The organism is Salinimicrobium catena (genome assembly GCF_900102915.1).
In the GTDB taxonomy this organism is placed as follows: Bacteria; Bacteroidota; Bacteroidia; order Flavobacteriales; family Flavobacteriaceae; genus Salinimicrobium; species Salinimicrobium catena.
Genome location: NZ_FNGG01000011.1, coordinates 1 through 52,337 on the forward strand (window position 1 = coordinate 1; position 52,337 = coordinate 52,337).

A 52,337-nucleotide genomic window follows, 5' to 3' on the forward strand; every position below is an offset into this window, starting at 1 on the left:
GGCGGGTTTCACAGCATTTAAAACCTGGCGAAAATTCGCTTCCTATTGTGGAATTGCTCCTTTTCCTCATCAATCTGGTACAAGTATTAGGGGAAAAACAAAAGTTAGTCGCTTAGCTCAAAAGGAAGGCAAGACTTTATTGAGTTTATGCGCAACAACAGCAATCCAATACAATCCGGAGATAAAGACTTTTTATGAGAGAAGAGTGCAAATGGGAAAAAATAAAATGAGTACAATTAACATCATCAGGAACAAGTTATTAGCGCGAGCCTTTGCTGTCATTAAGAGAGGAACTCCTTATGTCAATACAATGAAATTTGCCTCCTGAAAATAAAAAAAAACTATAATAAATAATTTGCTTTAACCATAGGATACAGGCAGGTTCGAAATGACAAAAGTTCTTGGTATAAAATAAACCAAAAACAAGAAACCACAAACCACAAACAACAAACAAAAAACCTAACTAAACAGTTTCTTCTTCCGTAATTCGAAGTTCTGACCTAAATATACTTTTCGCACCATCTCATCTTCAGCCAGTTCCTCAGGAATACCGGCTTTTAGAATGCGGCCCTCAAACATGAGGTATGTTCTGTCGGTGATGGCAAGGGTTTCCTGTACGTTGTGGTCAGTGATTAAGATCCCGATATTCTTATCCTTCAGCTGCGCCACGATTCGCTGAATATCTTCCACCGCCACAGGATCCACCCCCGCGAAAGGTTCATCAAGAAGAATGAAATGAGGGTCGGTGGCCAGGGCCCGAGCGATCTCAGTTCTTCGGCGCTCTCCACCACTTAAAAGATCTCCCCGGTTCTTCCGAATATGTCCAAGGCTGAATTCCTCTATGAGCGACTCCATCTTCATCTGCCGCTCTTTTTTGGAAAGATCGGTTAATTCCAGCACGCTCATGATGTTGTCTTCAATGCTCAGCTTCCTGAATACCGAAGCCTCCTGCGCGAGATATCCTATTCCGTACTGGGCACGTTTGTACATAGGAAACTTGGTGATATTCTCCCTGTCCAGAAAGATCCTGCCACCGTTAGGTTTGATCAGGCCAACGATCATATAAAAAGAAGTGGTCTTCCCGGCTCCGTTGGGACCGAGCAATCCCACGATCTCTCCCTGGTTCACTTCCAGCGAGATCCCTTTTACAACTTCCCGGCCTTTATAGGACTTTATAAGATTTTCTGCGCGTAGTTTCATATTGTTGTCTTTAAAAGAAGAGCATCGTGCTGATTTTTATTTCGGCTTTTTAAAAGATCCTTGAGAGGAAAAGTGGTCAGAGGACAGAGGTCAGTTTACTCTTTGCCCTTTGATCGCAAATACCTTTGTAAGCTTTTGATCATTTTAAAGATTTCCAGCAATAAAATCCTTGATTTCTGATTCTCTTGCTGGGTAATATAACCTCTACGGAAGGCTATTGTGGAACAAGTTACACATTCTCTTAATGAATCATCTGCGGTTTGTAAATATTTATGGAATTGAGCGTCTGTATTTCCTGAACCTTCCGAAGTGTTCAAAGCCATAGAAACTGCAGCACGGATAAATTGAGAAGTAAGTCCGTAAATTTCAGTTTTTGGAAATTTTGCAGCTAACTCATAAGCATGATCTGTAAAGTCCAGAGCTTTTTGATAAACTTTCAGATCTTCAAAATTAAAATGTACTTCCTCCATAACTTCAGATTCAAAATTCTGTCCTCTTTCCTCTGTCCACCGTCCACTAACTCTGTTCGAGTTCCTCCCAATACTCATATGCTCTCCTAAGGTGAGGGATCACTATTGTGCCGCCGACCAGGGTGGCGATGCTAAGTGCTTCCATCACTTCCTCTTTTGTAAGGCCTTCCTTGTAGCTGGTCTCCAGATGGTATTTTACGCAATCATCACACCTAAGCACAGTAGAGGCAACAAGACCTAATAATTCTTTGGTCTTTACATCCAGGGCACCGGCAGCAAAAGCGTTAGTGTCAAGGTTGAATATGCGTTTTATGATCTTATTGTTGTCGCCGAGGATCTTATCGTTCATCTTTTGGCGGTATTCATTGAATTCTTCTACTTGATTCATCTTTTTTGTTTTCTTAGCTTTCTATCTTCTTTTTTGGTCACTATCCTGGCAATAATAATGCTGATCTCGTAAAGCACCAGTACAGGAATGGCCACAATGATCTGACTTAAGATATCCGGCGGGGTAATGATCGCCGATAGGATAAGCACAATGACCAAAGCGAATTTTCGGTATTTCCGAAGGAATTCGGGAGTGACAAGACCTATTTTTGTCAGGAAATAAATGATGATGGGCAGCTCAAAGATCAGGCCAGAAGCCACGACCGAGGACCTGACAAGTGAGATATAGCTGCCAATGTCAAATTCGTTCAACACCACATCACTTACCTGGTATTTTCCGAGGAAATTGATAGACAGCGGTGTAACGAGATAATATCCAAAAAGCACTCCTAAAAAGAACAGCAACGAAGAGATGAAAATGAAGCCCCTGGCAGTGTTCCGTTCATTGGTGTACATAGCCGGAGCAATGAATTTCCAGAATTCGTATAGAACGTAAGGGAATGATATGATGAAGCCTGCCGTAATGGAGGTCCAGATATGCGCGGAAAATTGTCCGCCCATGGTCCTTGACTGGATGGTAAAAGGCATCTCCTCAAAGCAGAAGCCTCCTTCAACACCTACCATGGTCGATAACCTGCACAGGATGTCATAAGTGAAAAAATCGGGATGGGTTGGACCGAAAAGGAGGATGTCAAAAATAAATCCTTTGGCAAGGAAAGCCCCTGTAGCGGCTATGACCACGGCAAGCGTGGCCCTGATAAGGTGCCAGCGCAGCTCCTCCAGGTGGTCCAGAAATGACATTTCCCCGGCATTGTTCTCTACTTTCGCCATTCTTCTAGATGATTCCTTCTCTAATTAGGTTATGCAGGTGCACCACCCCGTAATATTTTCCGTTCTTAACAGCCAATAACTGTGAGATCTTGTTCTCCTCCAAAACATCAAGCGCGTCAACTGCCATGGCATTGTGGTCTATGATCTTGGGGTTTTCGCTCATGATATCTTTGGCTTCCAACCCTGAGATGTCGGTGCTTTTATAAAGCATTCTTCTAATATCCCCATCTGTGACTATCCCCAGGATCTTGTCATTTTCAACCACTGCGGCTACTCCCAGCATCTTTTCGGAGATCTCGACGATCACCTTAGGAATAGGGGTATTGGGAGATACCACTGGTTTTTGATTTTGTTCCGCAATATCGCTCACCCGCAGGTACAGCTTTTTACCGAGTGCTCCTCCCGGATGGTACTTTGCAAAGTCTCTGCTTGAAAAACCACGCAGGTCCAAAAGGCACACTGCCAGGGCGTCTCCCAATACCAGTTGGGCGGTGGTGCTGGTGGTAGGAGCCAGGTTGTTAGGGCAAGCTTCCTTTTCTACAAATGAATTCAGGGTGAAGTCTGCCTGCTGACCCAAAAATGAATCCTTATTTCCGGTTATGGCGATAAGGGTGTTCTTGAAATTTTTGATAAGTGGGACTAGCACTTTGATCTCGGGAGTATTTCCGCTTTTTGAGATGCAGATCACCACATCATCCTTAAGAATAGTGCCCAGATCTCCGTGTATGGCATCGGCGGCATGCATGAAAACCGCAGGCGTTCCCGTCGAGTTCAGCGTGGCAACAATTTTTGTAGCAATTACAGCACTTTTTCCAATTCCTGTAATAATAACTCTACCTTTGCTTTTGTAGATGGTCTCTACGGCCATGGCAAAATTTTGGTCTAATAATTGCTCTAGATTGGCTATGGCTTTAGCTTCAGTTAAAATGGTTTCTTTGGCAACAGAGAGGATTTTTTCTTGAGGTGTCAAATTTGTAGAATTATGAATTGCATGACTTAAAGAAAAACGTATCTTTAATTGTGCAAATGTATGTAAAATTGTAACACAATTGAATGACTTCGCAGGAAATCAACTTACACGAACAGCTTAAAAAATACTTTGGTTTCAGCCAGTTCAAAGGCCTTCAGGAAGAGGTTATTAAGAGTATCGTGAATGACCATAATACCTTTGTGGTCATGCCTACCGGAGGTGGTAAATCCCTATGTTATCAACTGCCCGCCTTGATCAAAGACGGGACGGCAATTGTGGTTTCCCCCCTAATAGCCCTGATGAAAAACCAGGTAGATGCCATCCGCGGAATTTCTTCGGAAAACGGCATCGCGCATGTGCTGAATTCTTCCCTGAACAAGACAGAAGTAAAACAGGTGAAGGAAGACATTACGAACGGAATCACGAAATTGTTGTACGTTGCCCCCGAATCCCTTACAAAAGAAGAGAACGTTGAGTTTTTAAGAAGCGTAAAAATATCGTTTTTGGCGATAGATGAAGCGCACTGTATAAGTGAGTGGGGCCACGACTTCAGGCCCGAGTACCGTAATCTTAGGAACATTGTAAAAAGAATAGGAGAGAATATTCCCATTATTGGGCTAACGGCTACGGCTACGCCCAAGGTGCAGGAAGACATCCTGAAGAACCTGGGCATCACTGATGCCCGTACGTTCAAGGCTTCTTTTAACAGGCCAAACCTTTATTACGAGATACGCCCAAAGACCAAGAATGTCGATGCCGATATCATTCGGTTCGTCAAGCAAAATCAGGGAAAGACGGGAATTATCTACTGCCTTAGCCGAAAGCGAGTGGAAGAACTCGCCCAAACCCTGCAGGTGAACGGAATTTCGGCAGTGCCCTATCATGCCGGACTTGACGCGAAAACTAGGTCTAAACACCAGGACATGTTCCTTATGGAAGATGTAGATGTGGTGGTGGCCACGATCGCCTTCGGAATGGGGATCGATAAACCGGATGTGCGCTTCGTGATCCACCATGATATTCCCAAGAGTATAGAAAGTTATTATCAGGAGACCGGCCGTGCCGGAAGAGATGGAGGAGAAGGGCATTGCCTCGCCTTCTATTCCTATAAAGATATCGAGAAACTGGAGAAGTTCATGAGCGGAAAACCCGTTGCAGAACAGGAGATTGGCCATGCCCTATTACAGGAGGTGGTGGCTTTTGCCGAAACTTCGGTTTCCAGGAGAAAGTTCATCCTGCACTATTTTGGAGAGGAATTCGATGAGAAGACCGGTGAAGGTGCAGACATGGATGACAATGTTCGAAATCCGAAGAAACAGCATGAAGCCGGCTCTGAACTTGAGCTGTTGCTGAAGACGGTGAGAGAGACAAAAGAGCTGTATAAATCCAAGGAGGTGGTAAACACCCTGGTTGGGAAATCAAATGCCGTTATCAAGTCGCACAAGACCGATGAGCATGAACTTTTTGGAAAAGGTAAAGAAAAAGATTCCAAGTATTGGATGGCGCTGTTACGCCAGGCTCTGGTTGCAGGTTATCTGCGGAAGGATATCGAATCCTACGGGGTGGTGAAACTGACTAAGAAAGGCGCCAAATTCCTTGAGAAGCCCTATTCCTTCATGATGAGTGAAGACCATACTTATGAAGTCGATGGTCATGATGGCATTGTGACCGCTGCCAAAGGAGGAGGTGGTACAGATGAGAGGCTGGTGAAGATGCTGAAGGAATTGCGTAAGAAAGTCGCTAAAAAATTGGGAGTGCCACCATTCGTGGTGTTCCAGGATCCGTCCATTGAAGATATGGCGCTCAAGTATCCTGTTTCAGTTGATGAACTGAGCAATATCCATGGAGTAGGAGAAGGAAAGGCCAAGAAATACGGAAAAGATTTCGTGGAGCTCATTGGACGTTACGTGGAAGAGAACGATATTACTCGCCCCGATGACCTGGTGGTAAAAACCACCGGCGCCAACAGCGGACTTAAATTATACATCATTCAGAACGTAGACCGTAAATTGCCTTTAGATGATATCGCTGCCGCCAAGGGCATGGAAATGCCCGACTTCATCAAAGAGATGGAAGCCATTGTCTACAGCGGTACTAAACTGAACATCAATTACTGGATCGACGAGATCCTGGATGAAGACCAGCAGGAAGAGATCCACGAATATTTCATCGATGCAGAATCTGACAGGATAGAAGAAGCCCTTGAAGAATTCGACGGAGATTATGACGAAGAAGAATTAAGGCTATACCGCATCAAATTCATCAGTGAAGTAGCGAATTAAATGTATAAGGTTAAAGGATTTATGAATAACAGCCGGGACGAGAGTTTCGGCTTTTTTTAATGTGCTGTCTGTCATTCATAGCGGAATCAGGCCTTTTTTACCCCTCCACTCCGCTCGAGGAGAAATACTGCAAAAAATTTTAATTTCCTTCAAATCGATCCCGTAGGGATCAGATTTTGGTAGAACGAATTTCCATTCCCAAAAAGTCCCTTAGGGACGGAAGATCATTCCGGATCATTAAAGATATATCGCTCATCATATTCTATGGAATTTTCTTGCAAAAATCTCAGATATTCCTTCCGAAATGATCTTTTTAAATGATGCTCCTCCTGATTTGCTATGTAGGAAATTATTCGGGGGATCTGTTGTTTTGAATAAGAAAATGCACCATACCCTTCCTGCCATGCAAACTTTTTATTTGTCAGCTTTTGCTCATTTATCCACTTTGAGGAGCTACCTTTAATATCCTGCAGGAGGTCAGAAATAGATTGATTCGGTCGCATTCCCACGAGGATGTGCAAATGATCTGCCATGCCATTAATGATGATCATTTTATGACCATTCCGCTGAACGATACCCGTAATATATTGATAAAGGCGATCTTTCCATTCTTGCTTGATCAATGATTCTCTGTACTTAACGGCGAAAATAAACTGTATGTGGATCTGTGTGTATGTATTTGGCATGGTTTAGATGGTTCGCAAATCTGAATTTACTATATTTTAGGATATCCTTTCGTCCCTACGGGACTTTATTTGGTTTTACCATTACTTCCTACCCATGTCTTGTCCCTACGGGACTGCGATAAAAAATAATCTTATTCAACACTTTAATTTTCATCTTAATCCCGTAGGGGTTAAAGATCTGTAGTAGAAACAATCTGCAGACCCTTTTAGTCCCGTAGGGAAGGCAGATATTAAATTAAGATTTAAATTAAACTGCATAAGAGCTAAATAGTAGTTTTAGCTTGTAAAAAAGTTTATGAGAATAGAAATTCATTTCTTTTAATATAAAATCTTCATTCTCCTAATTTCCCTCCTTTCACTATTCCTTATACCTTAAACATTATTCATTTCTTTATCTTTGCCTTTTAACTTAAAACAACGACATGAACGACGGATTATATGCAAAATTCCATACCTCTAAAGGAGAGATCCTGGTAGAGCTTGAATATGATAAAACACCGGGAACAGTTGGGAACTTCGTAGGCCTTGCAGAAGGAAACCTGGAGAACGAAGCAAAACCCCAGGGAAATCCATATTATGACGGACTGATCTTTCACCGTGTGATCCCCGATTTTATGATACAGGGAGGAGATCCTAAAGGAACAGGAGTAGGTGGTCCCGGATATCAATTCGAAGATGAGATCCACCCCGACCTGAAGCACGACCGCCCCGGAATCCTTTCTATGGCGAACGCTGGGCCGGGAACCAACGGAAGCCAGTTCTTTATCACGCATGTGGCAACGCCATGGTTGGATGGGAAACATACTGTCTTTGGACATGTGATCGAAGGGCAGGATGTGGTTGATGCCATTAAGCAGGGAGACAAGATCGAGAAGCTGGAGATCATAAGAGAAGGAGAAGCTGCAAAGAATTTCAATGCCGTGGAGACCTTCAGACAGTTCAATGGTGCAAAAGCAGAAAGAGAAGCCGCAGCCAAAAGGCAGCAGGAAGAACTAATGGGCGAACTGGCACAGGGATTTGAAAAGACCAGCAGCGGACTTCGTTATAAAATGGTTTCTGAAGGGAACGGTAAAAAAGCCGAAAAAGGTAAAACAGTGTCTGTTCATTATAAAGGAATGCTGGCAGACGGAACAGTTTTCGATTCCTCGTACAAAAGAAAACAACCTATTGAATTTCCTTTGGGAAAAGGACATGTTATTGAAGGTTGGGATGAAGGAATCCAGTTATTGAAAGAAGGTGATAAGGCACGCTTCGTGATCCCTTCTCATCTTGGTTACGGCGCGAGAGGTGCTGGCGGAGTGATACCTCCAAACGCTACTCTTGTTTTCGACGTTGAGTTGATGAAGGTAAAGTAAGAAGCACTCAATAAAATAAAATGAAACCTCAGTTTCCGTAAGGGAGCTGAGGTTTTTTTAATTTTAGCCACTAGCCACTAGCCACTAGCCACTAGCCATTAGCCATTAGCCATTAGTCGATTACTTTTACTGATCACCAATCTCCAATTAACCGTTCTCAAGGAATTAATCCGGTTGCGGGGTTAATTTTAAATAAGGTTTTACTTCTTTATAACCTTTTGGGAACATGGATTTTGCCTCTTCGTTCGAAACTGATGTGCTAATTACCACGTCATCACCTTCTTCCCAGTCTGCAGGAGTGGAAACCTTGAACTTCCGGGTGAGCTGTAGCGATTTTATCACTCGCAGTAATTCCTTGAAATTTCTTCCGGTACTGGCGGGATAGGTGATCATAAGCTTTATGGTCTTTTCCGGATCGATCACATAAACAGATCGTACGGTTTGCGTATCGTCCTCTTCTGGGTGGATCATATCGTAAAGTCTTGAAACTTTTTTATCCTCATCGGCAATAATGGGAAAATTCACGGTTGTCTTTTGGGTCTCATTGATGTCATGGATCCAATCCTTGTGAGATTCCAAGCCATCCACGCTCAGTGCAACCACTTTTACATTTAGCTTATCAAATTCTTCCTTGTATTTTGCTGCAGCTCCAAGTTCAGTGGTGCAGACCGGGGTGAAATCGGCGGGGTGCGAAAAAAGAATTCCCCAGCTGTCTCCCAGGTAGTCGTAAAAATTCATCTTTCCTTCTGAAGTTTCCGCGTCAAAATTGGGTGCCTTATCTCCTAATTTCATGATAATTTCTTTTTGTGGTTATTCAGTTTAAAATTACAGAATAAACAGGTCAACACCCTGAAGTTCAGGGATTAAAATTATCATAAAAAGAAGGGTGGTTAAGGCCTGTATTTCCATTTGATCCCGCAGCCTACACTGGGTTTCTGAGGTCCGGGGACCGGGCGGCTGTTCAGGATGGCATCCAGGGCTTCCCGTAGCTCCCTACCGTTAACCGGAATCCCGTTTCCGGGGCGGGAACTATCCAGCTGCCCGTGGTAGATCAGGGCAAGGTCCTCGTCAAAAACATAAAAATCAGGCGTACACTCTGCCTTGTAATCCCAGGCTACTGCCTGGTCACGATCATATAAATAAGGGAAGGTGAAGTTGTGTTTACGGGCGAATTGCCACATGAGATCGGGGTGATCTTCAGGATATTGTTCCACATCGTTGCTGCTGATAGCGGCAAAACCAAAGCCCAGCACGCGATAATCGTTGGCGACCCGCACCATTTCGTCAACCACATGTTTCACAAAAGGACAATGGTTGCAAATGAACATGATCACGGTACCTTTTTCGCCCCTAACATCCTCCAGGGAATAAAGGTTAGCCGTGACTGCGTCAGGTAGTTCAAAATCTGCAGCTTTAGAGCCAAGTGGAAGTTTATTTGATGCTGTTTCAGCCATTTCTTCGGAAATTATCGGGTCTTGAAAATACGAATTTCTACCGGAATTTTTTAAAATTCCTATCTTGTTCAGGTTAAACTGAAAAATATGAGAACATTAGACGAGTGGTTCTCGGAATATGCCGTGAGCCACCAGAACGAGACCAATAAGGCCATACACTATATTTGTGTACCAGCTATTTTCTTTTCCATTGTAGGTTTGTTGATGAGCATTCCGCCGGGCCCCTTAACAGATATCTTCCCAATGTATATTCCTTTTTTGGAGAACTGGGCTGTGGTAGTGCTGGTTCTGGTGCTACTGTTCTATTTTAGGCTCTCGGTGAGTATGGGTTTCAAGATCCTGATCTTTGCCGGACTGTGCATAGCCGGGAATTACTATTTGTCAATGGTCGCGCCGCTGTGGATAGCTTCTTTGATTATATTCGTCGTCGCCTGGATCGGTCAGTTCTACGGACATATAATAGAGGGCAAGAAACCTTCATTTTTGAAGGATATTCAGTTTCTGCTTATCGGTCCGGCCTGGGTGATCAAGAAGGTTTTTGGGTGAAGGTAGATTTTAGAAGTACGAAGTTAGAAGTGGGAAGTCAGAAGCTAGAAGCTGGAAGCTGGAAGCTGGAAGTTGGAATCCAATTCCCGTCAGAGACTTGAATCTCTTCGTGCTCTTCATTTTAAACTTTTTGAACTTCGTGTTATTTTTTGTGCGCCCTTTGCGGGAGCTTTTGCGGTCTTTGCGTGAAAAAATCTTTGCTTTCCTCTATGATGGATAGAAATTTCGTGCTTATCTGCAGGTAACGAGTGATCGTACTTCTTTATAATTCGTGGATTCGTGGCAAAACTCAAAACACTTCTAAAAACGCTATTTTTGAAAGGAACCCAAAAACTTAAAAAACCGTGAGCGAACATATTACTTGGAATGACTTCGAAAAAGTAGAAATGCGGGTAGGTACCGTACTCGAAGTTTCAGATTTTCCCGAAGCCCGAAACCCCGCGTATCAATTAAAGATAGATTTTGGTCCGGAGATCGGCATTTTGAAATCCTCTGCCCAGATCACCCGTCGCTACTCCAAAGATGATCTTTTAAACAGGCAAATCGTTGCTGTTGTGAACTTTCCGAAGAAACAGATCGCCAACTTCATGAGCGAATGCCTGGTGCTGGGAGCGGTGGGCAAGGAGAACGATATAGTGCTTCTTAACACTGATTTTGAGGTGGAAAATGGCTTGAGAGTGGGTTAAACCCTCAGCCTTTTTTATATTTGCCGCTATGAAGATTGCCGGGATCATTCTTTCCATACTTGTTTTAATGCTGAATGCCGTTCCCTGTTGTTGGGACAGTGATTCAAAGGAGGAACCTTTGGAACAACATTCGGGTGAGGCATCCTGTTCGCCCTTTCTAAGCTGTGGGAGCTGTACAGGTTTTGTGCTGCAGGAAGAGCTTCCCGGGATAGATCTCTATGCTCAGCCATCTGTTTCAGAAACCATCTTTCCTGAAACCCCGTTTCAATCAGATTTTTCTGAAGCCATCTGGCAGCCGCCACGCTTCATTAATGAACTTCCGTTTTCCTAGACCGAAGGTCATAGCCTTCTCAATTACCACAATTATTTAAACAAAGAACATGAATCTTAAACACTTTACGGTGTTTGCCGTGATGCTGATATCATCACTGGTGAATGCCCAAAACAGGTTTGAAGCGCATATTTATGACGCCCAAACCAATAGCCCGTTAACAGGGGCAAATGCAGCAATAAAAGGTACCACCCTTGGTGCAACAACCAATAAGGAAGGATTGATCGTCCTTGATAATGTACCTGATGGAAAACAAACCATCGTCATCAGTTTTGTAGGATATGAAACCCGTGAGATGGAGTTTGAATTTTCTATGGAAGCCAAAGAGCCGGTAGTGATCTATCTTTTTCCGAAGGGGGAGGAGATGGATGAGGTGATCATCTCTGCCACCCGTTCCAGGAGAACCATTGCCGATCTGCCAACCCGGGTAGAAGTGATCTCGGGTGAGGAACTTGGCGAAAAAGGGAATATGAAGCCCGGCGACATCAGGATGTTGCTGAATGAAACTACCGGGATCAGGACCCAGCAAACCTCTGCCACGTCCTATAATTCCAGCATAAGGATACAGGGACTTGACGGAAAATACACTCAGCTGCTAAAAGATGGATATCCCTTATACTCCGGATTTTCCGGGGGCTTGAGCCTTTTACAGATCGTACCGCTTGACCTGCAGCAAGTAGAAGTGATTAAGGGAGCCTCCTCAACTTTATACGGGGGAGGGGCTATTGCCGGACTGGTGAACCTGGTTTCCAAAAAGCCCACAGAAGAGGGGGAGCTTAACTTTTTGCTGAACGGAACATCTGCCCTGGGGCTTGACGTGAGCTCATTTTATTCCAACAAATGGGATAAGATAGGAACCACCGTGTTTGCTTCCTATAATTACGGGAATCCTTATGATCCTGCCGACACTGGTCTTACAGCGATTCCGGAGTTTAATCGGTATACAATTAATCCACGACTGTTCTATTATTTCAACGATCGCACCACTCTTGAAGTAGGGGTGAACACTGTGATAGAGGAAAGAACCGGCGGAAATATCGATTTTATTGAAGGTGAACAGGTGCAGGATCCTTATTTTGAACGCAACAACACCGAACGTATTACCACCCGTGCAGGATTTGACCAGTATTACCTGGATGGTTCCTATTTGAGTGTCAAGAACAGTTTCAGCTTTTTTGAAAGGAAGATCGAGATCCCAGACTTTGTCTTTTCCGGGGATCAATTCGCTTCATTCAATGAGGTGGCTTATAACTTCGGAAGCCCTGACCTGGAATGGATCGCAGGGCTTAACCTGAATGTTGACAGCTTTGAGGAAGATCCCAATCCGCAATCTCAGGTTGTGGATTACAACCATATTACCTACGGTGCTTTCCTGCAGAACAACTGGAGCGTTTCCCAAACCTTTAGCCTGGAAACAGGATTACGGGCAGATTATCAGAACGAATACGGGTTCTTCCTGTTGCCGCGACTTTCGGCCATGTTCGATTTTTCTGAAAATGTCACCGCCAGGGTAGGCGGAGGCCTGGGGTATAAGACTCCATCTATTTTTACTGAAGATGCCGAAAGGATACAGTTCCAGAATGTATTGCCGATCGATGTTTCTCAAACCGAAGCCGAAAGATCTACCGGACTTAACCTGGATGTGAACTATCGAACCGAACTTTTCGAAACGGTAGATTTTAGCCTGAATACTTTGCTTTTCTATACCAGGGTTGACGATCCGTTGATCTTGAGTAATGCAGGAGGAGAATTCTATGAGTACACTCAGCCGGAAGGTTATATTGATACCAAGGGACTGGAGGCCAATATGAGGTTTGGATATGGTAATTTTAAACTTTTCACCGGCTATACGCTGGCTGATGTCAACAGGCATTACGGCGGAGAGACAACCGAGATGCCTTTGGTAGCACAGCACCGTCTTAACAATGTGCTGGTGTATGAAATCGAGGAAAGTCTGGTAATTGGTCTTGAGGGATATTATTATGGTCCGCAGGAGCTCGGTGACGGTACTACCGGGCAGGATTACTGGATCTTTGGTTTAATGACCGAAAAGAAATGGGAGGATTTTTCCATCTTCCTGAACTTCGAGAACTTTACCGATACCCGCCAAACCGGTTTTGACACGATCTATACCGGTTCTATCTCAGATCCTCAGTTCAGGGATATCTACGCTCCCGTTGATGGTTTTATTATCAATGGAGGTGTAAAGATCAGGTTGTAAATTCGAAATCAAATTCGGTTAACCCCCGGCTTCAGCCGTGGGTAAAAAGAAAAGGTGTCAAAAATTCCATTTTTGACACCTTTTCTTTTTAATCAATTCTGGAATTCCAGTAGAGAAATCTTAAATTTAAAGCTATGGACAACAAGTTCAAAAAACGGCTTAATTATGCTCTCATTCTCAGCATGATCACTATAGGTTACAACACCCTGGAAGGTGCGATTTCCACTTTCTTTGGTGCCAGCGATGAGACTTTAGCACTCTTCGGGTTTGGGCTGGACAGTTTTGTGGAAGTACTCTCGGGTGTAGGGATCGCGCATATGATCTACAGGATGAAAAAACGGTCCGTGGTGGAACGCGACAGCTTTGAGGTGACCGCGCTAAAAATAACCGGCACAGCTTTGTACATCCTTGCCGCCGGACTGGTAGTGGGAGCCGTACTGGCAGTGGTCAATCGGTCTGAACCCGAGACAACCCTGGCCGGGATCATCATTGCAGTTCTGTCTATACTTACCATGTACTTTTTATACCGGGAGAAGATCAAGGTGGGGAAAAAGCTGGACAGCCAGCCCATTATTTCAGATGCCAAATGCACCAAAACCTGTTTTTATCTTTCATTCATTCTGCTAACGTCAAGTCTGCTTTATGAACTTTGGGAGATCCCGTATGTGGATGCCCTGGGAAGTATCGGGATCGCATGGTACGCGTGGAAAGAAGGCAAAGAAGCCTGGGAGAACGCCAGGACAAAAAGCCTGAGCTGCAGCAGTGATTGTTGTTAGAACAGCCCTCGGCTTCCCGGGGATTTAATATTAATTATAACATATTTTACGGGCTTTAGCCCAAAAAAGAGAGGCTCTAAAAATCGCATTTTTGGAGCCTCTCTTTATTTGAGATAATCTCAATACTCAATACTAACTACTCAATACTACATCACATTTCGTCCCCAAAGAAGATCGCGTTCATGAGCAGTTTATTGGTGCCATACCAGAACGCCCTGAAGTTTGTGTTATCGGTGAACAGGATCACATTTCCTCTGCCAATGGAGGTGTGCTTGAACGGCACAGTTCCCGGAAGAAGTTCCAGGTTCTCTTCACTGATATATCCGCTTAATAGCGGTTCTTCGGTATATTTTATAGGGTTCTTATAAGAGGTGGAATCTGCTTTGACAAAAATGGTAGTGTCTCTGAAAAGGGCCAGTTTATCATCCTTATACCCGAAGTTGATAGGGTGGGAGCGGTCCAGTTTGGCTTCAAAAATAGCACCGCCTATTCCCTGTGCGCCATGGAAATCCCGCCGCTGCTCAAAAGAGACATTTTTGGCAGTAATTTCATTTTCTTCGAACTCCAGGTCCATGAACTCATTCTTGTCCAGCCAGTTCGCGGCATTTTTATAACCTATCAGAGTTCCGCCATTCCTGACCCATTCCTTTAATTTTCCGGCTTCTTTTCCACCCACGGCGCTGCCCCAGGAGTTCGGAAGAATGATATCGGTATACCTGCTAAGGTCTGCCCTCGAAAAATCGGAAAGGTCGAGTTTGGTGATCTTCATATCGTACCGCTGATCGAACAGGTGCCACATTTCTCCCGCGTCATAAGGAGTAATTCCGTCACCTACGATCATGGCCACCTTTTGAGGCTCCAGCGCCCTGAACTGGTTGCTTCCTAAATTTACTCCGCCGGTGAGACCCGTATTGACAGCTGAGATCTCCACGTTGGCCGATCTTGACGCTTTTTCTATGATCTCATAGATCTCATCAGGATTGAGTTTCTGGTTTTGGGCCGGGATAAGAATGCTTCCGTAATCATATTCTCTGTCACCTGCCCAGAATTGCTGCATGGCTACCTTGGCCCGTAATCCCTTATTTAGGATCTCGTTCAATACTTTTGGCGCTTCGTAAGGATGCCACTCCATTAAATAAGCGTACTCGCTTTTTTCAGGAGTTGCAATTTCGGGCTTAGTGAGTTTGTCGATCTTTTGACCGGCGTATTTCATAGAAGCTTCTTCTGTAAAATCTACATTGAAGGCCAGTGGAAAAGACCAGGCAGAAATGTCATAGAAGAGGCTGTCTTCAAAAGTGGTCCTTCTTTCGAACATGGCTTTTAAAAGCCTGTTGTGTTTTTGTTGCTTCGGGACAAGATAACTGCTTCCGGTCTTAAAGGTCTTCCCATTTTTGCTGAACTGTTCTTTTACCTCGTGCAACTCCACCTGGTGGCGCTTCAGGATTTCAGCAAGATGATAAGCTGAAGCAGCGTCTTTAGGATTTCCGAAGGCGTAGGCACCCTTCTCAGCTTCATTGCGGGCGTTCTTATAGAAGTTTCTTTGATAATCTAAGAGTTCCGTCCTCATTTCCTGCGCGGCTTTCAAGGTAGAAAGCGCTGCGGTGAACTGGTTGCGGATGGTGAACGGGAAGGTCAGGATGCCGTTGTCGGTTTCCTGGGCGTGGCCCCTGGAGCTGCCCTGTTCAAAAAGAATCCCAATACTTCCCTGGATATCAGGGAAGGTAGAACCTTTTCCGTAGTAGAAATCGTCATAGTTTTCCTCAGTATAATACAAAGAGCCTATATCATCAAAAGCGGCCGCGTGGTAGGTGCCGATCTCCTTTGTGAGCTCCTGGTTAAGATCGGGAGTGAGGGGATGGGTCCTTGAGGGAATTCCCGGCTGAAAGAAGAACGAGGAGTTCTTCCCCATTTCGTGATGATCTGTAAGGATGTTGGGATACCAATTGTGAAAGGTCTCGATCCTGGCCTGGCTTTCTGGTAATTGTACCGGAAGCCAATCGCGGTTCATGTCAAACCAGTAGTGGTTGGTTCTTCCTCCGGGCCATACTTCGCTGTATTCCCTGTCTTGCGGATCAGGATTAATGTTCTCGCTCTTGTTGGTATTAGCCCAGTATGAGAATCTTTGCAGCCCGTCCGGATTGAAGACCGGGTCGAAAAGGATCACGGTATTTTTGAGCATTTCTTCTATTTCAGGACCTTCGGCCGCTGCTAAATGATAAGCGACAAGAATTCCGGCGTTCGCGCCACTGGCTTCATTTCCGTGGATGGAGAACCCCTGGTTTACCACAATGGGCATTTCTGAAGTGTTCAGTTTTTCAGCTCCCGGCTCGGTAAGGGCCACATGTTGTTTACGGATCTCTTCCAGATTGGCGTGATTGGCTTCCGAAGTGATCGTCAACAGGATCAAAGGACGGCCTTCATAGGTGGTGCCGCGGTTTTCCAAAGTGATCCTGGGTGAACTTTCGGCAAGTGCTCTCATGTAATTGAGGATCTGGTCATGGCTGGCGTGCCATTCTCCAGGAATGTATCCCAGTACTTCCTGGGCTTTTGGAATTTCATCATTATAGGTTACACCTTTTGGCAGGTAATAGGAAAGATCGAGCTTTTCCTGGGCAACAGCATTAAAAGCGAGCAGGAAGCTCAATGCAAATAACAGTTTTTTCATGAAATAAATTTTTGGAGCCTAAATATAAAAAAACCGCCCTAATTGCTCAGGACGGTTCAGATTATTGAAAGTATCAATTAAATATCGTCGAAACTAATGTCAGTGAAATTTGCGGCAGAAGCGGTTTCAGCCGTTTTCTCCTCATCATACTCCTTCTTGAAGTTCTTTTGGTGGCGCTCGCTGATCACTTCTTCTCCTTTTTCCTCAAGAATATAATCGGTCATTTCTTGAAGGATTTCGTTGAATCCGGCAAAATCTTCTTTATAAAGGTAGATCTTATGCTTTTTGTAGTGGAAAGACCCGTCTTCGTTGGTGAATTTTTTACTCTCTGTGATAGTTAGATAGTAATCGTTAGCCTTGGTAGCCCTAACATCAAAAAAATAGGTGCGTCTTCCGGCTCTTAAGACTTTGGAAAAAATCTCTTCTTTTTCAATCGTTCCATTGTCGCTCATAATCAAATGTCTTTTACGGTTTGTAACTCACTTCAAAAATCCAAAAAAAATTAACATTCCGCAACAAATTTTTACATTTCTTTTTCACTTAGTTGTTTCAGGTAAAGTTCTTTGTAGTAGCCATCTGTGCTCAATAATTCCTGATGCGTGCCTTGTTGTACGATTTTTCCGCCTTCCAAAATTATGATCTTATCGGCATTTTTTATAGAAGATATTCGATGGCTCACAATGATGGTGGTCTTATTTCGGGAGATCTTGAAGAGATTTCCGAGGATTTCTTCCTCAGTCTCAGTGTCTACTGCGGAAAGAGAATCGTCAAAAAGCAGGATCTGCGGATCATGAATGATCGCCCTGGCAATGGAGACCCTTTGTTTTTGTCCGCCCGAAAGGGTGATACCTCTTTCTCCCAGAACAGTATCATAGCCTTTGCTGAAGCCTACGATGTTGCGGTGAACCGCGGCGTTCTTCGCCGCTTCAATGATCTCCTTCACGGTAGCATCGGCCTTCCCGAACCTGATGTTGTTCTTGATGGAATCGCTGAAGAGGAAAGCATCCTGCGGTACATAGCCAATGCTGTCGCGCAGGTCCTTGAGGTTAATGTTCCTGATGTCCTTTCCATCAATGCTTATCTCACCTTCGGTCACATCATAAAGCCGGCCAATAAGTTCCAGAATAGTGGATTTTCCTGAACCGGTCTTCCCAATGATCGCGAGGGTCTGACCTTTTTCCACTTCAAAAGAGACATTTTTCAAAGCGGTGATATTGGTGTCCTCATAGGTGAAAGTGACATTTTTAAAAGCCACTGTTCCAACCACTTTTTCGGGTTTGGTGGTTGGGTTAAGTATCTGCGGAATTTCCTTCAGGAACTCATTGATCCTTTTCTGAGAGGCTTCGGCCTGCTGCACTATAGAAGTAACCCAGCCTACGGTAGCTACCGGCCAGGTAAGCATGTTCACGTACAGCAAAAATTCCACGATGATCCCCAGGTTATCTATTTCGCCGTTGATGAACTTGCGGCCGCCAATGTAGATGACCAGGATGTTACTGGCGCCTATCAACAATATCATAAGGGGAAAGAAGAATGCCTGCACCTTCACCAGGTCGATGTTCTTTTCTTTGCTGCCGTTGGAAAGTTCAACAAAGCCTGTGTTGGTCTGTGGTTCCAGCCCATAGGATTTGATAACCGAGATTCCGCTGAAGCTTTCTTGTGTAAATGTGTTCAGCTTTGACAGGTATTGTTGTACAATAGTGCTGCGCTTATTGATGGCCACGCTCAGCTTATAAATGGCAAAAGAGAGGATAGGCAGGGGCGCGATGGTGTACATCGTTAATTCAGGAGCCTGGGAGAACATGTATGGGATCACCACAATGAAAAGAACCCCGGTCTGCACGCTGTACATGATTGCAGGGCCCAGGTACATCCGCACTTTAGAGACATCTTCGCTTATGCGGTTCATAAGATCGCCGGTACGGTTCTTTTTGTAAAAGTTCAGGGAAAGGTCTTCGTACTTCTGAAAAACCTCATTTTTAAGGTCGAATTCGATATGCCGCGAAACCACGATAAAGGTCTGCCGCATCAAAAACGTAAAAAAAGCAGCCAGTAAAGTAGCTCCTAAAATGAGCAGGATATTGGTCATCAGCTCAGATTTTACTTCAGCAGCAGAGATAATTTCCCCGTTCACGTATTTTTCGATCGCGTTTGTGGATTCTCCTATGAACCTGGGCGTCAGGATCGCGAAAATACGGGCGGCAATGGTGATGAAGAGCCCCACAATGAGGTGCCATTTATATTTGACAAAATATTTATTTAGATGCTTTAATTCTTTCATAGCGGAGGAAACCTCTTAATTTTCGCAATTCCTTATTTATCAAAGGAAATAATCAATTCAAATTGAAATATTGCTTATTTTTGCCCTATAAATTTTTCGATTCACGAAAATCCAACATTTTTTAATTTAAAGTTATGACAGTGGATGTTCTAAAGGCAAATGAACTTAAAAAAGCCGCTCCGGTCTTTGGGCAGCTTTCTTTTGATGACCACGAACAAGTGGTTTTTTGCAATGACAAAGATACAGGTTTAAAGGCAATTATTGGAATTCACAACACAGTTTTGGGGCCTGCCCTGGGTGGAACCCGTATGTGGAACTACAACAGTGAATGGGATGCTTTGAATGATGTGCTAAGGCTTTCCCGCGGAATGACCTTTAAAAGTGCCGTTACCGGATTAAACCTTGGTGGTGGTAAGGCTGTGATCATAGGAGATGCCAAAACCCAGAAGACGCCTGAGCTGATGCGCAAATTCGGAGAGTTTGTTCACTCTTTAAGCGGAAAGTATATCACTGCGGAAGATGTTGGAATGGAAACTGCCGATATGGATACTGTTCGCGAAGTGACTCCTTATGTCACCGGAATTTCTGAAGATAAGGGAGGTGCTGGAAATCCTTCTCCTATCACTGCTTACGGTGTTTATATGGGAATGAAGGCTGCTGCCAAGTTCAAATATGGTTCAGAAAATCTTGAAGGTAAATCTGTACTGGTGCAGGGGATAGGTCACGTTGGAGAATCTCTTGTAGATCATCTTTCAAAAGAGGGAGCTAAAGTATTGATCAGCGATATCAATGAAGAGCGCCTGCAGCAGGTGAGCAAGCAATATGGTGCTGTTATCTTTGAAGGTGCAGATGTGTATGGTGCCAATGTTGATATCTACGCGCCATGTGCTTTAGGAGCTACCGTAAATGATGATACCATTGACCGCTTCAAGGCTTCTATCATTGCCGGTGCTGCCAACAATCAGCTGGCCGATGATACCAAACACGGGATCATCCTAAGGGAAAAAGGAATTGTATACGCACCGGATTTCCTTATTAATGCCGGAGGGATCATCAATGTTTATGCTGAACTTGAAGGATATGGAAAGAAGGAGATCATGGAAAAGACAGAGAATATTTACAATACAACTCTTGAGATCCTTAATAATGCAGATGCCAACGGCATCTCCACTCATGAGGCTGCATTGAAAGTTGCCCAACAGCGAATCGCCGACAGAAAAAATCAGCGATAAGCTAAGGCCTTTTTCAATTTAATAGTATTTTTGCGGGGCGAAAGGATTTTCCTTTCGCCCCCTATAATTTTAAAAAAGTTCTTTTACAGCTATGTTGACCAGAAGACATATCCGGGTTAAAGTAATGCAGTCTTTGTACGCCTACTCCCAAAGTGAAAATGATGAAATGAGGTCAGAGGAAAAATTTCTTCTGAAAAGTATGGATGAGATGTACGATCTGTATCTTTTGCTCCTTGATCTGTTCGTAGAGATACGGGATCATGCAGCCGATTACATTGAGAAATCTCAGCAGAAACATTTGCCTTCTGAAGAAGACAGGGATCCGAACCGCAGGTTCGTAGACAACGAGATCTTTGCCCTATTAGACCAGAATACCGGTTTGCAGAACGGGCTGGAAGCAAGGAAGCTCAATAACTGGAAGCATGATGATGAGTACGTGGGAATCCTGTGGAATGAGATCAGGAACAGCGAGATCTACAATGAATACATGGCCTCCAGGACCGGAACCTTTCAGGAAGACAAGGATTTTGTGATAAGGATCTTCAAAGAGGTGATCGCTCCCAATGAAAAGCTGTACGACTATCTTGAGGACAAGAAGATCACCTGGGTAGACGATCTGCCGCTGGTGAATACGGCCATAGTGAAGATGCTTCAGAAGCTAAAATCGGGAAAAGAACATGCGCTTTCCCGTCTTTTCAAGAATTCAGACGACAAAGAGTACGCTGTTCAGCTTTTCAGAAAGACATTGCTGAACGATGAAAGCCTCGCGGCCGAGATGGAAGGCAAGACCCCCAACTGGGATAAGGAGCGTATAGCAGACCTTGATACTATTCTAATAAAGATGGCGATCTGTGAATTTTTAAAATTTCCATCCATTCCGGTGAAGGTGACTATTAACGAATATTTAGAAATTGCCAAGGAATACAGTACTCCTAAAAGTAGTATTTTTATCAACGGGATCCTTGATAAACTCTCAAAAGAGTATAAAGAGGAAGGCAAACTGAACAAAATAGGCAGGGGTCTTATGTAGTCCTGAATATTTTTATAATTTTATCACTTTTAACCATTAAATGTAAATCATGAAAAAAGGAATCTTATTTTTAGCAGTCGTTGCAGCGATGGTCTTCACTTCGTGCAAAGATAATGCAACCGACAAAGTGAAAGCAGAGAATGTTGAGGAAGCTGCGGCACGTGACGCACAGGAAGTTGTGTATCCTGCAATGACTTTTGACGAAACAGAACACGATTTTGGAACTATCGAGCAGGGTACTAATGTAGAGCATACCTTTACTTTTACCAATACCGGTAAAGCTCCATTGGTGATCACCAATGCGACCAGCTCTTGCGGGTGTACCGTTCCTACCTGGACAAAAGAACCTATCGCTCCCGGTGAAAAAGGAGAAATGGTTGTGAAGTTCAACGGTAGCGGACAAAACCAGGTTACCAAGACCGTAAACATTACTGCGAATACCGAGGCCGGTAAAGAACAATTAAAAATCAAAGCTTTCGTGAATCCTAAAGACACTCAGTCTTAATAACAGGATTACCAGAGCAACACCTTATCTATGGATCAATTAACCCAGTTTGCCCCAATTATTTTAATGTTCATTGTGGTGTATTTTTTTATGATACGCCCGCAAATGAAACGTGCAAAACAAGAAAAACAATTTTCTTCTGAACTAAAAAAAGGAGACCGCATAGTTACTAAAAGCGGGATGCACGGAAAAATAATTGATTTTAGTGAAAAACAGAATGCTGTAATTATTGAAACCGGAGCAGGAAAGATCACTTTTGACCGTTCTTCCATTTCTATGGAAATGAGTCGTAAGCTGAACGAACCTGCAAAGGAGAAATAATCATTTCACAGTTAAGCATAAAAAAAGGCCGGATCTTCCGGCCTTTTTTTGTGAATGAATTTTTCATCATACCTGATATGATTCTTTCATTGTACAACCCTGACAGGGGTTTGGAACCCTGTCAGGGTTAATTCTTAACAGTTCTTGTACTTGTCATGAAGTCCCTGCCCCGACTTGATCATGGGAGTTATCTTTGTCAACCGGCTTAACTTTGTAGCTTCCCTTTTGGCTTCAGCAATGTGGTCACAATATTCCCTTTGCCTACCCGGAGTGAGTTCCAGGAAAGCTTTTTTGAGGATGTTGTCCTTCTCAAAAGCGGTTTCCAGTAAGGGTGGGATCTCCACCTCCTTGTTTTTTACCGGTTTTAGTTCCTTTCCTTCCTTTTGATTCTGAATAGCTTCCTGCACATATTTCTGAAGAACATCTATAGATGGCAGATCACCTTTTTCGAACCTTATTTGTCGCAGGGCCTTTGTTTTGCCTTCCTGCGCATTCTGAAGTAGCGCAGTATTCTCTCTTAGCAGTGCTCCCTGGAAGAACCAGAGGGCGCAGTGGTTTTTAAAAGCTCCGATTCCCACCACGTTCTTTCCGTTAAGGGTATAGACAGGGCCGCCCCACTTTATGGCTTCCTCAAGCTCTGTGGAAAGCAGCATCTCCCTAAGGGATGCGATCTCCTCTTCCCATTGGGGGTGCTTCTCGATGTATTCTGCAACTGATTTGATGACCACTTTCTTATTTCTATTTGCTGTACTTTTCTGCCGTTAGCTCGGCGATCTTTACGATCACTTCCACCGCTTTCTGCATGCTTTCTACAGGGACATACTCGTATTTTCCGTGGAAGTTATGGCCACCCGCAAAGATATTGGGGCAGGGAAGTCCCATGAAGCTGAGTTGTGCGCCGTCAGTTCCGCCGCGAATGGGCTTGATCACCGGGGTGATGTCGAGTTGTTTCATGGCTTCTTCGGCAATGTCAACAATGTGCTTCACCGGCTCCACTTTCTCACGCATATTAAAATACTGATCCTTGATCTCTACCGTTACGCAATCCCGTTCATATTGATCACAAATTTCTTTTGCCAGGTTTTGCATTACCTGCTTACGGGCTTCAAAGTGGTTGCGGTCGTGATCTCTTATGATGTAGTGCAGCTTTGTTTCTTCAACATCGCCTTCCATTCCGTTGAGGTGAAAGAAACCTTGTCTTCCTTCTGTATGTTCGGGAGTTTCAAGCCTGGGTAGGGAATTGATGAAATCCTGGGCAATGTACATGCTGTTGATCATTTTGTCTTTAGCATAACCCGGGTGCACGCTTTTTCCGGTGACGGTAACCACCGCTCCGGCCGCATTGAAGTTCTCGTACTCCAGTTCGCCTATCTGGCTGCCGTCCATGGTGTAAGCCCATTCGGCACCGAATTTTTTCACGTCGAACTTATGAGCCCCGCGGCCAATTTCTTCATCGGGAGTAAAACATACCCTGATCTTGCCATGTTTTACCTCGGGATGCTGCAGTAAATATTTCATGGCTTCCATGATCTCGGTAAGTCCGGCCTTGTCGTCTGCGCCAAGAAGAGTGGTACCATCTGTAGTGATCAGCGTATGGCCTTTATACTGAAGCAGGTCTTCGAAATAATCTGGGGAAAGAATGATATTCTTTTCCTTGTTCAAAACAATGTCTCCGCCATCGTAGTTTTCTATAAGCTGCGGATTCACGTTGGTTCCTGAAAAATCAGGCGTGGTGTCAAAATGTGCCACGAAACCTATGACCGGCACCTCATGGTCTACGTTTGAAGGAAGGGTCGCCATCACATAAGCGTGTTCATCTATGCTCACCTCCTGCATGCCCATCTCTTCGAGTTCCGCTTTTAATTTATTGGCAAGGTCCCATTGTTTTTGAGTGCTGGGCGTGGTTTCACTGTTCTCGTCACTCTGGGTATCAATTTTCACATAACTGATGAAGCGATCTATAAGTTCCTGTTTATTGGTCATTTTTGCTGAAATTTCACCAAAATTAAGGAACTAATGACCAGCTTCAAAACCTTTTATGTTTTAGGATGATTTTCTTCGGGTTTGTGTTACTTTTGCCGAAAACCAGTTCCATGTACAAAACCCTGATTCAGCCGCTACTGTTTAAAATAGATCCTGAAACAGTACATCACTTCACCTTTTCTATGCTTCGGAAGTTGTTCAAACTTCCCATGGTAGAGCGGTTTGTAAAGTACAGGTTTCAGGTCGAAGACCCTCGGCTGGAAAGGGAGGTCTTCGGATTAAAATTCAAGAATCCTGTAGGACTGGCCGCCGGATTTGACAAGGACGCGAAATTGTTCAGGGAGCTTTCGGCCTTTGGCTTCGGATTTATAGAAATTGGAACCCTAACTCCCAAACCGCAACCCGGAAACGAAAAGAAAAGACTATTCAGGCTTAAAAGTGACAAAGCCATCATTAACCGCATGGGTTTTAATAATGGCGGAGTGGCAGAAGCAGTGGAGCGTCTGAAAAAGAATAAAAATGTATTGATTGGGGGTAATATTGGAAAGAATAAAGTGACTCCTAATGATAGGGCGGTAGAGGATTATATCATTTGCTTTGATGCCCTTTTTGATCATGTGGATTATTTCGTGGTGAACGTGAGTTCACCGAATACGCCAAACCTTCGGGAGCTGCAGGATAAGGAACCTTTGACCCGCTTGCTGAACACTCTGCAGGAGCGGAATGCTGCAAGACCTGTTCAAAAACCCATCCTATTAAAGATCGCACCGGACCTTACTGATTCGCAGTTACTGGATATCATTGATATTGTAAAGGAGACGAGGATCGCCGGGGTCATTGCAACAAATACCACAATTTCCCGAGAAGGACTTACTTCCGAAGAAAAGGATGAGGTAGGAGGCTTGAGCGGAAAACCACTTACGAACAGAGCTACAGAAGTGATCAGGTTCCTTTCGGAAAAAAGCGGTAAAGCCTTCCCGATCATTGGTGTGGGTGGGATCATGTCGGCTGAAGATGCCATGGAAAAACTGGAGGCGGGTGCCAGCCTGGTGCAGTTGTATACCGGCTTTATTTATGAAGGGCCTGAATTGATCAAAGAGATCAACAAAGAAATCTTAAGACGGTCGTAGTGCTTGAGCAGATCATCCCTTTCTTAACTGCTTCTATCCTCCTCACTATCTCACCGGGACCCGACATAATCTACGTGCTGGTACAGGGGATGACCAATGGGAAAAAGTACGGAGTGATGACCGCCTTTGGGCTGGTCTCCGGAATAATTGTTCATACCAGCCTGGTGGCGTTCGGGATCTCTGCAATTCTAAAGCAATCGGAAATTTTATTTTTGATCATTAAACTTTTTGGTGCGGGTTACCTGTTGTATCTCGCATACCAGGTGTACAAGAGCGATCCTTCTATTAAGGTGAACTCAGAAAACGGAGGGCTAAAGAAGGGCCTGTCGTCCCTATACAAGAGGGGATTTTTAATGAACGTGTTAAATCCAAAGGTAGCCATCTTTTTCCTGGCTTTCTTTCCGGGTTTTCTATGGGAACCCTCCGGTAATACCGTCGCACAGTTCTATTTGCTGGGATTCCTCTTCATGCTGCAGGCTTTTTTGATCTTTTCTACAGTGGCCGTCCTGGCGGGAAAGATCTCGGGGTATTTACAAAAGCACCCTCATTCTGGTGTTGTTTTCAAATGGCTCCAGGTCATTGTGTTCCTGGGAATAGCCGGATTTATTCTAATATAAATTCCAGATCCCCATCCTAAAGACTACAGACTACAGACTACGAACCATAAACAATAAACAATAAACAATAAACAATAAACAAGATTTACCAGTTTTCCTAAAATCGTATATTTGAGCCTATGGGGAAAATTAAGATTATCGAATGCCCGCGCGACGCCATGCAGGGAATAAAGGATTTCATTCCGACCGAGAAAAAGGTCCAATACATACAATCTCTATTGCGTTGCGGATTTGATACCATTGACTTCGGAAGTTTTGTTTCTCCCAAAGCCATTCCGCAAATGGCCGATACCGCCGAAGTCCTCTCCAAACTTGACCTTTCCAGAACCAAAAGCAAGTTGCTGGCCATTGTGGCCAATACGCGTGGCGCACAGGATGCCTCACAGCATCCGGAGATCGATTACCTGGGCTATCCTTTTTCCATTTCAGAGAACTTCCAGATGCGAAACACCCATAAGACCATTACCCAATCGGTAGAGACCCTGCAGGAGATCCTTGATATTGCCGACAGTAAGAATAAAGAGGTGGTCGCTTACCTTTCCATGGGCTTCGGAAATCCTTACGGGGACCCGTGGAACGTTGAGATCGTGGGCGAATGGACCGAAAAGTTATCGGGAATGGGAGTGAAGATCCTTTCGCTTTCTGATACCATAGGCAGTTCCACTCCCGAAGTGATCGAATATCTTTTTTCGAATCTTATTCCGAAGTATCCAAAAATAGAATTCGGGGCGCACCTTCATACCACCCCTACAAAATGGTTTGAAAAGGTAGACGCGGCCTACAGGTCGGGCTGTGTGCGCTTTGACGGAGCCATCCAGGGTTTTGGTGGTTGCCCCATGGCCAAGGACGAACTCACCGGGAATATGCCTACAGAAAAGCTGCTTTCTTACTTCACTTCCCGAAAAGCAGATACTCATGTCAAGATGATGAGTTTTGAATCTGCTCATAATGAGGCAACTAAGGTTTTTTCTGCGTACCATTAGTAAATACAATGGTTTCGGCGGCTTTCCATTAAAATATTTTATTTGAATTTAATCTAAATAAGCTTGGGCGATAGATGCTGCTAGCCTATATTTGCGCCATTATTTTAAACAAGTCTAAATAAGAATCATGAAAAAGTTTTTACTTTCATTAGCGATTGGAGCCACTACTGCAGTTTCAGTTGCGCAAACCCAGCAGGATTCCATCACTTTTGATCCTCAATATCAACAAAACTCTGCTCAAAGGGTTCTGTCTGCGAACAATGACGCGGTAACTCTTGGGGCTTACGGAGAGGTGACCTATAACCAGCCTGAAGGTGACAACGGAGAGCTGGATGTGCAGCGCCTTGTTATGCTGTTAGGGTACCAGTTCACAGATAAGGTGCAGTTCTTCACCGAGATCGAATTTGAACATGTGGAAGAAGTGTATGTAGAGCAAGCATTTGTGAACTATAACATTGCCAACAATGTTAATTTAAGAGCCGGTCTTATGTTAGTGCCAATGGGTATCATAAATGAGTACCACGAGCCAACTACTTTTAACGGGGTGGAAAGACCAGCCATCGCCGGATCTATCGTGCCTACCACCTGGAGAGAGATCGGGGTTGGGGTGAACGGAAGGATCAATTCGGCTTCTCTTGCTTACCAGGCTTATATTTTTAACGGTTTCCAGTCTACCACTTCAGATGGAACAGGCCTTCTTAAGGGAAGCAACGGACTTCGCGGCGGACGTCAAAAAGGGATAAAATCTACAGTGAATACGCCAAACCTTTCTGCTAAATTGGAATACTTCGGAATTCTTGGAATGAGACTGGGCCTTGCCGGTTACTTCGGAAGAACTCAGGCTGCAGATGAAGTTGACATGCTTGACGGTGCCGACATAGGAATGTCTATGGTAGGTCTGGATGCGCGTTATGTGTACCAGCGTTTCACTGCGAGAGGTGAGTTCATCTACGCTTCACTTACAGATACCGACGATTATAACGCCCTTACCGGAAGAGATCTTGGAAGTGCACTTTCTGGCTGGTATGCAGAGGCAGCTTATAACCTGTTGCCAATGACCAACAAGCAAAAGCTTTTCGCCTTTGCACGTTATGAAGATTATGATACTCATGCTGATACTGCCGGAAGCCTGGTTGAAAATCCTGCTTACGACAGAAATGATATCACCATGGGACTTAGCTATCACATTGCGCCGGGTGTGGTTTTCAAAGGAGATTACCAGATCAAGGACAATGCTGTTGAAGGGGCAGATGCCAAGAATCAGCTCAACTTTGGAGTTGGGGTATGGTTCTAAACCAATAAAGTTGATAGTGCTGCAGTCGGGGAGAAGCTGGTTCTTCCCGACTGTTGGCATATAATTTGCCCAAAGAGGGAATAAATACTTAATTTTGCAGCGATGAAAAAATTTGGAATTCTTACCGCACTTTTGTTGATCCTGCCTTTTGTGCTGTCTTTTGCAGTCCTGAATGGCCTGGATAAAAAGATAGATCGTGAGATCAAAGAGGAGTTCGAAGTTACCGATTATTCTCATGAAGGGGTAGAGGTTTCAAAGGAACTGCACCAAAAGTTGCCTTCAAGAGTTTCAAAAGACAATTTTTTCAGGCTAAAAAATAACGGGGAACTTCTTGGCTATGCCTATCTTGATCGGGCACCAAGCAAGACGGCAGAATTCGATTACCTGGTGATCTTTGATAAAGACCTGGCTATTGCCCGCACCAAAGTGCTGGTCTACCGCGAGGAATATGGCGGGGAGATTGGCAGCAGACGGTGGCTGCGACAGTTCACCGGAAAGTCTAAAGCCAGTGAGCTGGACCATATAGCCGCTATCTCCGGTGCTACCATTTCGGTGAGATCCATGAAGAATGCCGTGAAGGATATTCTTGTCAGTGTGGAGATCCTTCAAAAAAATAATGCGCTTTAATGCAATATAACGGGCTACTTTTAACACTTCCGCGGGAAATAAGATCTTTCCTGGCTGTCTTTGTAATGGTGTTGAGCGTAGGCTATTTTACAGGTTTGCTTTTTGTAGGTCAAACGGAAACTACCACTCCTGCAGGGATCGAAGAAAATTACCTGGGTAACGAGGAAGATCTCGATGCAGAAGTGATGAAATTCAAGAAAGGTGAGCGCGAAATGCTCACCATCATCCATACGCACATCCTGTCAATGTCTTTTATCTTCTTTCTTTTGGGAGGGATAGTGCTGCTGACAAAGTTGCCAAAAGGCTTTAAATTCATCCTTATCCTTGAACCTTTCTTTTCCATTCTTGCCACGTTCGGCGGGATCTATTTTGTCTGGAAAGGAGTAGAATGGGTCAAGTACCTGGTGCTGGTTTCCGGAATTTTAATGACCGCTATCTTCATTACTTCGGTGGTCATTGTGCTTTACCAGTTGCTTTTCAAAAAAGGCAAAACAGAGGCTTCTTTCTAAGCTTTCAGCTAAATGCTGGAAAAGCAAATAATTACCGCTCTTATTTCCATTATTGTTATTTAAAGAACGTATATTTGCACGCAATTAAATCTTAATTGCCATGATCGCACACAACTCCAAAATTGTTGGCGAAGGACTAACTTACGACGATGTACTCTTAGTTCCCGCTTTTTCGGAAATCCTTCCGCGCGAAGTCAACATTCAGTCAAAATTTACCCGCAATATTACCATTAATGTGCCCATTGTTTCCGCAGCGATGGATACGGTAACCGAATCACGCATGGCCATCGCCATGGCTCGTGAAGGCGGGATTGGAGTGTTGCACAAGAACATGACCATTGAGCAGCAGGCTCTTAAGGTACGCAAGGTGAAGAGGGCAGAGAGCGGCATGATCATAGATCCTGTCACGCTTCCTATAACGGCAAAAGTTCGCGACGCCAAAGAGAACATGAGGGAGCACAGCATTGGCGGGATCCCCATTGTGGATGAAGAAGGTAAATTACTGGGCATCGTGACCAACCGCGACCTGCGATTTGAAAAGGACAATGACCGCCCAATTTCTGAAGTGATGACTTCAGAAAATTTGGTTACGGTTGCCGAAGGTACTTCGCTGGAAGACGCTGAAGGCATCCTGCAGGAAAACAAGATCGAGAAGTTGCCGGTTGTAAATTCCGAAGATAAACTGGTGGGGCTTATCACCTTTAGAGATATCACCAAGCTCACCCAAAAACCCATTGCCAATAAGGATTCCTATGGAAGGCTTCGTGTTGCGGCCGCTATTGGGGTGACGGCAGATGCGGTTGACCGAGCCGGGGCCCTGGTAAAGGCTGGGGTTGATGCCATCGTGATCGATACTGCGCACGGGCATACGAAAGGTGTGGTCACGGTATTAAAAAAAGTAAAGAAGAATTATCCTGAGCTTGAGGTGGTGGTTGGAAATATCGCTACTGCTGAGGCTGCAAAATATCTGGTAGAGGCAGGGGCAGATGCCATTAAGGTAGGAATCGGGCCCGGATCTATTTGTACTACAAGAGTTGTTGCCGGAGTTGGTTTTCCACAATTCTCGGCTGTGCTTGAAGTGGCTGAAGCCGTAAAGGGCAGCGGAGTTCCCGTGATCGCAGATGGGGGAATACGCTACACCGGCGATATTCCTAAAGCTATAGCGGCCGGAGCGGATTGTGTAATGCTGGGCTCTTTGCTGGCAGGTACTAAAGAATCTCCGGGAGAGACCATTATCTATGAAGGAAGGAAATTTAAATCTTACCGCGGAATGGGCTCAGTAGAGGCTATGAAACAAGGTTCTAAAGACCGCTATTTCCAGGATGTGGAAGACGATATCAAGAAACTGGTGCCTGAAGGTATTGTGGGAAGAGTGCCTTACAAAGGCGATCTTTTTGAAAGCATTCACCAGTTCATAGGCGGATTAAGAGCCGGTATGGGTTACTGCGGAGCTAAGGATATCGCGACGCTTAAAGAGCGTGCCCGTTTTGTGAAGATCACTTCTTCGGGAATCCACGAGAGTCACCCGCACAATGTCACGATCACCAAAGAATCACCAAACTATAGTAGATAGTTAGAAACCACAGCATAAAAAAAGGCTTTATCAAATGATAAAGCCTTTTCTGTTTTTTGGCTGAAAAGATTATTCTTTAGGAGTGATTCCGAGTTTTGTCAGCACCTTGATTGTAATGTCATGTTCTTCGGAAGCGAAGGCCAGCGCATTTCCGCCTGCGTGCAGGATCTGGGTATAACCTTCTTCCTGGATCACCTGCAGCATGGCAGTGTTGATCTTCTCGTATAGCGGCTGTGTGAGTTCGTTCCTTTTCATTTGCATCATTACCGAAGCTTTTTGCCTGAAGTTCTTTATGTCATTTTCAAGGCTGATGATCTCTGTTTCCTTGGTTTTCTTTTCTTCTTCGGAATAGGTGCTGTTGTTTTCCTGGTAATCTTTTACCAGCGCCTCATAATTTGCGATGGTGGTTTCCAGGTCTTTCTGAAGTTCGGTGTTGTAGGTTTTTAAGCCTTCATTTACCTCCGTCATTTCCGGAAGCTGATTAAGAATGTAATCTGCATCAATGGTTCCCACTTTGGTTTGCGCGAATGAAGCCAGGGAAAGAAGGACAAAACTGAAGGTGAATATTAGTTTTTTCATGAAAAAGTTATTTGTTAGTGCAGCAAATATAATCGGGCGGGCTGATTTATCGGGATTTATGCCCAACTTTTTTGCTTTTCTATCCGTTATAGACCTGTCCGCGATGAGGCTTCAGGGCATCCCTTACCGGCGGCATCAGCTTTTCTTCGATCACCAGGTAGGCGATAAAGTGGTTGTCTGAAACGCTTTCAGAACCTGAAATATTTGATGAAGATCCATTCTTAAGGAGGTATTCCTTCAGGTGGATTGCATGGTGCTGGGCAGTACGTTCGGCATCGGGGCCGTGAAAATCCCAGATCAGTTTGAGTTTTCGGTTTTCAGGTCGTTTTTCCATTCAAAAATCATTTCGGCAAAGGTAATTTTTATTCCCTGGTTTCGTTAGTCTAAGAAGTTGGTAAACATACCAGAATTCTTATTTTTGCCTACACACTAATTCAGAAGGAACAGTTGACGAGACTTGTTAAATTTACCATTGCAGCTATTTTAGGAACTTTGTTCACCGGCTGTGACCTTTTTGAAAAGACCGAAGACAGAGTTGTGATCGCCAGGGTCAATGACTCTTACCTCTATAAGGAAGATGTCGCATCTCTTATTGCTGAAAATACTTCTCCCGAGGACAGTGCGCTTATCGTTTCCAGTTTCATCAACAGGTGGGCCACTCAAAGGCTGCTGATTGACAGGGCAAAAGTGAACCTGAGCGAGCGGCAGCAGCGGGAATTTGATCAGCTGGTGCAGAATTACAAGAATGAGCTTTATGCCAAGGCGTATACAGATGTGATCGTGGGCAGGGAGCTGGACACTGCCGTCAATCTAAATGAAGCAGAGGAGTATTACCAAAAGAACGGGGAAAATTTCCTTCTTAATGAAAACCTCCTTAAATTGAGGTATATCAACCTGACCAAAGACAATAAGGATTTCGATCTTATCAAGACCCGCTTCAGGAGGTTCAATAATGAAGATAAGGAAGCACTTCTGGAAATGGCCATTCAGTTCAATTCCTATTCACTGAATGATTCGGTTTGGGTAAAAAGCAAGCAGGTTTATGACAAGATCAGGCCGCTTACCCCCGAAAATGATGATGATTTATTAAAAAAACAGAATTTTTTACAGCTTGAAGACTCATTAGGAGTATATTTGATCTCTGTTGAAGACGTTAAATTACGCAACGAGCAGGCTCCTCTGGAATACTCTTTGCCAAGTGTGAAGCAGATCCTTCTCAACAAAAGAAAGCTGGAGCTCATAAAGAAATTAGAAAAAGACATTACTCAAGATGCTATTAAAAACGACAAATTTGAAATCTATAATTAATCAGGCCGCGGCCCTTTTATTTACTGCAGCAGTAGGTACTGCCAACGCCCAGGAGGTTGTGGTGACTGACAGTACTGCGATCAACGACCGCGTAGAGGTGGAAAAGGACACCGTGAAACCTTTTCAAAAGTTCAAGGTAGATGGTGTGGCAGCCGTAGTTGGAGATTTTGTTGTTCTTGAAAGTGATATTGACAAGATGTACATTGAGCTTCAAAGCCAGGGAGTTTCCATTAAAGATGTGACCAACTGCAACCTGGCAGGAAGGCTGATGGAAAACAAACTTTATGCCCACCACGCCATCCAGGACAGTATCATGGTCAATGATTCTGAAGTGAACGCCCAGGTAGACCAGCAGCTGGCTTATATGACCCAGCAGGTAGGTTCTATGGAAAAGGTGCTGGAGTTCTATAAAAAGGATAATGAAGCCGAATTCAGGGCAGAACTTTTCGAGATCAACAGGCAGAACAAACTGGCTTCAGAAATGCAGCGCAAGATCGTTGATGCCGTAGAGATCACTCCTGAAGAAGTACGCGAATTCTTTCGGTCTATTCCCGAAGATGAGCGTCCGGTGTTTGGAGATGAGGTGGAGCTTGCCCAGATCATCGTAAAACCTGAAATTCCGCAGAGCGAAAAGCAAAAGATCATCAACCGTCTTAAGGAGATGCGCGAGGATGTGGTGGAGAACGGAGCCAGCTTTAACACCAAGGCGGTACTGTATTCACAGGATCCCGGTTCAAAATCTTCAGGAGGAAAGATTTCTCTTTCCCGAAAAGATCCTTTTGTAAAGGAATTCAAGGATGTGGCCTTCAGCCTTCAGGAAGGGGAAGTAAGTCAGCCATTTGAAACCATGTTCGGATACCACATTTTGACCGTGGATAAGATCCGTGGGCAGCAGGTAGATGTGAGACACATTCTTTTGATCCCGGATGTGACCGAAGCTACCAAAGATGAGGCTTACGAAGAGATCAAGAAAGTACGGGAAAAGATCCTTGCCGACGAGATCACTTTTACCGCAGCAGCCAAGGAAGTATCAGATGAGGAAGAGACAAGAGAAAGCGGCGGACAACTGGTAAACCCTACCACGGGAGATACACGATTTGAACTCACCAAGATAGATCCTCTACTATACGAGCAGGTGGCAAATCTTAAAGAAGGAGAAGTTTCTCCTATACTTACAGATCAGGATCAAACGGGAAGGCCATTTTACAAGATCATTACCGTGACCGATCGTTATGAAGAGCACGAAGCAGATTATGCCCGTGACTACAACAAGATCAAGGAACTTGCCCTTCGTGACAAGCAATTGAAAGCTATTGAAAAGTGGCAGAAGGAGAAGATCATGGAAACCTACATAAAGGTTAACGGAGAGTACAGGGAGTGCGATTATAGCAGCAACTGGTTGAAGAAATAAAAAAATATGTCAGACGTAGAAGCGGTAAAGAATCTGGTTACCCGGCACCAACAGCTCAGGCGTGAGATCGCCAGGAGAATTGTGGGGCAGCAGGAGGTTGTGGACCAGATACTTTTATCCGTCTTCTCCGGTGGACATTCTTTGCTGATAGGCGTTCCCGGGCTGGCAAAAACCTTAATGGTGAATACCATTGCCCAGGCGCTGGGATTGAACTTTAAGAGAATTCAGTTCACGCCCGATCTTATGCCGAGTGATATTTTGGGATCTGAGATCCTGGATGAGAACCGGCAGTTCAAATTTATCAAAGGTCCGGTCTTTGGAAACATTATTCTGGCCGATGAGATAAACAGGACGCCTCCAAAAACTCAAGCAGCTTTACTTGAAGCCATGCAGGAAAGAGCCGTTACCGTGGCCGGGCAGCACTACAAGCTCAATCTTCCTTACTTTGTGCTGGCCACGCAGAACCCTATCGAACAGGAGGGAACCTATCCTTTACCAGAGGCACAGCTTGACAGGTTCATGTTCGCGATCAAACTGGATTATCCCAATTTTCAGGAGGAAGTTGAGGTGGTGAAAAATACCACTTCAGATGAAGAAGTGACCATAGAACCTCTTTTCACGGCCAGTGAGATCGTCGATTTTCAGCATCTTATTCGACGCATCCCGGTAGCCGACAATGTGGTAGAGTATGCTGTTAACCTGGTAAGCAAAACCCGCCCTGCAGGAGACAAGGCGACAGACCTGGTGAAGGAGTTCGTAGATTGGGGGGCAGGACCAAGGGCTTCCCAAAACCTGGTTTTAGCGGCTAAGGCAAACGCAGCGGTAAATGGCAAATTCTCGCCTGATATTGAAGATGTACAGGCGGTGGCGCTAGGGATCCTTAGACACAGGGTGATCAAGAACTACAAGGCCGAAGCCGAAGGTATTTCCGAAGAAAAGATCATAAAAAGCTTATTTTAAAAGCTTTTCCTATATTTACTTTACCATGACGGGTTTCCTGATAAAATATCGGTTCGCGGTAATTATCCTGTTCTACCTATTCCAATTTACCTGGTTCTATACCAGTAGCAGTCTACTGGCTCTTGAGGAGATCGGCTTCCCAGCATGGGTGAGCCTCATTTTTCTTGTAACCATCTGGCTTAGTCTTCTTTTCGACATGATGAGGCGAGAGACCGGCAACAAAACTTTCTGGTTATTATCCATGTTGATTTTTCCCTGGCTTGCCCCGGCCATCTATTTATTTCAGCGGAAAAAGACCTATGCACCTACACCTTCTTTCTTCGGCCGGAGAAAATAGTAGAGGATGAAATTGTGATATTCTTAATTTTAACCGGATATTATGTATTGTGCTTATTTTTCGATTATGAAAATTGAGAAATGCTAAATTATATTCAGTGAAATTTCAATTCTGGTTGTAATTTTTAATATCCGATGAGAATTAGTAATTTTGCAGGACTTTCAGATTAAAAAAATTCAAGACTATGGCTTACGATATTGATATGATCAAGAAGGTTTACAGCCAGATGGCAGAACGCGTAAATGCTGCGCGCGAAGCTACGGGTAAACCTCTAACTCTTTCAGAAAAGATCCTTTATTCGCATTTATGGGATGGAAACCCTACAAAAGGTTTTACCCGCGGAAAAGATTATGTTGAATTCTCTCCAGACAGGATCGCCTGCCAGGATGCCACCGCGCAGATGGCTTTGTTGCAGTTCATGCAGGCTGGTAAGAAAAATGTGGCGGTGCCAACTACCGTGCATTGTGACCACCTTATCCAGGCCAAACTGGGGGCGCAGTTCGACCTTCCTAGCGCGCAAAAATCCAGTAATGAGGTATTCGACTTTCTTGAATCTGTTTCTAACAAATATGGGATAGGGTTCTGGAAACCGGGTGCAGGGATCATTCACCAGGTAGTTCTTGAAAATTACGCATTCCCTGGAGGAATGATGATCGGTACCGATTCTCACACAGTGAATGCCGGAGGACTTGGAATGGTGGCTATTGGAGTTGGTGGTGCAGATGCCGTTGACGTAATGGCGGGAATGCCATGGGAACTTAAATTCCCAAAATTGATCGGGGTGAAGTTGACCGGAAAACTTTCCGGATGGACCGCTCCAAAAGACGTTATTTTGAAGGTAGCCGGAATACTTACCGTAAAAGGAGGAACCGGTGCCATTATTGAATATTTTGGTGAAGGTGCCGAATCTATGTCAGCTACCGGAAAAGGGACCATTTGTAACATGGGGGCTGAAGTAGGGGCTACCACTTCTACCTTTGGTTATGATGAGTCTATGGCGCGCTACCTGCGTGCTACCAACCGTGCCGATGTAGCCGAAGCTGCCGATGCAGTGAAGGAGCACCTTACGGGAGACGCTGAGGTATATGCTAACCCTGAGCAGTATTTTGACCAGGTGATCGAGATCGATCTTTCAGAATTGAAACCTCACCTTAACGGGCCGTTCACACCAGACCTTGCTACCCCAATTTCAGAAATGGGTAAAAAAGCCAAGGAAAACGACTGGCCTATCAATGTTGACTGGGGACTTATCGGGTCCTGTACCAACTCTTCTTATGAAGATCTTACCCGCGCGGCATCTATTGCCAAGCAGGCAGTAGACAAAAAACTGAAAGCAAAATCAGATTTCGGGATCAATCCTGGTTCTGAGCAGATCAGGTACACTGCGGAAAGAGATGGTTTGTTGCAGATCTTTGAAGACCTTGACGCGACAATCTTTACCAATGCCTGCGGACCATGTATCGGTCAGTGGGATAGAAGTGACCGAAAGGGAGAGGAAAAGAACACTATTGTTCACTCTTTCAACCGAAACTTCTCGAAGAGAGCAGACGGTAACCCGAATACCCACGCCTTTGTAGGTTCTCCTGAAATGGTAGCTGCGATAGCGATCTCGGGAAGACTTGATTTTGATCCTACTACAGACGAGTTGCTGAATGAAGACGGGCAATATGTAAAACTTGATGAGCCAACAGGTATTGAGCTTCCTCCAAAAGGATTTGACGTGGAAGATCCAGGATATGTAGCGCCAACCGAAGACGGAGCTTCTGTACAGGTTAAAGTGAATCCGGAATCAGAAAGACTTCAATTGCTGGAGCCATTCGAACCATGGGACGGTAAGAACCTGATGGGAGCAAAACTCCTTATCAAGGCCTTCGGAAAATGTACTACAGACCACATTTCTATGGCTGGACCCTGGCTGCGCTTCAGAGGGCATCTTGACAACATTTCGAACAACTGTTTGATTGGAGCTGTTAATGCCTTTAACCAGAAGACCAACTTCGTTAAGAACCAGATCACCGGGGAATATGACGGAGTGCCTAATGTACAGAGAAAATATAAAGGGGCAGGAATCCCTACTGTAGTGGTGGGAGACCATAACTACGGGGAAGGTTCTTCAAGGGAACATGCGGCCATGGAGCCAAGACACCTTGGAGTGAAAGTAGTGTTGGTGAAGTCTTTTGCCAGGATCCACGAGACAAACCTTAAGAAACAAGGGATGCTTGGGATCACTTTCGCGAACGAGAACGATTATGACCTTATCCAGGAAGACGATACCTTCAACTTCATCGATCTTGAAGAATTCGCACCGGACAAGCCATTGACGATCGAGATCGTTCATGCAGACGGATCAAAAGATACCATTAAAGCGAACCATACTTACAATCAGCCACAGATCGAGTGGTTCAAAGAAGGTTCAGCTCTAAACCTGATCAAGAAGCAGAACGCGGCCTAACAGCTGTAGCTTTTATAAATGAATAATAAACTCCCGTCTGATGGCGGGAGTTTTTGTTTGTAATAAGAAAGGCAATCCCCGAAGGGATTGCCTTTTCAAAAGTAGATGAGAAACCCCAATGTTTTACCACCGGGGTGTTCTATCAAGTAATTTTTGCCCCCCAGTAAAAATTACTTTTAATCTCTCATCTATTATGGTAGGGATTCCAGTTTCCTCTTTTGGTTCAAAAGAACATCTAAAGTGGAAGATGGAATATTTTGTTGATAAAGGGTTTCGTAATACAGCTTTATGTTTTGTCGTTCTTTTTTGTAACAGGATTCCAGATCGGCAGTGTCAAAGGTATTGCGTGCAAGGTATTCCAGTTTGAGAAAAACCGGCAGAAAACCAAGAATAGTACTGCTGAATTTGGTTGTCTGTATGGCGTTTTTGAGGTTGAACAAATGCCTCCTTAATTCCAGTTTGATCTTTTCCCTGATCTCAATAAGTCGGTCTATCTTGTCGGTCATCTCACTATCATCCGGCTTCAGGTCATAGTACAGCGCATAATACATTTGTAGCAAATGATCATTAGCCAGGTCCAGACGAAGAAGTTGAGAGTAAAGGTGGAATTGCATACGCTTGAGTTAAATGATTGATGATAAATTTCGGAGGCTCAGGCAATAAAAATAAAAATTATCTCGGCTTAAAGCTTTCCTAATGTTGTGATTAACAGAAATTTAGCTTTACCTTTAAAATTTCTGTCAGAAAGGTGAAAATTTTAACAGCGTCTCTGAGAAAGGAGAATTGCACCGCTCTTTGGCTTTAATTTTTTCTTAAAGATTGGCGTGTCAGCACCTGTTTTTTGTCATTTTCTTTTCTTTTCCCCGGCTCCTGAGAATGACACCTTTTTAATCCTGAGAAGAAAAAAATGCAAAGTTACTTTGCGTCTTTTTTCTTCTTTTAGAGTCCTGATATAAAACAGAAACAAATGGAAAATTGTTGTATTTATTCAGAAGCCGAAACAAGGAATTTTGATCAGTCTCTTATCCAGAGAGCAGGCAGGCTCAGCCTCGAAGACCGGGTGGTGAAACTATTTAAGAACTTCCCCACCATCAGCATAGAATGGCTGCATTATAAAATGTAAAATTTCAGAACCGGAATAAGGAAAAATTCTCGAAATTAGAACCGGTTTCTTAATTCGTTTCTAATGACAGAACTTAAAAAATATGAGCAGATCTCCGGTTTTTGGGCGAGCTATAAAGACGCCCTTTATAATTACATTCTTAAACTGGTAAAGGATCCCGACACTGCCAATGAGTTGTCGCACGAGGTTTTGATGAAGGTATACGGTGCCTGCTGCTCGGGCAGACCGGTGAGGAACGTCAGGTCATGGCTGTTCCAGATCGCTTACAATACGTGCATGGATCACTTCAATAAAAGCGGCCGCACCGCAAAATTAAAAGAAGATGTGGCCGCAGATGAAGAAGATCTGGTGTACCGGGAGGCTGCGGAATTCGTGAAACCCCTATTACAGCTTCTTCCGAAGAAATATGCAGAACCCCTCGAACTTTCGGACATTGATGGTTTGAAACAGCAGGAGGTGGCCGAGCGACTAGGATTGAGCCATACAGCCGCCAAAACCCGGATCCAGCGGGCGCGAAAATTGCTGAAAGACCAGATCACCGAATGTGTGCACCTGGAGGTGGATAAAGATGGACAGCTAACAGCTTTCCAGGTAAAAGGTTCTTGTGCCGCATTGCAGGCTCATTGCACCAAATGTTGACCTAACTGGAAAGGGTGTTACAAAATAGGTGTAGCCTTAGAAATTGTAGTTCAGGATCAGGTCGATGTGGAACAGGTCTGTTTTATTTAAATAGAAATTTGGGTTATCGGGAAAATGGCTGGAAGCGAACTTTCCTACCAGCAAAAGTTCAGCCTTTAAGTTTTTCCATTTCTCGAAATCAAAGAACAGGTCTAAATTTACTTGCGTATAATCGGGTACCGCATATTTGTTCAGGCGAGGATCCAGTACTGAAGGTTTCCACTGGTGCCCCACGCTTAAAATGCTGCGCACATTGGTACCGATTTCTTCGAGCGGAATATTGGTGTTATAATAGGCCACCAGGGCATGGTTATCAGCCGAACCTTCGCTGCGCTCCCTCTTTTGAAAACTGAACAGGAATTCACGCCCCCATTCCCTGGGAAAGATGAATTGCCCGTGAGGCAAAATGCGGTTATAGGAGAGGGCAAGGGAAGAGCGATCCCATTTATAATTAATGCGGGTACCCAATACATCTGAAGAATTTCCTTCGAAATACCTGAACTCTTCCAAAGCATTACCACCGTCACCTACACGTTCCTGGTGCACCCACTCCATTTCAAGCGAGTACTGCTCGTTGATATACCACTCCGGGTTGAGGTAGGAGGTGTTGAAAACGTTATCAGCATAATAATTCCAGAAGTCAACGTTGAGCTGCTCCAGCAAATTAAAATTGGCGTGGGCGGTGATCAGGAAATCAGAGTGGGTGTTGCCGGCGTATTCAGCCGGTTCTCCAAGCCAGTTCCTTCCCGTGCCGTAGGTGCCAATGCTCTCGCCAATGGAATAAAATCCTCCGGTAGAGCGGGGGGCGATCTCATTAAGGATCCCGGCTTCAAAAAGGGATTTTTCAGCCGGCTTCCAGGAATAGTGAAACCCTTGTACAAAAGTGGGGATCATCCTTCCATCTTCAGGATTGACCAAAGGGGAAACAAACTTCATTCTTCCCAGCCTCCATTCATGTTCCTTCAATTTATAGCGGGCGAAGAGTTCGCCGGCCACGAACAGGAACTTCTCATCCAGGTCCAGCCTATTAAAAAGACCTTCTTCATATCGGCTTCGTTTCCCGGTGATGGGATCTGGAATGGTAAGATCCTGGATCCAGGTGTTGACCGAGGTGTGAACGGCACCGGTTACCGAAAATTGTGGAGTGAACCGATAAGCATATTTTAAATGTCCACCCGTAGCCAGGGCAGTAAAATCCTTCAGCTCCTCTTTGTTGAAGGTGTTCATATAATAATTCCTCCATTGCCCGGTTAGTTTGCCTTTAGGATCCACCTGCAGGCTGTCTTGTGCCAGGAGGGTCAAGGGTAGTAATAAGATTAACAGTAGGGAATTTCTTTTCAGCATTATTTCGATTTCTTGATTCCGTATTCTTCCATATAAAATTCAGCAATAGGCCCGTAAGGTCCGTACTTATGTTGTTCTGCAGAGAAATTATCAGCCCATGGCCCGTATGGCGTTGACATCGGCTTCAGCTTGCGGTCAGGAAAGTCAGCTTCTTTAATTGGTTTCTCGGGCCTGGTAAAGCTATTGATATATCCTGCCACATGATAGGCTTCCTCATCGGTAAGCTTTGGCTCTTCCCAGGTTGCGACCCCAAAAGGCATATTTGCTTTGATGAACTGCGCGGCAGTGATGACCCGGTGCATTCCGGCGCCGTCATTATAAGTATCGTCACCCCACAATGGAGGATAAACCCAGGCACCACCTGAACCGGCTGCGGCAACTCCCTGACCGTTATCCTGATGACACACTGCACATTCTTTGGTGTAGATGGCTTTTCCGCGTTCCAGGTCTACAGCTTCTTCGGGAAGTTCAACGCTTACAAATCCTTTGTACATCTTTTCTTTTTCTTTTGGCAGGTCTTCTCCCAGCCAGGACATATAGGCGACTATGGCCTTCATGGCTTTAGAATCTTCGGGAAGGGCGTTCCCGTTCATACTGCGCTGCATACAGCCGTTGATCCTGTCCTCAATAGTTCCTTCCCGGTTCTCTCTTCCGCGGAACTGAGGAAAACGATCAACCATGCCTACCCAGGAGGCAGAACCGGGTTTGGTACCATAATCAAGATGACAGTTGGTACAGGAAAGGGTATTGCCGGCAAACTGCATTGCAGGGTCTTCAGCATTGGGTCCCATATACCTGGCACTTTCAGCCACCAGGTGATAACCGTATTCCACCATCTCATCCATCTCCCCCGAAGTGAGGGCGGCCTGCACGTCTTTTGGAGCCCATTCTGTTTCGGTTTCAGCTTCGGTTTCTGGAGATATCTCTGCCATTTTCTGTTTTACACTGAACAATGACGGATCTTCAGAATAAAGAAATACCCCCACAAAAAGAAGCACAATAAGCCCAAGAAAAGCGCTGAAGGCATAAAACAATGGGGCTGCAAGCGATCTTATTTCTTTCATATTCAGTAAATTAAATGGTCAATTAACAGCTTCAGTTTTTGCGTGTTAAAAACGAACCGATAAACCTAAAATTTATCTCCGTAACCCTCTGTAACCAATGTTACAGAGTCAGATTTTAAATAATTCTATTTTGGATTTTTTGCAATACTATAAGGTATTGCAGATCCTGATCATAAATAATGACAAAACGCATAATTCAGTTACAATGAAAAAGAGAAAACTTGTATTAGGAAGTCTGCTGTTGGGGCTTTTAATTACCGGCTGTGATTCCTCGAAGAAATCAGCAAACAATTCGACGTCAGCTGCGGAACCTGCCGTGAGGAGCATTTCCATTTTGCATACCAATGACATGCACGGTTCTTATATGCCATTTACGACCACGACCGACAATGCCACTGCTCAAACCGGTGATTCCATAGATAACCTGGTGAGATTTGACCGGGCAGAAGAGATCGGGGGATTTGCCTGGTTAGCCGGGGCGATTAAATCCGTGAGGGAAAAAAGAGGAGAGGACATGGTGATCCTGCTTGATGGTGGTGACACTTTTGGTGATGACCAGCTGGGGAATCTCACCAAAGGAGAGGCCATGATAAAAATGATGAATCTGGTGGATTATGACCTTATGGCCCTTGGAAACCACGACTTTGATTATGGCCTGGAGCAGACCCGCAACCTGGAGCAACTTGCCAACTTTCCCATGCGGGCAGCAAATATAAAAGAAGAGGATACCCATAAACCCATTTTTGGGGAAGCCTACGTCATTATCGAAAAACAAGGTCTTAAAATTGGCCTGCTGCCTTTGAGTTACCGCAATACGCCTCTTACCGGAAATCCTGCGAACATCAAAGGCCTCAGGTTTGAGACAGGGATCAATGCCATAATGGAGCAACTTCCAAAACTTGAAGAGGAAGCAGACATTATAGTGGTGCTTTCGCATGAAGGCATGGCCGTTGACAAGCTTATTGCTGAAGAGGTCGAGGGCGTAGACCTTATTGTGGGAGCGCACAGTCATGATGTGATCTATCCACCCATGAAGATCAATGATACCTACATAGTGCAGGCACTTTCGGACGCTTCGGTATTAGGAGAGACTACAGTGAGCCTTGAGGAAGGTAAAATAAGTAATGTAGAAGCCAACTATCACTATCTGTGGCATGATGAAGTAGAACCCGATCCTGAAGTAAAAGAGCTTATTTCACAGCTAAGGTCAGAGTATCGTTCGAAGCTCGAAGAAAAAGTGACCGTAGCCGATACCATCATTGGCAGGCAGTACAAATCTGAAAGCCCTTTTGATAAGGTAGTGAACAATCTTATGAGAGAGAATTATGATACCGAAGTGGCCTTTATGCCGGGGGTGGGCTATGGAATTTCCCTGCAAGACGAGGTGAAGAGCGAAGATGTTTACAAGCTTTTGCCGCATCCTGCAAAGATCATCACGCTGGAGCTTTCTGGGGAACAGATCAAAGCTACGCTGGAGCAAAGCGCGGCCAATATCAAGCCGAAGGATAAACTGAAGACGGTAGGCGGACTCATCCAAACTTGCGGAATAAGCTATGAGCTGGATTTTAACAAGCCGGTAGGACAGAGAATTTCAGATCTGAAGGTCAACGGGCAGGAAATAGAACCCTCTCGAAGTTACACAGTGGCCACTCACAGCGGAATGCTCAACGGGATCCACAACTATACAGAATTTAAAAAGGGTAAGAACCTTGAAAAGACCGGAAAGCCTCTCAACGAGTTTATAGTGGAACAGCTCAAGAAAAATGAGGTGCTGAGTTTTCCTGAAAATATGGGAGAGGTAATGATCGTTCAATGATCTAAAGAAGGATATTACTAGAAAAAGGCTGTTCTGGAATTCCTGAACAGCCTTTTTTAATCAACCGTATTACACGGTGTAGGGGGAGATCTTAATGAACAGAGCTCATATTGAGTTTTTCTTTGATAGTGTCTTCGTTCTTGCGGTAGTATTTGTACCCCAGGTAACCGGCTCCGGCAACAGCACCCCACTTAAGAAGGCTTCCAGTCCATTGCAGGCCTTTTTTGGCCACCCACAGTTTTGCTACTTTTTCTCCGGCTTCCTTTGCGTTTCTTTTTAAGTCCATTTTTGTTTAGTTTTTTAGATTCCTTTTCAAATTCCGAAAGAATCGCTTCTTTTTGCGTTAAAGCCTTTCCAAATAACATCAGTTTAACTGATTTTCAGAATCTTTTAGAAATGATCAGGCCTTCCCTGTGGGTTTGATCAGCAATTCGTTCACATTTACATTGTCGGGTTGGGTAAGGGCGTAGATCACCGCATCGGCAATATTCTCAGGGCTTAATTTGGGTTCGTTATCTGAGTAATGTTTGTCGCCCAACAATTCCTGATCAGTAATATCATCTCTCAGGTTGGTCGCCACCGTACCGGGTTCAATGGCGGTCACCCTAATGTTGAATTCGGGGGAGAGCTCCATACGCATGGCTCGGGACAGGGCGATCACCGCGGCTTTGGAAGCCCCATACACCGCGCCGCCTTCAAAGATCTCCCGTCCGTCTACAGATGCGATGTTGATAATGTGCCCGTTCTTTTGGGTCTTCATGGCCGGCAGTACCTCATTGATGCACCTTAGCGTCCCTTTTACATTCACTTCAATTGTCTCCAGCCACTCATCAAGATGTCGGTTCTTTAAATAGGTGAGCGGCATCACACCGGCGGAATTTACCAGGATATCCACCTGGCCAAAACGTTCCCAAATATCATGGAAACAGCCGGTAACGCTTTCGGTATTGCTCACGTCCATATCGGCTACCATGGTTTCATTTTTAAGCTCTTCCTGAAGCTCGATCAATTTCTCCACACTACGGCTGGCCAGTACCACTTTACAGCCTTCTGCGGAAAGTCTTTTCGCAATGGCCTTCCCTATTCCGCTGCTGGCGCCGGTCACTACTGCTACTTTATCCTTTATTTTCATTTTGGCGGTTTTGTTTCTATACAATATCGGAGTTTCAGGAGGATTTTCAGAATTCAGCAGCCTAAATAACATCATTTTAACTGCTGATTATGAGAGGTGTAAGCCATTTGCCTGTTAAATCACGTATTTTGTCTAATTTTTAAGGTGGTCTTTAAATAAATATCTGTTTATTAGTAAATTAGATGGTAATTTTTAAAAACTGATCTATGAAAATGTATAAGTTGTTACCCTTTTTAGGGCTGTTGCTAGTATTTGGAGCATGCCAGGACAGGGAAAGAGAAGAAGTGGCTGAAGAAGAAGAAGTAATGGTCGAGGATACCTGGGATTCTGATGAAGCCATGGCCGACTGGCGCGATGCCTGGAACCAGAACGATGCGCAAAGCCTGGAAGCTGCCACGGCCGATGATGTCGTGCTTATGTTCAATGGAAAAGCCCACAGGCAGGACAGTGTAACCTCCTGGATCCAAAACAGCGCTTCCTGGATGAAGAATTTGCGCACCACTTCTGTAATGAAGAAAAAAGGCGAAGACTTCGCTTATGAAACGGGTACCTATACCCATGCGACAACAGAGAACGATACCATGCAAATGGCCGGAACCTATACCGTGATCTGGGAACGCAGTGGGGATCAAAACGAGTGGGCTATAAAATTAATGGATATTACCCCGGAAACGCAGATGGATAGCATGCCGATGCCAAAGCAGGACATGCGGCCAGAATAAGGTTTTACTAACCGCCAAAAAAGAGGCCTTTCGTTATCGAGGGGCCTTTTCTTTTTGATAATTCATATATCAAATACCACGTATTCAAGATTCAAAACCTGATATTCAAGATTTCCAAAACTTTACAATCCTTTCTTTCAGGATTCTCATCACACGCTTATTTTGGAAGTTGGGAGCTTGCTGTTGATATTTCAGGTTTTACGGTCCTAGCGCGACCTTTGCGAGAAAGTCTGCGACAATCAGCATCTCTGTGCACTTAATCAAATTTTCGTGGTCTTTGTGTGAAATACCTGGCACTAATTACATATTATATATGCTGATGAATGTAAGCGTATCTATAAGGCCGTGCACCAGGATGAGGGGCCAAATTCTGCGGCCGTTGAGGATATAAGCTATGCCAAAGACCAGGCCTACAAAACCGGTGATGAGGATGCCCGTGATACCCTGATGCGCGTACACCCCCGCGAAAATGATCGCGCTGGCGAGTACTGCGACCCACAGCGACCATCCCGTCTTTCCCAGAAGCGAATCTAAGGCTCTTATAAGGAATGCCCTGAAGACGAGCTCCTGCAAAAAGGCCGCCGTGATCCACATGGTGAGGGTGCTGGTGATCAAGAGGCTTAGATTGTCTTTTATGGCTAAAACATGACTTACGTTCTGGTGTTTTCCAAAAGTTTCAATTATATCAGGCCTTACCAGTCTTGAGAAGAGAAGAAGGGCTCCAGAGGTGACCAGAGTGATCACGAGCGGCTGCCACCAATTAACAGGTTTTCCAAGGCCAAGGTCGCTCCAGGACCAGTTCATGACCCGCTTATTGAAAAAAACAAGGGAAGCTAAAAAGATATTATTTAAAATGAAGATCCAGTAGCCCATTGTTTTCATGCTCAAGAGGTCTTCTGCATAATAGGTGAAGGTAAGGTAATTTAGGGTAAAGTGTACCGCGAGTAATAACCACAGGGATAGGCCCAGGGTGGTCTTTTGTTCAATATTCAGCTCTTCTGGTTCTACCGGACGGCTTGTAACCTTTTTCATATGTAGGGGGACATTTTGTTTCAATGACTGGTATTTACATCTAAAGACAGTTAATATGTGACAAAGTTACAGAAGTATGAACGTTTACAGTCAATACCTGTCTTTTACTAAAAAGAACTACTTTTTATTTGAAGAATACGAAATTATAAAAATGTCATGGCTTTAAAAATTTTGTGAGACTTCTTTTGAAAAATCTGCTTCTGAGGGCTTTTCCTGCCTGGGGTCAGAGTTATTTTTTTCCTACATAAAAGGTTACGCTCTTAGCTTTAGTAAAAGATTGTCATTTTTAACCTCGATTTCCGGGAATTACATGCTCTGTTTGAGTCTTTTTTTATCTTTACGTGCGGTATTTTTAAAGTCATTTGTAAGGCTAAAAAAACAAATCTAAGTATCTGAAAATAAATAATTTAAAGTATATTTATAGTGTCTGAAAAATCCCCTTTTTCAGATATAAAATTGAAGTTCTTCTACCGCCACTCAGGGCGGAAATATGAAATCCTTCCCCCAAACAGGATCCGGTTTTTCCCCCAAATGGCACCTGCCATTTTAGAAGTTTTCCTTTTTCCATCCCTAAGGAAAAAGTTGTTTCCCCTTTATAAAGAAAAATTGCTCCGTTTTTTACGGACGGGATCGCCCTGGTCTGCTTCGAAATTAAATTACCCACTATTGTTTTGGTGCTCAATAATAACCAAAAACAATTTAGAATTATGAGACTTACTACATTAACGGGGAAATACTTCTCCGCAATTTCGGAACCAAAAGACGGTAAGGCTTTAAAAGGATTGCCTTACACTATGATGGCATTAGTTCTGATCTTCTTTGTCGGAATTAATGGTATGAATGCTCAGGAAACGGTAGAAGATATTTTCGATCTTCCGGCTCCGGAAAGATGCGTTTCTGAAGATCTCCAGGTTGTTGGAGCGACTCTGGATATTGATCCTTGCGGCCCGGCAGACTGTGTGGATGTTGAATACTATGACCTTATTCTAGCTATAGACAATACTACAGGGTCTGAAAGGACTTCCTTTGCATTTTATGCTCGGCTGGAACAGTATAATCCGGATGGAACCCTTGCGGCCACTTATTTTGTAAGTGGATGTAAAGGACCTGTACCTCCCAATCAAATCACCTCGCTCACTTTTGATGAGTCTTTGGAAGTTTTGGATGAAAACGGAGATCCCACCGGTTTTCCGGGCATTCCATATCTCTGTGGAGGCGGTCTGAAACTTGTCAATCTATATGAGGCCTGGACTGATGCTTCAGATAATGAAAACAGGCAGTGTCCGCTTGATGCTTCTAAAATTGCACCTAAGTGTGATGTGCTTCCAATGATCGAGATTCAGACTCCTATAAATGCTTATGTTGAAGATACCACACCTGTGAGCTGCTTCGGTTATGCAGATGGTGCCATAGATATCACCGTTAGTGGAGGAGAAACACCTTATACCTATGTCTGGTCTAAAGTGGGAGGTGGCTTTAGTGCCACAACTCAAGATGTGAGCGGGCTATATGCAGGTACTTACAACGTAACCATTACAGATGCGAATGACTGTCCATTTACTATAGAAGGAATAGTGATCACTCAGCCCACCGAGTTACAGGCAACCCAGGGTACAGTAGTTGCTGCCAGTTGTTACGGTTATGCTGATGGTTCCATTGCTATAAGCGTGGCTGGAGGAACTCCTCCCTATACTTTCGCCTGGACAGGACCTGATGGATATACCGCAATGACAGAAGATATCTCAGGATTAGAAGCCGGTTCCTATTCTGTAACTGTGACCGATGCCAATGATTGTACAGATACTCTTTCTGCAATTCTTGTAGGGGAGCCAGATGAATTGGTGGCCACTTTAGATGAAGCAGTAGATGCCAGTTGTTATGGATACTCTGATGGTTCAATCACTATAGATGTGGTGGGAGGAACTCCTGATTATACCTATGCCTGGACTGGTCCTGATGGCTTTACTGCCTCAACACAGGATATTTCGGGATTAGCAGCCGGTTCTTATTCTGTTACCGTTACCGATGAGAATGATTGTGAAGATACCATCACCGGTATCCTGGTAGGTGAACCAGCCGAACTTGTTGCAACTGTAGCTGCTATTACCGATGCCACCTGCGCAGGATTTGCAAATGGTGCCATAGATATTAGTGTGACAGGCGGAACAGCACCTTATACTTATTTATGGAGCAATGGAGCTACCACTCAGGATATTTCAGGAATTAGTGCGGGATCCTATTCAGTTACCGTGACTGATGCAAATGACTGCGAGGACACCATAAGTGGAATCGAAGTAGACGATCCTTCCAACCTGGAGGCTACTGCGACAACTGTAACAGATGTAAGTTGTTACGGATTTGAAGATGGAGCGATCGATATTACCGTAACCGGAGGAACACCGCCTTATTCTTTTGAATGGAGCAACGGAGCAACAACCGAGGATGTGTCCGGTCTGGATGCTGGTACCTACTGGGTAACTGTTACAGATGACAATGAGTGTGAATATACTTTGAGCGATATCACAGTTGGAGAGCCTACTGAAGTTCCTATGCCTGATGTGCAGGTAGCACCCGCAGATTGCTTCCAGACTTCAGGATCATTCAGTATCGTTAATGCACCGGCAGATTTTGAGTATAGCCTTGATGGAGGAGATTGGTTCTCTTATACAGGAACCATTACAGGAGTTACACCTGGTCCACATAGTTTAGTGGCCAGAGATGCTAATGGATGTGAATCTCAACCACGCAATTTTGATGTTCCTCAGCCATTTGAAACTCCGGCCGCACCAACTTTAGAGGCTGTACAACCAGATTGTGATACTCTTACAGGAGCTATTATTGTTACCTCCTCAACTGTGGGTTATATGTTTAGTATTAATGGCGCTGACTTTGTTGCCTATCCAATGGGCGGATTCACAGGTTTGGCACCCGGTGATTACCAAGTGAGAGTTAGAAGCAATGACGGATGTATCTCTGATATTAGCTACATTACTTTGGAAGAGCCTATCTGTGAGGACTTTGTAGGATGTACCCTTGGTTATTGGAAAAACCATACTGACAGATGGTGTAGTGAGTATCAAACCTGTGATTACTATGGTGATGTTTTCGAAGGTGCACCAGAAGAACTTGCAGGAGAATACTTGATCGACGTGCTCAACATGGGCGGCGGCGGCATCTATAACTTAGGACGCCAATCTGTTGCGGCCCTTCTAAATGCTTGCAGCGAAGAAGTTAATTATGAACTCGCTACTCCTCAGGACGTGATAGATTATGTTACTGCTAACTTTGACAATGCAGGTGAAGCAGGAAGTTATCTGGATATGCTTAACAATACCGGAGAATGTCCTATGGGAGGTTCAAGGGCTACTACTGCACCAAGTCCAGGTTGTGAAGTCAATGGAGCTTCAATGGATGCCTCAGCCGGTATCAGTGTATCGCCTGTTCCATTCAAAGATCAGCTTAATATCAAATACGAATTCGATTATGAGTCAGCAGCCGATATTCATATCTTCGATATGAGAGGAAATCTTGTGAAATCACACAGAGAATCTAACGCCGGAAAAGGTAAGGTGACAACGATCAATGCCGATTTCGTTCGTGGAGAGCAGATGTATATTATTAAAGTAACTACAGATCAAGGTACTTACACCAAGAATGTAGTTTCTGGAAAAAAATAATTTATAAATAACCTTATAAAAGAAAGCAGCCGGAAACGGCTGCTTTTGTTTTTTAACAAATTTCGTTTAGAAATTTTTAGCGTATAATATGCTGTATATCATAAATTTATGTAAATTTAAAACAGTTAAGAGCCGGAGAGGCAGAAGTTTATCTTCTTCTGTAAATCCCGGTAACTCTTTTCACTTCCCTCATAAATTTTAGGCGCCCCCGCCTTTAGATGTTGTTCCTTTTTCCACCCCCGGAGAAAGTTATCCCTTACATGACTATTTTCTTTGAACTCCCCCGCAGTCTTCGCCCGGATCTGCAATGAAATTATTCTCCTTTTGTTCTGGTTTTTTATTAACCAAAACATTATTAATTATGAAAGAATTTACGATCAGGGGAAGTTCAAAACAACCAACCTTCAGCTTAGGTGAAAATTCGGGAATAAAAACTACTTTTTTCCTAATATGTATGATTATGTGGTTATTACCATTTACAACTGCAGCTCAGAATGGAGCACCCGACATGACGGTCCAAGAAAAATTTGATTTACCTGACCCAGCCCGTTGCACCTCGAATGATCTGGATATCATTAGTGCAGATCTTGATTTGGAAACCTGTGATTGTGATGAAGCAGGACCAACAATTGAAGCAGGTCTAACGCTAGGAGTTCGCAATAATACGGAATCATTGAGGACTTCTTTTGCTTTTTGGGCTGCCTTAACTGTCACGGATCCTAAGGATGTTAACGACCCTAATGATGATACTAAAACATACTATTTAGTTGAAGGCTGCGAAGCTGAAATTCTACCGGGGAGTATGTATGGGCCTGGAACGAACAATCCTGACAATCCGCCAAGGACAAAACTTGCCAACTTTGAAGAGTACTTCAGGATTTATATTTGGAATGGCAGTAGTTACCAATTAATGATTGAGCGTGATGAGAATGGTAATCCGGTATTAGATGAAGACCAGCTAGTAATTCCTATTGAGGAAATACCTTATGACTGCGGAACTAGCCTTGAATTAACCAATATTTATCAAGCTTGGACCGATGCTTCTACAAATGAAAGCCGGCAGTGTCCTTTGGATCCCACAAAAATCAATCCTAAATGTGGAATCATCCCGGTTTTGGCTGTTGGAGTTGGTCTTAGTGCAAGTGCTTCAACTACAGACGTTAGTTGTTACGGCGAATCTGATGGATCTATTGAAATTACATTCAGTGGAGGAGAAGCTCCTTATTACTTAGACTCTGGTGATGGAAATGGATTTAGTTCTACTCCAATTGATCTTACAGATGAGCAGGGAGAACCACTTGATCCTCCTTATAAGGTAACTATATCCAACCTATCTGGGAGTGCTTCAGGAATTGAATATACATGGAGAATTAAAGATTCTTCTAAAGAGCCATGTATACAGGATGACACCGTACAAATATTGGAGCCAGATGCTTTGAGTTTATCCATTTTGGGCACCAGCATTTCTTGTTATGGTTCTTCTGATGGTTATCTTTCCTTGAATCCTAACGCAGATCCTGAGAACAGTGCTTTCACTCAGTATGATCTTTACAAGGTAGACGGTGATCCTGATAGTCTTGCCGAGATATTAGATGGTAGCGGAGATGATGATTTAGTAACTTCTGATATTACGGAGACTGATGGTGTATTTGCACCTGCATTAGGAGAAGGGAAATACCTGATATTAGGCAGTAAAGCCTCTCCTTATCAGACCGGAGTAGATTGTTATGCTTTGAGTAATGCTGTTGAGATCCAGG

51 protein-coding genes are annotated in these 52,337 nt (G+C 44.2%); 30 read left to right on the forward strand and 21 right to left on the reverse strand.

Annotated features, from left to right (window positions below; all coding sequences use genetic code 11):
- Positions 1-328: transposase (locus BLS64_RS13725; RefSeq protein ID WP_143019332.1), on the forward strand; the 328-nt coding region annotated here is incomplete at its 5' end.
- A gap of 131 nt (positions 329-459) precedes the next feature.
- On the opposite strand, the gene lptB is transcribed toward BLS64_RS13725, so the two are convergent.
- From lptB to BLS64_RS13750, 5 genes are all read right to left on the reverse strand, one after another.
- Complete coding sequence (gene lptB, locus BLS64_RS13730; protein ID WP_093114255.1) at positions 460-1,200, reverse strand: LPS export ABC transporter ATP-binding protein; 741 nt, start codon at positions 1,198-1,200, stop codon at positions 460-462.
- A 95-nt stretch (positions 1,201-1,295) separates the two neighbouring features.
- A complete protein-coding gene (locus BLS64_RS13735) occupies positions 1,296-1,670 on the reverse strand; it encodes a four helix bundle protein (RefSeq protein WP_093114257.1) in 375 nt (124 codons plus the stop codon).
- 46 nt (positions 1,671-1,716) lie between these two features.
- The gene (locus tag BLS64_RS13740) at positions 1,717-2,058 is read right to left on the reverse strand and encodes a carboxymuconolactone decarboxylase family protein (RefSeq protein WP_093114259.1); all 342 of its coding nucleotides are present in this window, start codon (positions 2,056-2,058) and stop codon (positions 1,717-1,719) included.
- On the reverse strand, positions 2,055-2,888 hold the full coding sequence (gene tatC / locus BLS64_RS13745) for a twin-arginine translocase subunit TatC (RefSeq protein WP_093114260.1): 834 nt from the start codon (positions 2,886-2,888) through the stop codon (positions 2,055-2,057). The genes BLS64_RS13740 and tatC overlap by 4 nt, the downstream gene beginning before the upstream one ends.
- Before the next feature lie 4 nt (positions 2,889-2,892).
- The gene (locus BLS64_RS13750) at positions 2,893-3,858 is read right to left on the reverse strand and encodes a KpsF/GutQ family sugar-phosphate isomerase (protein WP_093114261.1); all 966 of its coding nucleotides are present in this window, start codon (positions 3,856-3,858) and stop codon (positions 2,893-2,895) included.
- Between the two features lie 83 nt (positions 3,859-3,941).
- On the opposite strand from BLS64_RS13750, the gene BLS64_RS13755 reads away from it, so the two are divergent.
- Positions 3,942-6,140 (forward strand): RecQ family ATP-dependent DNA helicase, encoded by a 2,199-nt coding sequence (locus BLS64_RS13755; protein WP_093114263.1) that lies wholly within the window; start codon positions 3,942-3,944, stop codon positions 6,138-6,140.
- A 224-nt stretch (positions 6,141-6,364) separates the two neighbouring features.
- Here the strand turns inward: BLS64_RS13755 and tnpA are convergent, their stop codons facing one another.
- A complete protein-coding gene (gene tnpA / locus BLS64_RS13760) occupies positions 6,365-6,826 on the reverse strand; it encodes an IS200/IS605 family transposase (protein ID WP_093114265.1) in 462 nt (153 codons plus the stop codon).
- Between the two features lie 422 nt (positions 6,827-7,248).
- Here tnpA and BLS64_RS13765 point away from each other — a divergent pair, with 422 nt between their 5' ends.
- Entirely contained in the window at positions 7,249-8,181 is a 933-nt protein-coding gene (locus BLS64_RS13765) for a peptidylprolyl isomerase (protein ID WP_093114266.1), read from the forward strand.
- Positions 8,182-8,346: 165 nt separating this feature from the next.
- On the opposite strand, the gene BLS64_RS13770 is transcribed toward BLS64_RS13765, so the two are convergent.
- Entirely contained in the window at positions 8,347-8,973 is a 627-nt protein-coding gene (locus tag BLS64_RS13770) for a peroxiredoxin (protein ID WP_093114268.1), read from the reverse strand.
- Between the two features lie 98 nt (positions 8,974-9,071).
- On the reverse strand, positions 9,072-9,635 hold the full coding sequence (locus tag BLS64_RS13775; protein ID WP_093114269.1) for a thioredoxin family protein: 564 nt from the start codon (positions 9,633-9,635) through the stop codon (positions 9,072-9,074).
- An 87-nt stretch (positions 9,636-9,722) separates the two neighbouring features.
- Between BLS64_RS13775 and BLS64_RS13780 the strand changes: the two genes are divergently transcribed.
- The 5 genes from BLS64_RS13780 to BLS64_RS13805 all read left to right on the forward strand — a co-directional run bounded on the left by BLS64_RS13780 (position 9,723) and on the right by BLS64_RS13805 (position 14,195).
- The gene (locus BLS64_RS13780; protein ID WP_093114271.1) at positions 9,723-10,181 is read left to right on the forward strand and encodes an Mpo1 family 2-hydroxy fatty acid dioxygenase; all 459 of its coding nucleotides are present in this window, start codon (positions 9,723-9,725) and stop codon (positions 10,179-10,181) included.
- Between the two features lie 344 nt (positions 10,182-10,525).
- Entirely contained in the window at positions 10,526-10,867 is a 342-nt protein-coding gene (locus BLS64_RS13790; RefSeq protein WP_093114274.1) for a tRNA-binding protein, read from the forward strand.
- A 28-nt stretch (positions 10,868-10,895) separates the two neighbouring features.
- Positions 10,896-11,198: a hypothetical protein gene (locus tag BLS64_RS13795; protein WP_093114276.1), complete on the forward strand. Its 303-nt coding sequence runs from the start codon at positions 10,896-10,898 to the stop codon at positions 11,196-11,198.
- Between the two features lie 49 nt (positions 11,199-11,247).
- Positions 11,248-13,419 (forward strand): TonB-dependent receptor, encoded by a 2,172-nt coding sequence (locus BLS64_RS13800; protein WP_093114278.1) that lies wholly within the window; start codon positions 11,248-11,250, stop codon positions 13,417-13,419.
- 134 nt (positions 13,420-13,553) lie between these two features.
- On the forward strand, positions 13,554-14,195 hold the full coding sequence (locus tag BLS64_RS13805) for a cation transporter (RefSeq protein WP_093114280.1): 642 nt from the start codon (positions 13,554-13,556) through the stop codon (positions 14,193-14,195).
- 151 nt (positions 14,196-14,346) lie between these two features.
- Here the strand turns inward: BLS64_RS13805 and BLS64_RS13810 are convergent, their stop codons facing one another.
- The 3 genes from BLS64_RS13810 to BLS64_RS13820 form a co-directional block, all read right to left on the reverse strand.
- Positions 14,347-16,860: a M14 family metallopeptidase gene (locus BLS64_RS13810; RefSeq protein WP_093114282.1), complete on the reverse strand. Its 2,514-nt coding sequence runs from the start codon at positions 16,858-16,860 to the stop codon at positions 14,347-14,349.
- A gap of 77 nt (positions 16,861-16,937) precedes the next feature.
- Positions 16,938-17,312 carry a PUR family DNA/RNA-binding protein gene (locus BLS64_RS13815; RefSeq protein WP_093114284.1) on the reverse strand — a complete coding sequence of 125 codons (375 nt, stop codon included), beginning with the start codon at positions 17,310-17,312 and terminating at the stop codon, positions 16,938-16,940.
- Between the two features lie 71 nt (positions 17,313-17,383).
- Positions 17,384-19,141 (reverse strand): ABC transporter ATP-binding protein, encoded by a 1,758-nt coding sequence (locus BLS64_RS13820; protein ID WP_093114285.1) that lies wholly within the window; start codon positions 19,139-19,141, stop codon positions 17,384-17,386.
- 134 nt (positions 19,142-19,275) lie between these two features.
- Between BLS64_RS13820 and BLS64_RS13825 the strand changes: the two genes are divergently transcribed.
- The 4 genes from BLS64_RS13825 to yajC all read left to right on the forward strand — a co-directional run bounded on the left by BLS64_RS13825 (position 19,276) and on the right by yajC (position 22,229).
- Positions 19,276-20,373, forward strand: a complete 1,098-nt coding sequence (locus BLS64_RS13825; protein ID WP_093114287.1) for a Glu/Leu/Phe/Val family dehydrogenase — start codon at positions 19,276-19,278, stop codon at positions 20,371-20,373.
- A 91-nt stretch (positions 20,374-20,464) separates the two neighbouring features.
- Positions 20,465-21,403: a transcription antitermination factor NusB gene (gene nusB, locus BLS64_RS13830; RefSeq protein WP_093114289.1), complete on the forward strand. Its 939-nt coding sequence runs from the start codon at positions 20,465-20,467 to the stop codon at positions 21,401-21,403.
- Positions 21,404-21,452: 49 nt separating this feature from the next.
- Positions 21,453-21,908, forward strand: coding sequence for a DUF1573 domain-containing protein (locus BLS64_RS13835; protein WP_093114290.1), 456 nt, complete (start codon positions 21,453-21,455; stop codon positions 21,906-21,908).
- 30 nt (positions 21,909-21,938) lie between these two features.
- Complete coding sequence (yajC, locus tag BLS64_RS13840) at positions 21,939-22,229, forward strand: preprotein translocase subunit YajC (protein WP_093114292.1); 291 nt, start codon at positions 21,939-21,941, stop codon at positions 22,227-22,229.
- Between the two features lie 134 nt (positions 22,230-22,363).
- On the opposite strand, the gene BLS64_RS13845 is transcribed toward yajC, so the two are convergent.
- Positions 22,364-22,957, reverse strand: a complete 594-nt coding sequence (locus tag BLS64_RS13845; RefSeq protein ID WP_093114293.1) for a YdeI/OmpD-associated family protein — start codon at positions 22,955-22,957, stop codon at positions 22,364-22,366.
- Between the two features lie 10 nt (positions 22,958-22,967).
- Positions 22,968-24,212 (reverse strand): peptidase T, encoded by a 1,245-nt coding sequence (pepT, locus tag BLS64_RS13850; protein ID WP_093114295.1) that lies wholly within the window; start codon positions 24,210-24,212, stop codon positions 22,968-22,970.
- 110 nt (positions 24,213-24,322) lie between these two features.
- Here pepT and BLS64_RS13855 point away from each other — a divergent pair, with 110 nt between their 5' ends.
- The 7 genes from BLS64_RS13855 to guaB all read left to right on the forward strand — a co-directional run bounded on the left by BLS64_RS13855 (position 24,323) and on the right by guaB (position 30,945).
- Positions 24,323-25,342: a quinone-dependent dihydroorotate dehydrogenase gene (locus BLS64_RS13855; protein WP_093114330.1), complete on the forward strand. Its 1,020-nt coding sequence runs from the start codon at positions 24,323-24,325 to the stop codon at positions 25,340-25,342.
- A complete protein-coding gene (locus tag BLS64_RS13860; protein ID WP_093114297.1) occupies positions 25,342-25,959 on the forward strand; it encodes a LysE family translocator in 618 nt (205 codons plus the stop codon). The genes BLS64_RS13855 and BLS64_RS13860 overlap by 1 nt, the downstream gene beginning before the upstream one ends.
- 119 nt (positions 25,960-26,078) lie before the next feature.
- Complete coding sequence (locus BLS64_RS13865; RefSeq protein ID WP_093114298.1) at positions 26,079-26,942, forward strand: hydroxymethylglutaryl-CoA lyase; 864 nt, start codon at positions 26,079-26,081, stop codon at positions 26,940-26,942.
- A gap of 127 nt (positions 26,943-27,069) precedes the next feature.
- Positions 27,070-28,236, forward strand: coding sequence for a porin (locus BLS64_RS13870; protein ID WP_093114300.1), 1,167 nt, complete (start codon positions 27,070-27,072; stop codon positions 28,234-28,236).
- A gap of 102 nt (positions 28,237-28,338) precedes the next feature.
- Positions 28,339-28,863 (forward strand): FMN-binding protein, encoded by a 525-nt coding sequence (locus BLS64_RS13875; protein ID WP_093114302.1) that lies wholly within the window; start codon positions 28,339-28,341, stop codon positions 28,861-28,863.
- Positions 28,863-29,372 carry a hypothetical protein gene (locus BLS64_RS13880; protein WP_093114303.1) on the forward strand — a complete coding sequence of 170 codons (510 nt, stop codon included), beginning with the start codon at positions 28,863-28,865 and terminating at the stop codon, positions 29,370-29,372. Before BLS64_RS13875 ends, BLS64_RS13880 begins: the two co-directional genes overlap by 1 nt.
- Before the next feature lie 100 nt (positions 29,373-29,472).
- Complete coding sequence (gene guaB / locus BLS64_RS13885) at positions 29,473-30,945, forward strand: IMP dehydrogenase (protein WP_093114305.1); 1,473 nt, start codon at positions 29,473-29,475, stop codon at positions 30,943-30,945.
- Between the two features lie 69 nt (positions 30,946-31,014).
- Here guaB and BLS64_RS13890 read toward each other — a convergent pair whose 3' ends face one another.
- Together BLS64_RS13890 and BLS64_RS13895 are read right to left on the reverse strand one after the other, a co-directional pair.
- Positions 31,015-31,524, reverse strand: a complete 510-nt coding sequence (locus BLS64_RS13890) for an OmpH family outer membrane protein (protein ID WP_093114307.1) — start codon at positions 31,522-31,524, stop codon at positions 31,015-31,017.
- Positions 31,525-31,603: 79 nt separating this feature from the next.
- Positions 31,604-31,858 (reverse strand): hypothetical protein, encoded by a 255-nt coding sequence (locus BLS64_RS13895; RefSeq protein WP_093114308.1) that lies wholly within the window; start codon positions 31,856-31,858, stop codon positions 31,604-31,606.
- Between the two features lie 113 nt (positions 31,859-31,971).
- Between BLS64_RS13895 and BLS64_RS13900 the strand changes: the two genes are divergently transcribed.
- The 5 genes from BLS64_RS13900 (at position 31,972) to BLS64_RS13920 (ending at position 37,992) form a co-directional block, all read left to right on the forward strand.
- Positions 31,972-32,832, forward strand: coding sequence for a peptidyl-prolyl cis-trans isomerase (locus tag BLS64_RS13900; RefSeq protein WP_245693480.1), 861 nt, complete (start codon positions 31,972-31,974; stop codon positions 32,830-32,832).
- Positions 32,795-34,243, forward strand: a complete 1,449-nt coding sequence (locus BLS64_RS13905) for a peptidylprolyl isomerase (protein WP_093114310.1) — start codon at positions 32,795-32,797, stop codon at positions 34,241-34,243. The genes BLS64_RS13900 and BLS64_RS13905 overlap by 38 nt, the downstream gene beginning before the upstream one ends.
- Positions 34,244-34,249: 6 nt before the next feature.
- Positions 34,250-35,203 (forward strand): AAA family ATPase, encoded by a 954-nt coding sequence (locus tag BLS64_RS13910; RefSeq protein WP_093114311.1) that lies wholly within the window; start codon positions 34,250-34,252, stop codon positions 35,201-35,203.
- 25 nt (positions 35,204-35,228) lie between these two features.
- The gene (locus BLS64_RS13915; protein WP_093114313.1) at positions 35,229-35,540 is read left to right on the forward strand and encodes a PLDc N-terminal domain-containing protein; all 312 of its coding nucleotides are present in this window, start codon (positions 35,229-35,231) and stop codon (positions 35,538-35,540) included.
- Between the two features lie 184 nt (positions 35,541-35,724).
- Entirely contained in the window at positions 35,725-37,992 is a 2,268-nt protein-coding gene (locus BLS64_RS13920) for an aconitate hydratase (RefSeq protein WP_093114314.1), read from the forward strand.
- 191 nt (positions 37,993-38,183) lie between these two features.
- Here BLS64_RS13920 and BLS64_RS13925 read toward each other — a convergent pair whose 3' ends face one another.
- Positions 38,184-38,606, reverse strand: a complete 423-nt coding sequence (locus tag BLS64_RS13925) for a hypothetical protein (RefSeq protein WP_143019333.1) — start codon at positions 38,604-38,606, stop codon at positions 38,184-38,186.
- Positions 38,607-38,959: 353 nt separating this feature from the next.
- Here BLS64_RS13925 and BLS64_RS15250 point away from each other — a divergent pair, with 353 nt between their 5' ends.
- Positions 38,960-39,115: a hypothetical protein gene (locus BLS64_RS15250; protein ID WP_176763483.1), complete on the forward strand. Its 156-nt coding sequence runs from the start codon at positions 38,960-38,962 to the stop codon at positions 39,113-39,115.
- Positions 39,116-39,178: 63 nt separating this feature from the next.
- Positions 39,179-39,754, forward strand: coding sequence for a sigma-70 family RNA polymerase sigma factor (locus BLS64_RS13930; RefSeq protein WP_093114317.1), 576 nt, complete (start codon positions 39,179-39,181; stop codon positions 39,752-39,754).
- Between the two features lie 36 nt (positions 39,755-39,790).
- Here BLS64_RS13930 and BLS64_RS13935 read toward each other — a convergent pair whose 3' ends face one another.
- Together BLS64_RS13935 and BLS64_RS13940 are read right to left on the reverse strand one after the other, a co-directional pair.
- Positions 39,791-41,137, reverse strand: a complete 1,347-nt coding sequence (locus tag BLS64_RS13935; RefSeq protein WP_093114319.1) for an OprD family outer membrane porin — start codon at positions 41,135-41,137, stop codon at positions 39,791-39,793.
- Positions 41,137-42,201 carry a c-type cytochrome gene (locus BLS64_RS13940; protein ID WP_245693482.1) on the reverse strand — a complete coding sequence of 355 codons (1,065 nt, stop codon included), beginning with the start codon at positions 42,199-42,201 and terminating at the stop codon, positions 41,137-41,139. Before BLS64_RS13940 ends, BLS64_RS13935 begins: the two co-directional genes overlap by 1 nt.
- A 205-nt stretch (positions 42,202-42,406) precedes the next feature.
- On the opposite strand from BLS64_RS13940, the gene BLS64_RS13945 reads away from it, so the two are divergent.
- Positions 42,407-44,017, forward strand: coding sequence for a bifunctional metallophosphatase/5'-nucleotidase (locus tag BLS64_RS13945; protein ID WP_093114336.1), 1,611 nt, complete (start codon positions 42,407-42,409; stop codon positions 44,015-44,017).
- A gap of 91 nt (positions 44,018-44,108) precedes the next feature.
- Here the strand turns inward: BLS64_RS13945 and BLS64_RS13950 are convergent, their stop codons facing one another.
- Both BLS64_RS13950 and BLS64_RS13955 read right to left on the reverse strand, forming a co-directional pair.
- Positions 44,109-44,303 (reverse strand): hypothetical protein, encoded by a 195-nt coding sequence (locus tag BLS64_RS13950; RefSeq protein ID WP_093114321.1) that lies wholly within the window; start codon positions 44,301-44,303, stop codon positions 44,109-44,111.
- Positions 44,304-44,417: 114 nt separating this feature from the next.
- Complete coding sequence (locus BLS64_RS13955; RefSeq protein ID WP_093114337.1) at positions 44,418-45,149, reverse strand: SDR family oxidoreductase; 732 nt, start codon at positions 45,147-45,149, stop codon at positions 44,418-44,420.
- 206 nt (positions 45,150-45,355) lie between these two features.
- On the opposite strand from BLS64_RS13955, the gene BLS64_RS13960 reads away from it, so the two are divergent.
- Positions 45,356-45,871, forward strand: a complete 516-nt coding sequence (locus tag BLS64_RS13960) for a YybH family protein (RefSeq protein ID WP_093114322.1) — start codon at positions 45,356-45,358, stop codon at positions 45,869-45,871.
- A gap of 300 nt (positions 45,872-46,171) precedes the next feature.
- On the opposite strand, the gene BLS64_RS13965 is transcribed toward BLS64_RS13960, so the two are convergent.
- Positions 46,172-46,903, reverse strand: a complete 732-nt coding sequence (locus BLS64_RS13965) for a CPBP family intramembrane glutamic endopeptidase (protein ID WP_093114324.1) — start codon at positions 46,901-46,903, stop codon at positions 46,172-46,174.
- Between the two features lie 707 nt (positions 46,904-47,610).
- Between BLS64_RS13965 and BLS64_RS13975 the strand changes: the two genes are divergently transcribed.
- Together BLS64_RS13975 and BLS64_RS13985 are read left to right on the forward strand one after the other, a co-directional pair.
- Positions 47,611-50,580 carry a T9SS type A sorting domain-containing protein gene (locus tag BLS64_RS13975; RefSeq protein ID WP_093114327.1) on the forward strand — a complete coding sequence of 990 codons (2,970 nt, stop codon included), beginning with the start codon at positions 47,611-47,613 and terminating at the stop codon, positions 50,578-50,580.
- Positions 50,581-50,941: 361 nt separating this feature from the next.
- Positions 50,942-52,337 (forward strand): SprB repeat-containing protein (locus BLS64_RS13985; RefSeq protein ID WP_176763484.1); only part of this gene is annotated, 1,396 nt, incomplete at its 3' end.

What these genes read in the sequence shown, in the direction of transcription:
- BLS64_RS13920 (WP_093114314.1), top strand. Translation starts at nt 35,725, where the DNA reads ATGGCTTACGATATTGATATGATCAAGAAGGTTTACAGCCAGATGGCA.
- BLS64_RS13835 (WP_093114290.1), top strand. Translation starts at nt 21,453, where the DNA reads ATGAAAAAAGGAATCTTATTTTTAGCAGTCGTTGCAGCGATGGTCTTC.
- BLS64_RS13880 (WP_093114303.1), top strand. Translation starts at nt 28,863, where the DNA reads ATGCAATATAACGGGCTACTTTTAACACTTCCGCGGGAAATAAGATCT.
- yajC (WP_093114292.1), top strand. Translation starts at nt 21,939, where the DNA reads ATGGATCAATTAACCCAGTTTGCCCCAATTATTTTAATGTTCATTGTG.
- tatC (WP_093114260.1), bottom strand. Translation starts at nt 2,888, where the DNA reads ATGGCGAAAGTAGAGAACAATGCCGGGGAAATGTCATTTCTGGACCAC.
- nusB (WP_093114289.1), top strand. Translation starts at nt 20,465, where the DNA reads ATGTTGACCAGAAGACATATCCGGGTTAAAGTAATGCAGTCTTTGTAC.
- BLS64_RS13940 (WP_245693482.1), bottom strand. Translation starts at nt 42,201, where the DNA reads ATGAAAGAAATAAGATCGCTTGCAGCCCCATTGTTTTATGCCTTCAGC.
- BLS64_RS13870 (WP_093114300.1), top strand. Translation starts at nt 27,070, where the DNA reads ATGAAAAAGTTTTTACTTTCATTAGCGATTGGAGCCACTACTGCAGTT.
- BLS64_RS13855 (WP_093114330.1), top strand. Translation starts at nt 24,323, where the DNA reads ATGTACAAAACCCTGATTCAGCCGCTACTGTTTAAAATAGATCCTGAA.
- BLS64_RS13815 (WP_093114284.1), bottom strand. Translation starts at nt 17,312, where the DNA reads ATGAGCGACAATGGAACGATTGAAAAAGAAGAGATTTTTTCCAAAGTC.
- BLS64_RS15250 (WP_176763483.1), top strand. Translation starts at nt 38,960, where the DNA reads ATGGAAAATTGTTGTATTTATTCAGAAGCCGAAACAAGGAATTTTGAT.
- BLS64_RS13755 (WP_093114263.1), top strand. Translation starts at nt 3,942, where the DNA reads ATGACTTCGCAGGAAATCAACTTACACGAACAGCTTAAAAAATACTTT.
- BLS64_RS13905 (WP_093114310.1), top strand. Translation starts at nt 32,795, where the DNA reads ATGCTATTAAAAACGACAAATTTGAAATCTATAATTAATCAGGCCGCG.
- BLS64_RS13895 (WP_093114308.1), bottom strand. Translation starts at nt 31,858, where the DNA reads ATGGAAAAACGACCTGAAAACCGAAAACTCAAACTGATCTGGGATTTT.
- BLS64_RS13930 (WP_093114317.1), top strand. Translation starts at nt 39,179, where the DNA reads ATGACAGAACTTAAAAAATATGAGCAGATCTCCGGTTTTTGGGCGAGC.
- BLS64_RS13955 (WP_093114337.1), bottom strand. Translation starts at nt 45,149, where the DNA reads ATGAAAATAAAGGATAAAGTAGCAGTAGTGACCGGCGCCAGCAGCGGA.
- BLS64_RS13795 (WP_093114276.1), top strand. Translation starts at nt 10,896, where the DNA reads ATGAAGATTGCCGGGATCATTCTTTCCATACTTGTTTTAATGCTGAAT.
- BLS64_RS13825 (WP_093114287.1), top strand. Translation starts at nt 19,276, where the DNA reads ATGACAGTGGATGTTCTAAAGGCAAATGAACTTAAAAAAGCCGCTCCG.
- BLS64_RS13925 (WP_143019333.1), bottom strand. Translation starts at nt 38,606, where the DNA reads ATGCAATTCCACCTTTACTCTCAACTTCTTCGTCTGGACCTGGCTAAT.
- BLS64_RS13890 (WP_093114307.1), bottom strand. Translation starts at nt 31,524, where the DNA reads ATGAAAAAACTAATATTCACCTTCAGTTTTGTCCTTCTTTCCCTGGCT.
- BLS64_RS13975 (WP_093114327.1), top strand. Translation starts at nt 47,611, where the DNA reads ATGAGACTTACTACATTAACGGGGAAATACTTCTCCGCAATTTCGGAA.
- BLS64_RS13910 (WP_093114311.1), top strand. Translation starts at nt 34,250, where the DNA reads ATGTCAGACGTAGAAGCGGTAAAGAATCTGGTTACCCGGCACCAACAG.
- BLS64_RS13780 (WP_093114271.1), top strand. Translation starts at nt 9,723, where the DNA reads ATGAGAACATTAGACGAGTGGTTCTCGGAATATGCCGTGAGCCACCAG.
- pepT (WP_093114295.1), bottom strand. Translation starts at nt 24,212, where the DNA reads ATGACCAATAAACAGGAACTTATAGATCGCTTCATCAGTTATGTGAAA.
- BLS64_RS13740 (WP_093114259.1), bottom strand. Translation starts at nt 2,058, where the DNA reads ATGAATCAAGTAGAAGAATTCAATGAATACCGCCAAAAGATGAACGAT.
- tnpA (WP_093114265.1), bottom strand. Translation starts at nt 6,826, where the DNA reads ATGCCAAATACATACACACAGATCCACATACAGTTTATTTTCGCCGTT.
- BLS64_RS13800 (WP_093114278.1), top strand. Translation starts at nt 11,248, where the DNA reads ATGAATCTTAAACACTTTACGGTGTTTGCCGTGATGCTGATATCATCA.
- BLS64_RS13765 (WP_093114266.1), top strand. Translation starts at nt 7,249, where the DNA reads ATGAACGACGGATTATATGCAAAATTCCATACCTCTAAAGGAGAGATC.
- BLS64_RS13960 (WP_093114322.1), top strand. Translation starts at nt 45,356, where the DNA reads ATGAAAATGTATAAGTTGTTACCCTTTTTAGGGCTGTTGCTAGTATTT.
- BLS64_RS13950 (WP_093114321.1), bottom strand. Translation starts at nt 44,303, where the DNA reads ATGGACTTAAAAAGAAACGCAAAGGAAGCCGGAGAAAAAGTAGCAAAA.
- BLS64_RS13935 (WP_093114319.1), bottom strand. Translation starts at nt 41,137, where the DNA reads ATGCTGAAAAGAAATTCCCTACTGTTAATCTTATTACTACCCTTGACC.
- lptB (WP_093114255.1), bottom strand. Translation starts at nt 1,200, where the DNA reads ATGAAACTACGCGCAGAAAATCTTATAAAGTCCTATAAAGGCCGGGAA.
- BLS64_RS13770 (WP_093114268.1), bottom strand. Translation starts at nt 8,973, where the DNA reads ATGAAATTAGGAGATAAGGCACCCAATTTTGACGCGGAAACTTCAGAA.
- BLS64_RS13865 (WP_093114298.1), top strand. Translation starts at nt 26,079, where the DNA reads ATGGGGAAAATTAAGATTATCGAATGCCCGCGCGACGCCATGCAGGGA.
- guaB (WP_093114305.1), top strand. Translation starts at nt 29,473, where the DNA reads ATGATCGCACACAACTCCAAAATTGTTGGCGAAGGACTAACTTACGAC.
- BLS64_RS13810 (WP_093114282.1), bottom strand. Translation starts at nt 16,860, where the DNA reads ATGAAAAAACTGTTATTTGCATTGAGCTTCCTGCTCGCTTTTAATGCT.
- BLS64_RS13915 (WP_093114313.1), top strand. Translation starts at nt 35,229, where the DNA reads ATGACGGGTTTCCTGATAAAATATCGGTTCGCGGTAATTATCCTGTTC.
- BLS64_RS13875 (WP_093114302.1), top strand. Translation starts at nt 28,339, where the DNA reads ATGAAAAAATTTGGAATTCTTACCGCACTTTTGTTGATCCTGCCTTTT.
- BLS64_RS13735 (WP_093114257.1), bottom strand. Translation starts at nt 1,670, where the DNA reads ATGGAGGAAGTACATTTTAATTTTGAAGATCTGAAAGTTTATCAAAAA.
- BLS64_RS13820 (WP_093114285.1), bottom strand. Translation starts at nt 19,141, where the DNA reads ATGAAAGAATTAAAGCATCTAAATAAATATTTTGTCAAATATAAATGG.
- BLS64_RS13945 (WP_093114336.1), top strand. Translation starts at nt 42,407, where the DNA reads ATGAAAAAGAGAAAACTTGTATTAGGAAGTCTGCTGTTGGGGCTTTTA.
- BLS64_RS13805 (WP_093114280.1), top strand. Translation starts at nt 13,554, where the DNA reads ATGGACAACAAGTTCAAAAAACGGCTTAATTATGCTCTCATTCTCAGC.
- BLS64_RS13965 (WP_093114324.1), bottom strand. Translation starts at nt 46,903, where the DNA reads ATGAAAAAGGTTACAAGCCGTCCGGTAGAACCAGAAGAGCTGAATATT.
- BLS64_RS13775 (WP_093114269.1), bottom strand. Translation starts at nt 9,635, where the DNA reads ATGGCTGAAACAGCATCAAATAAACTTCCACTTGGCTCTAAAGCTGCA.